Source organism: bacterium (genome assembly GCA_019695305.1).
In the GTDB taxonomy this organism is placed as follows: domain Bacteria; phylum UBA10199; class UBA10199; order UBA10199; family JAIBAG01; genus JAIBAG01.
On the sequence record JAIBAG010000020.1, the window covers coordinates 1 to 43054 of the forward strand.

Consider the following 43054-nt stretch of genomic DNA (forward strand, 5'->3'; position numbering starts at 1 on the left):
TGTTGAAATAAAATAAAAAGCTTCCTTGCCTCTTTTTATAAAACAACCTATATTTAGGTCGTTATTTAAAAGGAGTTCTTTATGGAAAAAATACTGTCTTTATCTGAAGCCAAAACAAAACTTAATAGTTTAGTGGATGAAGTGATTTTGCAAGAGAATGAATTCATCATCACCAAAAACGGTAAGCCTGCGGCTATTTTGGTATCCCCCCTTATGTATGAGGGCTGGAAAGAAACGGAAGAAATTTATAAAGACTCTGATTTTTTAAAAGAAATCAAACAAGGTATTAAAAGACTTAAAAAAGGAAAAACCTTGTCTTTTGAGGAAGTTTTTGGGGACGATTGATGTTTTTTAAAATTAAAATCGATTCTGAAGTAGCTAAGCTCTTTTTACATCTCCATCCCCTGCGTAAAAAAAATATAAAACAAGCTCTTAAGTTATTAGCGAATGAGCCTCATGCCGGCAAGCCTCTCCAGCGGGAACTTCAAGGTTATTATTCGTACCGTATCGCACGTTTTAGACTGATTTATCATATCAACCCTTCTAAAAAAATCATCACCATCATCGCCTTTGGCTCCCGAGCTAGCATTTATGATGATTTACAAGAAACGTTGATGAAACTTAAAAAGAAATAAAAAGGGGGAAGCCTTGAAGAAGCAATTTTTAGTCGCTCCTTCAAGGCTGGAGGGTAAACAAACTTGTTATTAGTGAACGGTGTAGCTGGTGTTAAACAGCGCATCTTTTTGAGCGCGTAATTCTTCTTCAATTTGAAGTAACTTTTCGGGGTTAATTTGGCGCAAACTTTCACGGGCCCAAAAGTATACTTTCTTGTGGTTTTCTATTTGGTTAATCAATTCTTCTTTATGCATTATCGAGGGCGTGTTTTCTAAATTAATAAGCGCATGCTCATGGCCAAAAGCCGACTCGGTTAACGCCAGCTCTAAACCCAAAGCCATGTCTTCGCCTTTAAACCCAGCCTTCATTTCGGCTGCCATCTTTAAAACATTGTTTTCTAGGTTTGCCATAATTACGTCCCTCTTGCCTTAGTAAATGCAAGCATAAGGCCAAACCTTTTAATTTTATTAAACAATTGAAATTATTGTGTTTTTTACAATTTAGGGTGCTAAAACACTCTTAAAATTTGGGGTGTACAACCCTCGGAGACAAGCTAAAGCCCTAATAATTGAGGCCTTAACCCCCGTCTTAAAATGGGACTGAAAGAGTCCGATTTTGAGACTGTCGTGAGACTGTGGGTTTGGGGGCTTTTTTACAAATATTCGATAAATAAGGGCTTTTTAAAAAATTTTTGATGGCATGGATTGTGAGTAAGGAAGAAGTAGGTGGTCGCAATTTGCGACCAGTTCAAACTTGAGGTGCCAATTTGGCACCTCAAGTTTAAAAAACAAAATATGGAAACTTTTATCCCTACAGAAAAAATTGAAGGCCTGATTTTATTAATTCGCAATAAAAAAGTGATGATCGATCATGATCTAGCTCAACTTTACGGCATCACAACAAAAGCTCTAAACCAAGCCGTAAAACGTAATTCCGAGCGTTTTCCTTCTTCTTTTATGTTTACTCTTACAGCCAATGAAAAAAAAGAGGTGGTCACAATTTGTGACCACCTCAAAACACTAAAATATTCTCCAAACCTTCCAAACGTTTTTACTGAACATGGCGCTATCATGCTGGCCAATGTCATAAAAAGTAAAAGAGCTATAAAGGTAAGTATTACAGTAGTGCAAGCCTTCATTCATTTAAGAGAAGTGTTAGCTACTCATAAAGATTTGGCACATAAATTAGCTAGCCTAGAAAAGAAATATGATTCCCAATTTACTAAGCAGATCATTAATTTTTACACTCTAAATAGATCTGCTAGCACTGAGCAGCCTTGTGGCTTGCTTACAATCAAATTTCATCTGCTCAGTGAAGTTGTTTTTGATGCCATCCGGCAGTTGATGACCCCACCCAAAAAACCAAACCGTAAAATCGGTTTTTAACCCCCTAACGGGATAAGAGTCTGTAACATCTGCCAGGGGCAGATTAACAGACTCTAAGGAGAAACTATGACACTTATTAACGATAAAAAACTTTCCGCACTCTACGGAGACACTCAAACCAACCCCACCTGCCATTTGCTGGATGAAAAAGAATTTAACAATTCTATCGTAGGGTTTTTAGAAAAAGGACTTAAAGAAGGTTACAGCAAAACCTATGTGGCCGGTGAAATCTTGAACCTCATTAATAATTATCCCGAATATGCCGAGGCAGCCTCTCTGCCCACCACTTATGAGGGTGTGATGCAACAATTAATACAACCTCTCTATCCCAAATACCAAAACCCGGTTTATCAATGTATCCGCCCCCTCGCCATCCCCTGGCTTGACCAACAGGGTAAAAAAACAGGTAGCGAATTGGAAGAAAACCCTCTTTATCATCAATACAGCTGCATTAATCCCAAAGAAAAATACAGCCAACTTATTTGTTTGGGCCTTACCACCAACTCTAAAAATCACGTTGCAGGCAACGGTGTAGGGCAACTTGAAACCTATAGTGTGGATGAATGTACTTTTGTTGCCGATGATCGATGTATTTCCGATTGCATTGAAGAAGAATGGCTAAAAGAAAAACCAGATTACACACTCGTTGGCTTAGGAACTAATTGCCAAGAATACGACAACAACATTCACGAGGTGTGTCATGACAGATGCAAAGAATAATTTTTATTATCTTATCCCTTTTTGCCTAATCCCGTTTAAAGCCCATGCCGATGCCGGCATCCCAACACTGGCCCTTGCCTGGCCTGCTTTTTGGCTACTGCTCATTCCTATTGTGCTTGTAGAAGCTTATGTTGGCGTTATCAAATTTAAACTATTGTGGAAACAAGCTCTCAAAATAATGATTTTGGCTAATTTATTCTCTACTCTAATAGGCATTCCTTTAGCGTATCTCATGACGGTCTTAACTCAACTTTCTCTTTTATCACCAGCTCTCTTGATTTCTCTTTTGAAACCAGGATCTACCATTCAAATAATGAATTTTTTCCCCGGTAATCTCGTTAATTCTACGGGCTTTTTAACAATGATAGGTGGAGACATGCCCTTATGGGCCGCTTATGCAGGAGCCCTTCTCATGTGCATACCTTATGGATTTATCTCTTACTATTTAGAAAAAAGAATCATTCAAAAAAAACTGTCTACTCCTCATAAACTCATAGCTCACTCCTGGGCCCTTTATGCCAACATCACAAGCTATACGGTTATTATTATCATTCTAACTTTTATGTGGATATTAAGTTCTATAAACCATTGACTCGTCCCTTTTTTTCCATACACTAAGGCCCTCACACTTATTAAGGACCTTTTATGATGGAAAATAAAAAAGCATCTCTTCTTTCTCTCCTCTCCCGCAGTGCCAAAGTGGCGGCCCCCGTGGGTGCCATTGGTGGGTTTATTGGTGATGTATTAGCCCCTATAGCCCCCTTTGCCGGCATATTATTTTGGATTGTATTTTGTGGCTGGATTGTTTCGGGAGCCATCTGGTTTTTGAAAGTGCGTAAAACCATTGAAGCCGCCCGTGCCGATGGCAAAATTACCGACGAAGAATACAAAACAATTTTTCAAACCAATAAATGGTCGGTGCTTTTTGCCTTTACTACTGTTGCCACTCCCATTCTTCTTATCATCATGCTTTTGGGTAAAGCTCATCCCGATACAGGTTTTGTGGCCGGAACCATTCCTGGCATGGACAAATTACAGCAATCTATTTTAGGAATCGAAAAAGATGTAGGCGAAATTAAAGAAACTACTAAAAACATTGATGCCAAAACAAACCAAATTATCAATAAGCTGGATAACATTGCTGAAAGTTTTGAAAATCTAAAATCTAATAGTGGGCTTATCCCTAATCCGCAAACACCCCAGGAATATTATCATAATGCTCGTATGTACGAGCGCGATGCCAATTACCCCTTAGCCCGCCAGGCCTACCAGGCCTATCTTAAATTTGGTTTAGATTTTATTGACCCACATTTAACCTATCAAATGATGCTTAAAATGCAGGATGGTATAGAAGCCACGCGCGAAATCTATCAAAATCTCTCAAGTCAAAATCCGGATGACAAAGTTCTAAAATTGGTAACCATCCTGTTATGGGATAAAGAACTCCGTCTTCAAAAGCTAGAAGCACTCTACCAAGAAAGCCCCGATTTTGCTCCCGTTTGCTACATGCTTTCTAAGGAATATTCGGAAGAAAAGCTTGGAACCCAAGGCATTGCCGACAAACAAAAAGAAAAACAATATTTAGAATGTTTTACCAAGCTTGATAGTGAAGGGAAATTTTTAAAATACTTTTTAGATAAAGGCGAAGCGGAAAAATGGAAAAATGACGCCGAAACCCGTTTGAATAAATTGGCACAAGCCCCCCAAAACATACTTAATAACCCAGTTAGCATCATGAAGTTTTCCAGCGAAGATGGGCTTGCCATTACACTTGTCATGGCCGATCCAAACGTTAAGGAAATTTTTTATCGATTGGAAGAAAATCCCGATTTTAAAAGCACAGGCTTTTTAGACATGGTATCGCCCGTAACCGGCCTGCCCATTCCAAAAACCCAGCTTTCGATGAATTTAAAAGAAGCCGTTAACACCACTCTCTATATTAAATACCGCGATACACGCGATCAGGAACTGGGGCCCTACTCTTTTCCAATTGAGTCGAAACGGGGTGATATTGAGCAAATGCAATTGATTATGAAAAATGTTCCCGACTGGATTGAGTTTGAAACCGATGATGGACAATTTAAAATTATGTTTCAAAAACTGCTGGCTGTATACACGGCAGTAAAGGAAGTTAAATATTCCATTAATAGTAGTGCTCTTGATAAAAAACTACCTTTAACACCAGGGGCCACAGAAATAACAAAAATAGAAGAATTTACGGTAATTCCAACAGTACCTGTTCAATCGGTAACGGTGCAGGTTGTTTTTGCAGATGGGTCAACAAGTGAAACTAGAACTTTTACCCCCTGATATTTTATGAGCTATAAATTATATTCTACTCTTCGCTCTCCGTATGCACGCAAGGTACGTATTGCTCTTTTAGAAAAAAAGATAGCATACGAAGAAATTAACGTTGATTTAAACAACAAGCCTGCCGATTTTTTAAAACATAATCCTTTGGGATCGGTTCCTAGCCTTGTTACAGGCGACGGACTCATGCTGCCGGATTCCACACTTATTTTACGTTACCTGGAAGAAAAACACCCTACGCCCTCACTTGTGTCTTCACACTTAAAAAACGAAACCTGGGCTTGGGAAGAATGGGGAGACCGTTTGTGCGATGAATATGTCCGTCTTTTTCATGCGGGTCAAACAGGGGCCGATGAAAGGGCCATGCGTATTACTCAAGCTATTATCACCATGCTGGGCGAGGCACTCCAAAACAAAGAATATATTTTGGGCCAATATTCATTGGCCGATATTGCCATGGCGGCCAGTATGAAATGGATGGATTTTAGATTAAAACACGATTGGTCTAAACTGCCCGCTCCGGTTTTAAACTGGTATAAAAGGCTAGACGAAAGAGAATCGTTTATTAAAACATATCCGCAGTTAGCATAACCATGACTGTTCCTCCAAAAAAACTAGGTGCTCTTCTTATTGAAGCCGGCGAAAAAATTGCCAAGGTGCGTGATACCACTTTAAAAAAGGCTAATCTCAATCACCTTTCTCATGGCCGAGTCTTAGTGCTCACAGTTTTGGCTGATGGCCCCGCTACACAGGCCGATATTTGTCGCTATGTAGGGCAAAAACCGCCCAGCATGATGGAAATGCTGCAACGCTTGGAAAAAAGTCATTTGGTAAAAAAAGAAAAACATCCAGAAAGTAACCGTAAAGTGTTGTGGTCGTTAACTACCAAAGGCAAAAAAGATTGGGAAAAAGCCCAAGGCCTTCTCTTTAAAATGACTCAAGTGGTAGACGCAACTCTTACCAAAGGTGGTTATCCCCCAAAAAAAGTAGAAGAAATGAAGGCATTTCTGAGCTTTATTATCGCTCAACTCGACGCTCGCTCGTAATAAACAATCTATTTTTATATCTCCCTCTTTATTCCCCCTCCCTTGATGGGAGGGGGCTAGGGGGCGGGTGAAGCTTGTTACACCCCCTCTCCCCAACCCTCTCCCACAAGGGGAGAGGGAAACAAAAGAAAATTCCCCTTGACAATATTAGGTACCTTATATTAGGAACCTAACTATAGAGAGAAATAACTCTCCAACAAGAAAGGAAAACATATGTTACTCGCAATATCTATTTGGTTGGGCTTAGGACTCACCTCATTAGGAGCCACACTGGTAGCCGGCAGTCTCAGCTCAAAGTGCCCACAGGTATGAAGCTGGGGTTGGCTGGTACTTCTTGTAGCTTCTCTCCAACTTTTAAAATGAAATCTTAAAAGAGATCTGTTAAAACCATAACTCCTTATGGTTCCACCTTTAAAGATAGCCATCATAGGCTGTGGCACAGCAGGCCCTGCAGCAGCACTCTTTTTACACAAGCTAGGCCACAGAATTGATCTCTTTGAAAAAACACCTCACCCCTCTCCTGTAGGCGCCGGAATTTTGCTACAACCTACCGGCCAAGCCGTACTTAAGCAATTAAACCTGCTCGAACCCATCCAAAAAATGGGAGCTCCAGTTACTCAGCTATTTGGACGTACCGTTACCAACCGCACCATCATGGATTTAGATTACCGCCATCTCAATCCAAGCTGGCAAGGCTTGGGTCTTCACCGTGGGTGTTTGTTTCAGGTTTTGTTTGATGAAGTGAAAAAGAAAGATATTACCGTACATTGCGGGAGCGAGATTCAATTGCTGCGCGAAGAAGCCTCGCATCAAAAAAGCATTACAGACACACAGGGAAATTCTTACGGCCCTTACGATTTAGTGATTATTTGCGACGGCGCCCGGTCGGTTTTGCGGCACAATTCTCCCTTAGTTAAGAAAGCCAAGCCCTATCCTTGGGGAGCGTTGTGGGTTATTTTGGAAGATCCCGATAAACTCTTTCATCAAACTTTGTATCAAGTATATGAAAGCACCACAACAATGCTGGGGTTTTTACCCACTGGGCACTTACCGGATGATGCACGTCAACTGCTGAGTTTATTTTGGAGTATTAAAGTAGATACCGTCGACAATTTTAAAAAGAAAGATTTAAACCAATGGAAAGAACACGTGACTTTTATTGAACCACGTATTACCCCCTTACTAAATCAAATTAAATCGCATGACGATCTTTTATTTGCCTCCTACATGGATGTGGTGATGAAAGATTGGACGAATGGCATCAACACCCTTTACTTGGGAGATGCGGCCCATGCAATGAGCCCTCAATTAGGACAAGGCGCCAATATTGCGTTGATGGATGCCTGTGTTTTTGAAAAATGCCTTGAACAATCCGGTACCTTAACCGAGGCCTTAAAGCAGTGGTCTACTTACCGCAAAAAACATATTCGTTACTATCAATGGGCTTCACGTTGGCTCACACCGTTTTTTCAATCGTCACTTCCCTTACTTGCTCCCTTACGCAATACTTTTATGGGCCCACTCTGTAATGTTAAACCGCTCCGTCATATCATGCTTGCCAGCATGGCTGGCATTAAAACAGGTATTTTTACTGAACAAAAACCCTTTTAAATTGGGAATGACATATTTTTTTAATCGCGTTAAGCTTATCCGATGAATAAGCTTAAAATAGTTGTTTTGGTTCTTTTTTTTATTTTACCCAGCGTTGCTTTTAGCCAAGAAGATGCTCAAGTAGAAAAAAAGGTACTTATTTTAGGTAGTTTTGCCGATTACAATGAAGCTTTAAAGGCAGCAAAAAATATTAGTAAAAAAAGTGACGTTCTTTATGCCACACGCGGTTTGGTTTACGATGCCAAAAAGGGACTTTATTGGCCGGCAAGTGATACCATGGTAAGCGGTGAGTATTTAGCACGGCGTTATAATGAAGACTGTGATAATCAATCGACCATTTGTCTCACTATTGAAAAATCGGAATACTATAATGGTTTTAAACCTAAATTTTATATTATTGTAGGTGGTATTTACGACAAAACAGATCCCGAAGCCAAGATTCAGCTCAATTTTTTTAAAAAATATATTCCCGATGCCTATTTAAAGGAAACCTCCATTTACATGGGATGCATGCATTAATGAGAACAAAAGTTATTTTTATCACTATTCTGTATCTCTTATTTTTTAGCCTGCCGCTTGTCCCTATTCAACGAACCCCTGTTATTCCTGATCCTTTTTATGAGTTAAAAATAGCTCCAGTTTTTTCTATTTTTAACCCCTTTATTTGGGGAGTACACTATAAATTTGAATTTTATACCTGGATAGCGATTGGTCTTTTACTAGTTTTACCATTTTTAATCGTTAAAATAATTTCCTCCCTCAAAAACAAAACCTCCCCTTATTTCCTTTCAAAAAATTATATTTACGACACCAAAAATAAAAGTTGCCGCTCCATCAATCTTGTATGGTTACCGCTACCTGATAGCGGCGGTTTAACGTACGAAAAGCTTGATTTTGGAAAACCGGAAAAAACTAAAGAGGCTCCTTTAGCCCAAGCTTTTTATGAAACCAAAGTCACTCCCCATCAGGAAGAACTCACTTATCGATTTTATATTTTAGACAATTGGTTATGGGCAAAAATAACCAACAAAACAGAAAGCTCTCCCAGTTTTTGTTTTTATCAACTCACACCTCAAGATACTTTTTCATTTAATAATAATGAGGCCCGGTTAGAAGCTATAGAAAAAATTTTAGAGTTGATTAAAACCCATTCAGAATGGAAAGAGCAAGAAAACGAGCTGAAAGAATATCAGATAAAAGCTATAGAATGGGCTAAGGATCCAGATTAACTCAAATTGTGTTCAATAAGCACAATAAAAAACCCCATACCTTTTTGAGATATGGGGTTTTTTTATAAAAGAATCTGGCAACGACCTACTCTACCAGCTATGACGATAACTAGTACCATCGGCCCAAGGGAGCTTAACTGCCGAGTTCGGAATGGGATCGGGTGTGACCTCCCTGGTAAAGTCACCAGAAAATTGTGAGACTCATTGTAATTTTCATCACAACGGTCAAAATTTTAAAGAGCCATCTACGCTCTCAGACAATTGCATATTATAACCATTAAAAATCTTTTACGAAAAAGCACAACTTCGTTGAGACGCCCCTCGGGTTTACCCCGGAGGCATCTCAATATAAAAAAAAGTGATCAAGCCGCACGACTAATTAGTACCGGTAAGCTAAAAGCATTACTGCTCTTACACACCCGGCCTATCGACCACGTAGTCTTCATGGTGTCTTTAGGGGGATTACTCCCCGGGAAATTTTATCTTGAGGTTCGTTTCACACTTAGATGCTTTCAGCGTTTATCGAATCCGAACATAGCTACCCAGCCATGCCACTGGCGTGACAACTGGTGCACCAGAGGTTCGTCCATCCCGGTCCTCTCGTACTAAGGACAGATCCTCTCAAATTTCCTACGCCCACAGAAGATAGGGACCAAACTGTCTCACGACGTTTTGAACCCAGCTCGCGTACCACTTTAAATGGCGAACAGCCATACCCTTGGGACCTGCTTCAGCCCCAGGATGTGATGAGCCGACATCGAGGTGCCAAACCGCCTCGTCGATGTGAACTCTTGGAGGCGATCAGCCTGTTATCCCCGGCGTACCTTTTATCCGATGAGCGATGGCCCTTCCATACGGGACCACCGGATCACTAAGACCTACTTTCGTATCTGTTCGACTTGTTTGTCTCACAGTTAAGCTCTCTTATGCCTTTGCACTCAACGGCCGGTTTCCAATCGGCCTGAGAGAACCTTTGCGCGCCTCCGTTACAATTTAGGAGGCGACCGCCCCAGTCAAACTACCCACCAGACAGTGTCCCGCTCGCCGATTCAGGCAAGTCGGTTAGAACTTCAAGAAGATTAGGGTGGTATTTCAAGGTTGACTCCACCATGGCTGGCGCCACAGCTTCAAAGTCTCCCACCTATCCTACACAAACCGCCCCGAAGTTCAGTGCCAAGTTATAGTAAAGGTGCACAGGGTCTTTCCGTCTTTCTGCGGGTACACGGCATCTGCACCGTGAATACAATTTCACTGAGCTTCTAGTCGAGACAGTGTGGCAATCGTTGCGCCATTCGTGCAGGTCGGAACTTACCCGACAAGGAATTTCGCTACCTTAGGACCGTTATAGTTACGGCCGCCGTTTACTGGGGCTTCAGTTCGAAGCTTCGCCTTGCGGCTAACATCTCCCTTTAACCTTCCAGCACCGGGCAGGCGTCAGACCCTATACGTCGTCTTACACGACTTTGCAGAGTCCTGTGTTTTTGGTAAACAGTCGCCGCCACCATTTCGCTGCGACCTTCACATGCTTCGCCCCGCAGGGGACTAACAAATGAAGGCATGCCTTCTTCCGAAGTTACGGCATTAATTTGCAGAGTTCCTTGACTAGAAATCACTCAAGCGCCTTAGGATATTCTCCTCACCCACCTGTGTCGGTTTACGGTACGGACACATAGGTTACTCCCGACGAAGTTTTTCTTGGAAGCAGGGACACAACAGCTATCCAATTCCCCGAGGGGAATCGGTCGCACTCGGTTCTCGGAGTTAATGGCTTCCCGGATTTGCCTAAGAAGCCCTCCTACCGCCTTCGACGGTGATGTCCAACACACCGCCTGTTTATCCTTCTCCGTCACTCCGAAGGTAATAACGCAACCCACATGGTACGGGAATATTAACCCGTCATCCATCACCTACGCTTTTCAGCCTCGGCTTAGGGTCCGACTAACCCTGAGAGGATTACCCTTGCTCAGGAAACCTTAGGTTTACGGCGACGCAGTTTCTCGCTGCGTTTATCGTTACTTATGCCTGCATAAGCTCTTCTGATACCTCCAGACATCCTTTCGATTGTCCTTCACAGGCTTACAGAATACTCTTCTACCACGCATCAATTAAAAATCGATGCATCCATAGCTTCGGCAATGTACTTAGCCCCGTTACATTTTCGGCGCGGACTCACTAGACCAGTGAGCTATTACGCTTTCTTTAAAGGATGGCTGCTTCTAAGCCAACCTCCTGGCTGTCTATGCGTTTCCACATCCTTTACCACTTAGTACATATTTGGGGGCCTTAGCTGATGGTCTGGGCTCTTTCCCTTTTGACGTCGGACGTTATCACCCGGCGTCTGTCTCCCACTTAAGACGTTAACGGAATTCGGAGTTTGATTGGCTTTGGTACCCCTAAACGGGGCCCTAGGCCATTCAGTGCTCTACCTCCGTTACGATTCGAGTGAGGCTATACCTAAATATATTTCGAAGAGAACCAGCTATCTCCCAGTTTGATTAGTCTTTCACCCCTAACCACAGGTCATCCGACACCTTTTCAACGGTGACCAGTTCGGACCTCCAGCCCGTATTACCGGACTTTCATCCTGCCCATGGTTAGATCACTAGGTTTCGGGTCTACTATATGCAACTTAATCGCCCTATTCAGACTCGGTTTCCCTACGGCTCCGCACCCTTGGGTGCTTAACCTTGCTGCAGACAGTAACTCGCAGGCTCATTATGCAAAAGGCACGCAGTCAGGCATTCCGCTTGCGCGGCATAGCCCTCCTACTGCTTGTAGGCATACGGTTTCAGGTACTTTTAACTCCCATCTCTGGGTTCTTTTCACCTTTCCCTCGCGGTACTAGTTCACTATCGGTCGGAAGTGTGTATTTAGTCTTGGATAATGGTCTACCCGGATTCCCACAGGATTTCTCGTGTCCCGTGGTACTTGGGATACCTCTAGAGTGCATTCAGATTTCGACTACAGGGTTATCACCTTCTGTGACGGACCTTTCCAGATCCTTCGTCTATCCTCATACAATCTCATGTTAAGGTCCCGCAACCCCGGCACCAACACTCGCTTCACCGTTAAAGATGAAGTCAGTGTTGATGCCGGTTTAGACTGTTCCCATTTCGCTCGCCACTACTTTGGGAATCTCTGTTGATTTATGTTCCTCCAGGTACTTAGATGTTTCAGTTCCCTGGGTTCGCTTCACAATGCCTATGAATTCAGCAAAGGATACTCCAAAAAGGAGTGAGTTTTCTCATTCGGAAATCTCCGGATCAAAGTTCTCTTAGCAACTCCCCGAAGCTTATCGCAGCTAGACACGTCCTTCATCGCCAACTTCCGCCTAGGCATCCACCGTACGCCCTTATTAGCTTGATCACAAAGCTCTTGAGTTTTTCCTTATCAATTAAATGATACAGAAAAGTCTCAACGAAATTGTTTTTTCGTTAAATGAATAAATAATGATCGTAAAAAATATGCAATTGTCAAAGAGCGGTACTACTTAAACGACTTCCGAAGAAGTCGTCATTTAAAGCTACGATAATTCGTAGCTTTAAATGAAGAAAAGTGAGAGCGTTTTGTGGCACTTTTTACTTCGTAAAAAGTACTCACATTTTCTAAATTTTTAGAGCTGCCTTACAGGTAGCTCTAAAAACCAAGAAAATGTGGAGCCAGGCGGGATCGAACCGCCGACCCTCTGCTTGCAAAGCAGACGCTCTCCCAGCTGAGCTATGGCCCCAATTGTTCTGTTGCCGCATCCAGCTTTTAGCTAGAGGCCAACAAATTTTTTGTGCACTTTAAAAAGTACAACAAAAATCTGGTCGCCTATGCCGGCACTTCGTGCCGCCCTATGCTCCCGATTTTTGTGGGCCTGGGAAGACTCGAACTTCCGACCTCACCCTTATCAGGGGTGCGCTCTAACCACCTGAGCTACAAGCCCTTGTTGAGCACCGACGAACTAGGTTCGACGGGGCGATTACAAGGGCTAGTCCCAAAAACTAGGTTTTTGGGGCAAGCCCATGATACCAAGCAAACCTCGATCAGTTTAAAACCGGAAGAGACAAGCCCATAAGACTTATAGCCCTTGATACTTCAACTTATAAAAGAACGATTTCTCGGTCTCCCAAAACTAAATAGCAAGTTAAGAAAATGTTTGCAGATGATTGATCTTTATAAGGATAAGTAGATAACCTCTGAAATTTGGCGTGACCGAAGTCACGTTACTTTTTCTGTTAAATACTCCATCCTTTTCCTTAGAAAGGAGGTGATCCATCCGCACCTTCCGGTACGGATACCTTGTTACGACTTCACCCCAATCACCGGTTACACCTTGGGCCTCATAGAGGACTTCTGGTATACCCAGCTTTCGTGGTGTGACGGGCGGTGAGTACAAGGCCCGGGAACGTATTCACCGCGCCGTTGCTGATGCGCGATTACTAGCGATTCCAGCTTCATGGAGTCGAGTTGCAGACTCCAATCCGAACTGAGGCCGGTTTTCTGGGATTAGCTTCCCCTCGCGGGTTCGCGACCCTCTATACCGGTCATTGTAGCACGTGTGTAGCCCTGGTCATAAGGGCCATGAGGACTTGACGTCATCCCCACCTTCCTCCGGCTTGACGCCGGCAGTCCCTTTAGAGTGCCCAACCGAATGGTGGCAACTAAAGGTAGGGGTTGCGCTCGTTGCGGGACTTAACCCAACATCTCACGACACGAGCTGACGACAGCCATGCAGCACCTGTCTTAGGGCTCCCGAAGGCACCCCGCCATCTCTGGCAGGTTCCCTAGATGTCAAGACCAGGTAAGGTTCTTCGCGTTGCGTCGAATTAAACCACATGCTCCACCGCTTGTGCGGGCCCCCGTCTATTCCTTTGAGTTTTAGTCTTGCGACCGTACTTCCCAGGCGGAATACTTAATGCGTTAGCGGCGACACTGAAGGGATCAATTCCTCCAACATCTAGTATTCATCGTTTACAGCGTGGACTACCAGGGTATCTAATCCTGTTTGCTACCCACGCTTTCGTGCTTGAGTGTCAGTATACGGTTAGTGAGTCGCTTTCGCCTCCGATGTTCCTCCCAATATCTACGAATTTCACCTCTACACTGGGAATTCCACCCACCTCCCCGTAACTCAAGACTTGCAGTATCAAACGACCCTCCCCAGTTAAGCCGGGGGATTTCACATCTGACTTACAAGCCCACCTAGACACGCTTTACGCCCAGTAATTCCGAACAACGCTTGCACCCTCCGTATTACCGCGGCTGCTGGCACGGAGTTAGCCGGTGCTTCCTTTAAAGGTACCGTCAATTATCTTGGATGTTAGCCAAAATAGGTTTCGTCCCTTTCGTCAGAGGTTTACAACCCGAAGGCCTTCTTCCCTCACGCGGCATTGCTGGATCAGGCTTGCGCCCATTGTCCAATATTCCCCACTGCTGCCTCCCGTAGGAGTCTGGACCGTGTTTCAGTTCCAGTGTGGCTGATCGTCCTCTCAGACCAGCTACCCGTCATAGCCTTGGTAGGCCTTTACCCTACCAACTAGCTGATGGGACACAGACTCATCTTCTCGCGATAGCTTATAAATAGAGGCCATCTTTCCCCCACAGGGCTTATATGGTATTAGCCCTCCTTTCGGAAGGTTGTTCCATTCAAGAAGGTAGATAATCTGTGCATTACGCACCCGTGCGCCACTTTACACATGGTATTGCTACCACTATCTCGTGCGACTTGCATGTGTTAGGCATGCCGCCAGCGTTCGTTCTGAGCCAGAATCAAACTCTCCAAAAATTTGATTAGCTCTCTTTTAAATCCGTAAGGACTTAAAAGTGAATTTAACTTGTTTTAAAGCTTCTTGCGATGCTTTCGGCCCCTCGTGAAAAGGAGCCGTTTTTCTCCAATTACCGAAGTAACTGGAGTTCATCTGCAAGACTAATTTCTGCTTGCTATTTAGTTTTCAAAGACCGAAAAAACTTACCCAAAAAAATTTGGGTTCGCGCATATTATGCAAAAACATCCGCGAGTCAAGAAACATTTAATTTTATTTAAATATTTTTAGCGATTTCTACTTCAAGAGGAAAAAGGCGTTAATCCTGTTTCATTGAGACATGTACTACCGAACCGCATCCTTAAAAAAGGTTTGCATATATTATGTATCGGCGCTTCAAAGTCAAGATTAAACACCAAATAAGTGAAAATACTTATCCACAGGTTTAAATAATTGAAATTATTTAGTAATTTTTAAAAACAAATTAAGTCCGGTAGCCTCACTTTCCACACATACGGGTGTAGCAGCAGGAAGATGAGATGCTATCTTTAAAAGATCGTCCCTATTGCGATAAATAAGAGGCCAATCACCTAAATACCATTTAAGTGTTTTAGAATAATCATCTGGACTTACATTACCAATAATGAGTGTCCCCTGCTCCGCTAAACGATGGTATAAAACATCCACCGCCATCTCAAAAAGAGTGTCATCTAAATAATCAAACAAGCCACAGCTATAGATAAAATCAAATTGCGGGAGATCCTGAATACCACCCGCTAAAAATTCCTGAATGGGCTTGTTGTAAAATGAAAAATTAACTTTTGATTTTTTCTTTCTCTTTGCTGCTATCAATTCGTTTTTTGAAAATTTAATAGCCTCTGGATCTTGGTCCACTAAATGAAATCGAGATTTACCTGCATCAGTATTTGTAAGAATAAACTCTTTAATTTCCCGAGATGGGCCACACGCCAAATCTAATATGGTAAAATCTTTTTTGCGACCCAAAACATTTTTCCCTATCTCCTTAAATTTTTCTAAAAAATACGGGATGCGAGCAACAGTTAATTGCCCCGAAATACACCGACAACCAAAAGCATTGATCATTTTAAAATAAGCACTTGGCCCTTTAAAAGGATTAGAATCGTACAGCATATTCATCATTTCGTAGTCACCCGCATAACCCAAAGGCTTTAGAAAAATGCGTTCGTAAAAAGGCGCGTACCATAAAAGTGGCCCCATCTGATCACGAAAAAAATCTTTGTGATAAAGATGCTCCTCGGGAGAGAAATTTTCGGCCAAAATATCACTTTCTTTTAAGAGATGGGTTTGCAGTTCTTCTAATGGTTTATAGAAACGTTTTACCAAGCTGGTAAAAGAAACACGTTTTTTATCAGCCGCATCAATCTTTTGTTTTAAATCCAAGAGTCCCGCTCTTGAATCACGAATGAGCTTTTTAAAGGAGGGATGGATTTTTTTACGATTTTCAATTTTATAGGCAATTAAGTTTTTCATATTGTTCTCTCTAAAATAACTTCATCTTTAACTTCTAGTTTAAACTCCTTATTTTTTACCAAATAAGGAGCCAATAAACGTAATAATGCAGGCAAAAGAACCAGCTCGCCCACTAAAGCAAAAAGAAAGGTTATACCGCCTAAAAATCCAAACTGACGTGTAGGGGCAAAGCTTGTTAAGCACAGCGTAAAAAAACCGAGCGATAAAACCAGTGATGTAGAAATAACGGCAGGCCCCGTTTCTTTAAAAGCAACTTCTATAGCCTCCTCCATAGTTTTTCCATGCTGCGTATCATGCCTAATATGCATCATCAAATGTACGGTATCATCCACCGCTAAGCCAATGGCAATACTAGCAATCATGGTGGTCAGCATATTGAGAGGAATTCCTACCCAACCCATCACACCAAAGGTACCAATAATAGGAAAAATATTGGGCAACATGCTCAGCACACCCCATTTTATCGAACGGAGAAGAATAATAAGCAGCAACGTAATGGCAAAATCACAGGCAAACCCCATAATTTGAGACTGAACAATATAACGTTCCATATTCATCCACACAATGTTAGCCCCCGTAAAATGACCCTCGAGAGGTGCCTTAATATACTTTTCCTTAATTGCATTGGCACGATCAATAACGTTTTTTCCTAAACGGGTTCCCACCGCTTTAATTTGTTGATGTATCCGTACAGAGGAATAATCAAGATTGATCAAATCCCTAAAATTGTGATTGCCCTCCAGCAAAAAATAAATTTGGCTAATCTCTTCTTTGGTATCGGGTATTTTATAATAGTGAGGATCATCATCGTGTATTTTACGATTAACTTCCTTGATATAGGGAATAACAGAAAGGGGTTTACTTGCCTCAGTCACACTCTCGGTACCAATCAAAAACTTTTCTAAATTGGCCAGCGTAGCCGGATCGGTAAATATTTGGGATGGGCCTTTGATAACCATATCCGAACTGGTAGATCCGTTAAACTTTTCATCAACAAAATCAAAATCGCGCGGTATTTCAGAGTTTTTAGGATAAAAATCTGGCGGTCTCGTTTCGATAAATATTTTAAAAAAACCGGCAAATGCAAACAAAACCAAAACCAAACTAAATACTAAATTTTTCTTCCAGTGATGACGCGACAAATCCATAAAAAAGGTAACTGCTTTTTCTAAGAAAACAAGCTTTACTTCTTTTTGAGAATCCGAAACTTTTGGCAAAAACATCAATAAAATAGGCAACGGCCCAAGTGCAATAAAAAGCGCACTGGCAATGCCAAAAGCCGCAAACAAACCAAAATGACGAATCACGCTCATATCACTGGTAACAAGTGCCCCAAACCCCATACACGTAGTGAGCCCTGTAACCAAACAAGGAATAAGTACATGGCTTAAAATACGCTTAATTTTTTCACCAATAGGCAAATCCTCATCCTGCGCCCGGAATGTAGCATAAATATGAATGCAATCTAAAACAGCCACCATGAGCACCAGGGGTGGCAACAGTGATGTTACAAAATTAAGAGGTAATTTTAGAAAACCAATCAGGCCTGTAGTCCATATTGAAGACAAGGCGATACAAAAAAGAGTTAGTAACACAGCACTTACACGGCGAAACAAATAATAAAGAACAAAACTAATCATAGCCAACATAAAGGCCGTCATTACAACCTGATTTTCGCGCGCGCTTTTATCTAACTGATATTCAATAGTCACACTTCCTGCCAAATGGCTGGTAAAAGGCGTAAGCGCCTGATGCTTTTTGATAATTTCCTTAACAACAGGCACAACGGCATCGCGGGCATCTTGTTTGGCCTTTACATCGGCACTTTGCTTAAGACGCACATAAAGAGCTGTAATAGGCTGGAAAGGGTGCACAATATAAGGGGTATAAAGCGGGTTTTTTCTAATATCGTTCTTAAGTCTCTCTAAATCTTCTGGTTTACTAGGGATATGATCGGCAAGAGGTTCAAATTTAAGTTCACTATCATCGCTTTTAATTTCCAATGTATTGGTGAGCGAGGTCACCTCCTCTACTTGTGGTATTTTTTGTAAATCATTTGTTAATAAATTAATACGCTGGAGCATATCTGAGGTAAATATCTCGGGGGCCTCCAGGGCAATCATCATGATAAAATCACCGCCGTACTCCTTGTTAAATTCGAGATAACGAACAAGATCAGCATCATGCTCGGGCACCATGTTCTCTAAAGCATTAATGGTAAGCACTTTGTTTGCATGCGCACCAAAAAAAATCGTGATGACAAGGGTAATGGCAAGAACCCACCATTTTCTTTTAAACAAAAATGCGGCATACTTATCGGAAAAAACAGGATTCATCTTACCCCTCCTCTCATAATTTCACCAAACACACCCTGAGGTCCAAAATTAAAATAACCGTGTGAGATATGCGCTTTATCCCTATAAACAGGATCGGTTAATAAAAGCGCGTGTAATTGAGGAACATTGTACCAGGGAACAGAAGGCCAGAGATGATGATCGAGATGATAGGCAATGTTGTAGGGCTGAAAAAACCAGCCAAAATCGTACCATTTTAAATAAACATTACGCGATATATTGTAATCGTGTTCACCTTTAAGCCCGTAGTGATCGGCCACAAAACGCATTTTTTGAAAAAAATTAAAAGTGCTAAAAAGAGGTAAAACCCAAAGTAGCAAAAAGGGTTGCCACAAGTGAAAGTAGCCAATTACTGACAACCACAGGGCCCAAAACAACCAAAACTCTATCTTTTTATAATAACGCTTCCAGCCTTTTTTAGGATAAGTCACTTCCCAATCTAAAAAAGTTTTAGTGTGCATAAACACAATAGCCACCCATATAGTACTACCCATCCCCAAGAGATCACGCAAAAAAACACTAATGAGTTTTGCCTTACTACAAGGGCTGGGTAGTTTGGGAATATTATTTCGAGCTAAAACCAGCGTGTCCTTTTCGCTCCCCACATGCCGATGATGCAAAACGTGATCGTGACGAAAACGCTCGATGGGATAAAAAAGAGCAAAGTTACAAAACCAGTTAGACATAAAATCATTTATTTTACGATTGGGGAATAAACGGTAGTGCGATGCTTCATGCGCCAAAAGCGAAATAGCGTGCTGGCGAGAGGCAATAAAAAGAATACTGACGACATATAAAAAAGGATTTTTAAATTTCATATTGAGCGCTATGCATCCAATAACAAGTGCCCACTCTTTGAAAATATGAAAATAATTAATCCAGGGATTAAGTTTGGAAAGCGCTGCAATTTGAGAATTGAGGTCCTTATTTTTAAGTTTGGCCGAAACCGCATCGGCCCAACCATGTGCTGTATCCTGGTCGGGATTATTAAAGCAGGGAGCCGCAAGCGCTTCATTGATGTCTTGTTGGATTTTTTTAATCATATATTTTCCTATTCTAAGCTCACGGCATAACCGGTAATTGGATCGATAAATTCTTCTTCACAAACAGATAAATCGGGGTGGTTATTTTCTACTGGTATTTCTTCTTGAGCAGAAGCGGAAGAAGATGGAGTTAAACCTACAGCAACAGCAACACCCGCAGCCAATTTAACACTTTCTTCAACAGCCCTAGCCGCTGCAGTTGCAGCTGCAGGAACTGTAGCAGCTAGCGCCCCGTCATCTGCAGTGCCTACACCGGCAGCATCATCAGCAAGTAAAATAAGACTAGCTGCAGAAGCAACTACAGCCACACCCAGCAAACCCAAGACTTGCAGAGTAGCTGCCGAATTCTCGTATTCGTCAGGTTTTGGATCAACTGTCAGATCTTCATTAGCAGGAGTAGCTACATCTGAAGGACTTGCTTGCTCAATTGCACTATATACCGTTTTATTTGAAGAATTACTTGGGGGAGGACAGTTATTATATTCGCTTAACCAAATACGAAAAAGACCATCTAACTCAGCAGCAATTTCTGAACTAAATCCTTGAACAGGATTGGGGCCTTCAACAAATAAAACAGGATTCGTCTCCCAGGCCTTTGCAATTAATCGTGTATTAACTTGAGCTGCTTCATAAAAATTCTGCATTGCCGGCTCACTCAAAAAACTTTCTGCAGTTTTTTCAAAGTCAGACCCATCACTTTTAGGACATACTTCTTCGTAAATTTTCTTAAAATTTACATTTACATTAATTCCACCCATAAATTTAACCTCATTTTTAGTTTTAAAAATAAAACTAATTAGTTATTTTAAACGAAAAAAAAATCCATAAGATGGATCCCCGCCTCCACGGGGATGACGGGTGTCGACTTAACGCAACACCTGACGAATGCTTAAAAGCAAAAAAAGATAATCTTCCTTACGCTTTACATCGCCACGCAAGCGCATAGAGGCCAATTGCTTAATATCTTCGTCGGTAATGCGATTACGCTCTCTCAAATCGCTGTCCCTCATCAAAGCTTCCAATGCGGGAGGCATTTTTTGAGCTACTCGCCCCTCTTCTTCATCAAAATCCACAATCTCGCTTACATCGGGATTGGCTAAAAAATAAAGTTTGTCGGTAGAAACAGATAAAATCTTTGAGATTTTTTTAATCATCTCGTTAGTAGGCTTGCGTTGACCTTTTTCGAGATAGGTTACAAAATTTTGAGATACATCCAGCTTTTGAGCTAACTGCATTTGTGTTAAATCAGCTCTAAGCCTTTGATCGCGCAAAAAATCACCAAATTTTATGAGTGCGTTATTCATTAAACAGCTAGCTCCTTATAAAGAAAAATTCTTAATCTTAAAAAATGAACGATAAGCGCCATATTTAAAAAGACGGCACGCGAAAAAAAGAAGTTTTGAGCAACATCCGGATAATGTTTTTTTAGATGACGGATCGCTTTAATAAGAGCCGCCAAACTAAACACAGGCTTTTTTGAAAAAATAGCCTCAAAATCTTTTACAGGGTAAGTACCCACTGCAATAAGAGCATCGGCAAACATTTCTTCTTTATCTTGTAAGGATTCCTTAAAAACAGGCACACGGTTTTTAACGGTTAAGCTAGATTCATGAGGTGCATATTGCTGATAATACTCGCACACCCCAACATGGGAGAGCTCGTGTGCTAAAGTAGATAATTTAAAAACGGGATGAAGCTGATTATTAATAAGGATAGTACCATTCCCCTGTGGCAGATATGCGCCCATTACATTATCTGTCATGGGAATTTCTTTAACCGCAACCCCCACATTTTCTTCGGTTTGTTTTTTTAGGCCATCGTAATTTTGAAAATAGCCGGTGTTAAAAAATGGAAAGTACTTTTTGGCAACCTTGTTAAGAGTACCGAACCATTCGGCACGAACACGCGGGCGATCAAACACATTGTGCAATGTTGCCCAGTAATTGCTACTGCACATCCAGGTTAAAAGTTTTATTTCGTCAATCAATTGCAGCATAAGTTTTATTTCAATAACTAATCAGTTATCGGAAACTCATGCTAAATGTTGAGTGGAAAAATGACCAAAAATGCAGAAAGTGAGAACAAGTTGTTATCAGTGCTTTTCTAAAAAAATGACAAAATGAAGAGAAATTATAATGATACTAAAGACCGCATTCAGGTACCTGCTCCCATGCCAAACAAACTCCATAACTTCCAATTTTAGAACACTGTGTTTTTACAAAACACCCGCTACCTTTGTCGTATTCACAGCTGTTTTGCGCCATACACGTCCCGTACTTACTAAATGAAGCACAATCGGCCACGCATGCTAAACCATACACCGAATACGTGGTATTATAGGCCATGCAGGTATTATATTTACTCCATTTAGCACATTGTCTGGTTTCTAAGGGCTTATAGATAGGGCGATACACATAAGGCGTATGCAAGGGGCTGTGTTTAAAACCTATCAAGCGCTTAGGCGATATACTCCACCCCGCAACCGACAGGCCGCACAGCAAACAAACCAAAAATACGATACTAATTTTTTTCATTTTTTTGACCACACAGGGCATGCTCTTCCCAATCATCACAGTTGTGAAAAGAATCAATTTTGTTGCATTTCTTTTTTATAAAGCAACCGCTCTCTTCATCGTACTTACACTCATTGCGCAATTGACATTTATCCCAGCTATCAAATTCAATACAATTGGCTCGGCATTCTATACCCCGCACAGAATAAATGTAATTGTACTCCAAACATCGTCCAAAAGAATTTTTACGAATACATTTTTTGGTAGTAACAGGGGCAGGCTTAGCTAGCACCACTGGTGACAAAACAAACAAAACAAGAAACAAAGAAAATATTTTCATAAATGCCCTTTATAAAAAAATTAGTTTATTCTAAAAAACTATGTCCCGCAAACAGCTTCATCCTCCCACTTATCGCAGTCGTCAAAGTTGTTAATATCAATGCAGGTTCTTTTTAAAAAACAGCCGCTATTTTCATCATATTTGCATTGGTTACGCAATTTACATTTATCAAAAGAATTAAACACTAAACACTGGGCCTCACACTGAGCTCCCGCTACCGAATACGTATAATCGTATTCTTTACATCTATCAAAAGAACCCTCTCGCACACATTCGCCCGTAACCAACGGTTTTGGTTTTTCGGGTTTATAATAAACCGTTACCTCCTCCTTTGGGATATAGGCAACAGGGTACGGATAATAATAGACAGATTTAGCCCACAAAGAAGTTGAACTTAAAAAGAATAGTAAAAAAGAAAAAAATATCTTCATCAATTGGCATCTATCAACCAACCCCCTTAAAAATCTCGTTATTTTTTATTTATAAACCAATTGCCTTAAAGCGCATCCTTAACTTATCTTAAGGAGCAACTTTTTTATCGCCATCCCGATAATACCTTATGGGCAATTCATTTACACTGGGGACTGTGTACGTTTACCCTAATGGAGTAATTTACGAAATTCATTCAGGACTCCATATTAATCGCGTTTATGACGCGCATGGCGACGGGACAATAGACAAAATAGTTCCTTTTTACTCGCTACCCGAAAACGCCACTGCCGAAGCCTGCAGCCACTATCTCACTTTTCTTAGCGACCTATATCGCTACACCCGCACCATCATCGATCATTATCACCCCGAGCAACAATGGCATGTTTATTGGCAACGCATAAGCACTGCTTTTAAAGAAATGGTCGTTTCAAGATCCTCTCCTTTAAGCCACAACATATGGATATATACTGACGACAATCAATGGAAATATTCTAATACAGCCGATACCATCAGCACGTTTAGAACCCCAAACGGCACCTATGGTGATCGTGGCCTTTACATCAATAGAGTAAACAATACCTCGCTTTTAAGTGCGTGGACTTTAGCCAATGGCTATATATTAGGGGATTTAAATTACGACCTTGTTATTGCCATCAGCCCAGCCGAACAGGAATATTTGGGAACTGACCTTATAGCTAACTATGTTAGCGAAGGCGATATGAATCGCCTCCAGCAAAATATGGACCAGGCCGCGTATTTAAGAGGAACAAATTGGTTTACATCTGTAGACACATTATTGAAAACTTATCATCCATCCGAATTTTTTGAGGACACTGGACACTAATAGCTTAAATAGTTTTTAGCTGCTTAACCTTAGCTATCATCTCTTCAATTTTTCTAAACTCTTTGGCATACAAATTGACATGCCCAACCTTGCGGCCGGGGCGTATTTCTTTGCCGTACAAATGCAGGTAAGCACCTGGAATTTTAATAATGTCATCACGCTTGGGAAGCCACCCCACACAATTAACCATAGCGGCATAGTCTTTAAGATGCACATCTTTAAGAGGCATGGTGCTAATAGCCCTAATATGATTTTCAAATTGGCTGGTGTAAGAACCGTCTATCGTCCAATGACCGCTATTGTGTACACGTGGCGCATATTCGTTGGCCACCAATTTTCCGTTCACATCAAATAACTCCAACGTAAGAACACCTACATATTTAAAATGCTCCAGTAATTTTGAAATAAGTTCTTTAGCATCTTCAAATAATGGATCGTTTTTTCTTACGCGCGTCACATCCAAAATACCATTTACATGAACATTTTCGTTTAAAGGATAAAACTGAAGAGACCCGTTACGAGCCCTGGCTGCAATAATAGAAACCTCGCGGGTAAACGAAACAAATTGCTCTAAAATACAGGGCACAAGACCTACCCTTGCCAAAGCCCCTTCCGCATCGGTTTGGGAGCGAATCACACACTGCCCTTTTCCATCGTACCCCATACGGCGTGCCTTGAGCACAGCAGGATATCCCACCTTTTGCAAAGCCCGTTTTAAATCATCATCCGAATCTACCGCCTCAAAATGTGCCGTGGGAATAGACAAAGATTTAAAGAGGCTTTTTTCTAAAAAACGGTCTTGTGTTTGTTCTAATGCAAATACATCGGGATGAACCGGTAATTTTGTTTTTAAAAACTTAACAGTGCTAATAGGTACATTTTCAAATTCGTAGGTTACCACATCGCAAAGGGAGGCAAATTTTTCGAGTAAATTTTTATCGGTAAAAGAGCCTTGTATATACGTACCCAAACCTGCCGCAGAGGGTTTTGGAATTTGATCGTAAAAAACAAAAGTGTGTCCTAAAGAGGAACCCGCTAACGCCAACATACGGGCTAATTGTCCGGCTCCCAAAATGCCAATTCTCATTTTTTTCCTCGTTTAGGGTTGGAACCCTTTAATACTTTGGCCGTTTGCTTACTGCGAAAAGCCGCATAAGCTTTGCGATACTGAGGATATTTATTACCCAAAATACTCACCGCTAAAAGAGCCGCATTGGTGGCCCCTGCCGTGCCAATAGCCAAGGTTCCCACAGGAATACCGGCCGGCATTTGAGCAATAGACAAAAGTGAATCGATGCCATCTAAAGATTTTGATTTAACGGGAACACCCAATACAGGAAGAGCCGTTTTACTGGCAGCCATACCAGGTAAATGGGCAGCGCCACCGGCACCCGCGATGATAATTTCGAGCCCACGCGCTTCGGCACTACCAGCATACTTAAAAAGTTTATCGGGAGTACGATGAGCCGAGACAACTTCACATTCGTGAGGCACTTTCATTTGCGTTAACATATCGGATGCAAACTTCATGGTTTCCCAATCAGATTGCGACCCCATAATAATACCCACCAGTACTTTTTTGGCTTTTTTCATAGAGGCCCCTCGTATACCCAACCCTTGATTTTTTTTCCATCCCTAATTTTTCTATTCACCATCCACTATTCACTATTCACTTTTTTGAGTTTACTGTACAAATTTATTATGAGCATCCGCTTTGCCCCATCCCCTACTGGAATTTTTCACATCGGCAATCTCCGTACAGCCTTTATTGCCCAGCTCTTAGCCAAACAATTACAACAGCCACTGGTTATGAGGTTTGAAGATATCGATACACCGCGCGTTATACCTGGGGCCATGGATAAACAATTGGCTGACATGAAAGTGTTGGGCATTGTTCCCGATGAAATTATCGTGCAAAGCAAGAATCGAGAAAGACATCTTTCTGTTTTCGAACATTTTAAAAAGGAAAAACTCATTTATCCCTGTACCTGCTCGCGTAAAACCGTTCAACAGGGCTTAGAGCAAATTGCCTCGGCCCCACATGAAACGCCTGCCATTTACAATGGCCATTGCAGAAACTTAAATCAAGACACGCAAGAAAGAGAAAATCTTAATTGGCGTTTTAAAATGCCGAATGAAACGGGACAGGATGATTTTATTATCGCACGGGATAATCCTTTTGTTCCGGCTTATCACTTAGCCTGTGCCGTGGATGATTATGATGGAAATTATTCTCTTTTAGTCCGTGCTTGGGATTTGGAAAAGGTGACGCCACTTCAACAAGCTATTCAGATGAGCTTGGCTAAACTTGAAAACAAACAATTTTCTCCTGCTACCATTTATCACACGAGTCTTATTACCCAAAACGATAGACATCGTTTAGAAAAACGAACACAAGGCGTCACTTTAGATGAATTATTAAAACAGGGATATACGGCAAAAAAAATTATAGAAATCTTCGAAAAAAGTATTAAAGCAAAACTAGAAGAGAAAAAAACTTTAACCTTAAATGAATTAGGATTTTATCTCTAACTCACATTTTTAAAAAAAAATCTTTTATGCGGGTCCACCACGATATCTGCGGCACATCTTTTGCCATTAGAAGAGCGCGGATAGACACATCGTTTTGTTCGCACACATTGACTAATTGCTGTTTTACTTTACTTTGGTCGTAATCGTTACAATAAAACGAGGTGAGATAAGTATCGTGATAAGGGTCTGGACCGCCTACCATGGTATAAAAAAGTGTTACTCCAAAAAGAACTATACTATCATTTTTAAAAACCCTCATCTCATAAAACGGCTCACGATTCTCTTGACGACTATTTTGATAATAATTAAACAGTTGTTCATACCCCACTATCATTTTCTGACCATTGAAATCACCAATAAACTCAACACGATCGTGTGACACACTCGCTAAAACAGATTGAAGTAGAGATAAAAAGAGATCTACATCAAAAAAAACACCCTCCTCTTGGGGAGAGTAAGTATCCAAAGCAAAGGCAAAACGTTTATTTAAATGCAACTTTTTGGCAAAAGGATTCAACCGGTCTATTTGTGGAATATAGCCAAAAACAAGTGCTAGCGACCTATTATTCATCATCCATCCGTCTTAACTCAGACTTGAACTAAAAAAATACAATTTTATTTTCAGCCAGTATTTTTTAATATTCATTCATATTTATAAATAACGTGAGTTCATGTTTATTGTGATAAAGATGAATCACTTTTGTTTTTTTTAATGCTCTAAACTTATTCAGCATTGCCCAATCCGTTTTCCCCTGCAACTTAATAGTACACACAAAATTTTTACAAGTGCCGGCCTCCAACCATTTTTGTACCATTTCATAAAGACGTTCGGGATAACAAGCCACATCACAACAGAGCCAATCGATTTTTCCAAAGCGTTTGGGATCAATTCCAAAAGCGCTTTCTTGAAAAAACTGAATATTGGGCAACTTGGCTATTTTAGAATCGAGAGGCGCTTTATCAACCGAAATAACTTGTGCACCCAAAGTTTGCAGCACCCAGGTCCAGCCACCGGGGCTACTTCCTAAATCGAGACAAATCTCTCCCTGTTGAGGACGTTTAGCAAGCAAAGTAAGAGCCTCCCATAATTTTAAATATGCTCTATTAGGTGGGGTTTCTTTATCTTCTACAAAGGGAATAAGACCATCCGGGTATAAATGAGAACGATGAGGGCTCGCTAACAGCGTATCTTTATCCCACAACATCCAGCCGCCAGCGGCTTTTATGGTGGGAATATCCGGAAAAATAACAAGGGGATTTTTAAGTTTGGGGAGTTCCGCTTGAATTAAAGCCGCCCGCCGATGATGATCGATAGAATGCAAATGCCAGTGCAAGCCCAAGGCACGCAGCTTTTTAACAGCATCCGAGATAGAGGCGATGGGAATAAGTTGCGGATCAAGCCAAATATCCTGCGCCCAAACAGAATTAATGGGCGGCTTATCAGAGAAATACCAACGTTCCTTTTTAACAAAACCTTTTCCAAGCTCGTCTTCAAGTTCATTTTCAAAATCGGGATGAGCTAAATAGGCGGATTGAATGTTCATCTTTTTAAAATTTTGCGTTTAATCACCAAAGCTTCGGGTATGTTAAAAAAAATTCCAAAACCTAAATAAAGCAAACTAAAAGGAACTAAAACAGCCAATGCCGTTATAACCGGGCTTAAAAAAGGCATGGCCAAAAATTTGCCTCCCCATTGGCTAGTAAGCACAAATCCATAATGGAGAGCCAGCGCATATTTAATAACAAGGCCAATAGCGCCAGTGCCCAAGGCACTTCCCCATAACTTAATTAATGAGGAACGAGGAACTCCTGTTTTACCAATACGACGCGATAAGGTAGAACGGAGGAGCAAGAACTCAATCCAAGCTGAAAATCCTGTGGTGGCGGTAATACCCACCCCACCCATCTCTTGAGGAAGACCCAGCACACCAGGTAGTTTAACGGCACACCAATAGGCACTAATGGCCGTTAAAGCAACACGCACCATAGCAAAATAAAGTGGCGTTTTGGTATCTTTTAACGCATAAAAAGTAGAAGAATATAAGCGCCCCATTGTGGTAGCAAGTAAGCCTACCGTGGCACCCATAAGCAAATACCACAAATAACGTGTATCTTCCGGGGTAAAACGTCCGGTTTGAAAAAGCGCGCCACTCACAACATCGCCCAACACCAAAAAGGCAACCACCGACGGGATTACAAAAAAGGCAATATTTCGTAAACCATCATTAATACGCGCGCGTAAAATCTGCGCCACTTCCTCGGGCGTGCCACTAGCTTGCGACATAGCAGGAAGCTCGGCCGCCGAAATAGCCATACCAAAAAGGCTTACAGGTATAAGATAAAGTGTTTGAGCATAAGCCAAGGCCGAAAGCGCACGTTCTGAAATAAGCGAACCGTAAGCAGTATCGATATAAGCACTCACCTGCACTACTCCACGACCAACAAGAAGAGGGCCAAAACTTCGTATGATTTGTCTAACTGATTGATGCGCCACTGAAAGAGAAGGCTTAAACGAATGGATTAATTTAAGCACAGAGGGCATTTGTACTAAAAATTGTAGCAAGCATCCTACTACTAATCCATAAGCCGTATAAATAGCCAGTTGATCCTGAGAAGTACCGCCAAAAATAAGAAGAGCCCCAATGATAGCGGCATTCCAAAATACCGGGGCAGCATACGACAGCAAAAAACGGCGATGACTATTTAAAATCCCCAAACACCAGGCCGACAACACCAGTAAGCCTGTTCCCGGAAAAATAATACGCACTAGAGTGATAGCCAGATTGCGGGTTTCATCATGAAAACCGGGTGCAATCATATCAATAAAAACCGGTGTAAAAACTATGCTTAGCCCCACTACCAAGGCTACCATGAGTAAAAGCAGACCAAACACTGCATTGGCTACCGTCTCGGCATCCTTATCTTTTTTTTGACCAATAAGAGAGGCATACACAGGAATAAAAGAAGCCGAAAGCACACCCTCTCCAAAAAGATTTTGTAAAAAATTGGGAATACGCAGCGCTGCTTTAAACGCGGCAGCAGCAATGGAATTGCCAAAATAATGCGCAAACACACGCTCGCGAATAAGCCCTGCAAAACGGGAAAGAAAAATGCCCATTCCTACCAACAGGGCTCCTTTGGATGTTTTAGAAGAACTCATATTATTTTAAAAATTTAAGAATTTCCCGATTCACAATCTCGGGTTGATCCCGCTGCACCCAATGACCGGCATTTTCTATAATAATCAATTGGTGATGATCACACATATCCGCACTGGGTTTAGCCATCTCCACACCCAAATATGGATCATCTTTTCCCCAAATCACCAGCGACGGCATGGTAATACGCGGGCTAGGTAATTTTTTAGGCGGGCATTGCACCGCCGCCCTATACCAACGTAAAATACTTTCAATAGCACCCGGCTCACTCCAAGTGGCAATGTACTCATCCAAATTAAGGTTTTTAAAAGCCGCATCCGACATCCCTACCTTAAGCCCTTTTCTTAAAGTTAAGAAATTTTTCGATTTAAGATAAAGCTCCGGCAAAAAAGGAAGCTGAAAAAAGAAAATATACCAGCTGCGACGTAATTGCTTGAGATTGGTCTGTAAAAACTTTTTCATCACACTGTGATGTGACATATTCAGCACAATAAATTTTGAAATTTTCTCGGGATATTTATTGGCTAAAAACCATCCTACCGCCCCACCCCAATCGTGACAAATAACAGCAGCCTTACCACCATAATGATCAATTAAAGCGGCCATATCATCGGCTAAAACATCCAAACAATAATCTTTAATTCTTTTAGGCTTATCACTTAAATTATAGCCACGCTGATCTGGCATAATGAGACGATAACCAGCGTCAATAAGAGGTTTTATTTGCAAATCCCAACATTTCCAATATTCGGGGAAACCATGAAGCAATAAAACAAGAGGTCCATCTTTTGGCCCCGCTTCTACCACATGAAGTTTTATCCCGCTTACGTTTATAAAATTATTTTTAATCATGCTGCCAACACCTCAAAAATTTTATTTTTAGACGCCTGGCCTTTTAAAAGAACAATCTTGGATGGCGCGATATTAAAATACCGAGATAATATTTTAATGATAGCCTCATTGGCTCGTCCCTCAACAGGAGGAGCATTTACCGAAACCTTGTACTGGGTATCCGATAGCTTTTCCACTTTTTCATGACGAGCATTGGTCTTTACGGCGACAGCTATTTTCATTTAAACCTTAATTTTTTTTAGCCTTAAAGCATTACCGATAACCGATACCGAACTTAAACTCATAGCTAATGCCGCCGTCATTGGCCATAACACCATGCCTGAGATCGGATAAAAAATACCAGCCGCAACAGGAATACCAATGGCATTGTAGATAAAGGCAAAAAAGAGATTTTGCTTTATGTTCTTAACTACAGTTCGTGATAACAAAATAGCCTTGGTAATATGTTCTAAATCGCCTTTTACAAGCGTTACACCGGCAGCCTCAATAGCCAAATCACTTCCGTTACCCATCGCAATACCAATATTGGCCTGTGTTAAACCCGGCGCATCGTTAATACCGTCTCCCGCCATAGCAACGATTGTTCCAGCTTCCTGCAATTTTTTGATGAATGCCAGTTTATCCTGAGGCATAAGGCCCGCTTCAAAAGGGATATTCAAACTATCCGCCACACGTTTTGCGGCCATGGGTTGATCACCCGTTAACATTGTTACCGGGATCTTTAAATCGGACAATAGTTTTAACGCACGAGGAGTTGATTCTTTAACCGGATCCACCGCTCCAAAAATTGCCACTAGCTTTTGACAAAAAGCTAACAAAAGAAGTGTTTTCCCTTCTTTTTTAAGCCTCTCAATATGCTGCGCAAACTCTTTTTTTGGAATATTGTTTTCATCAATTAGTTTTTCATTTCCAAATAAAACTTCCTGATGGTTGAGCATGGCTTTTAAACCACGCCCCGGAATATTGGCTACATCGGTAAGCAACAGCACTTCACTGAGGGGGTCGGCTAATTGTTTAAATGCATGAGCTAAGGGATGCCGACTATTTTGCTCTAAGGCCAAGGCAAGACTAACAGCCCTTTTGCGCCCAAAATCGGGTGATACCAAAATATCATCAATAACAGGTTTTCCCTCCGTTAATGTTCCTGTTTTATCGACAACAATATGTTGGGTATCACCCAAACGCTCCAGTGTTTCGGCATTTTTAAATAAAATACCTAAACCTGCAGCCCTTCCCATTCCAACTACTATGGAGACGGGCGTAGCCAAACCAAAAGCGCAGGGACAAGCAATTAAAAGAACCGACACGGCATTAATAAGTCCATAAACATAACCGGGAGCTGGTCCCCATAGTGCCCATACTAAAATGGTTATAAACGAAACTAAAAAAACAATGGGCACAAAATATTTCGCCAACATATCTGCTCTATTTTGGAGCGGCGCTCGGCTCATGCTTGCTTTTTGAACAGCCTGTACAATTTGTGAAAGCATACTGTCAGTGCCCACTTTGGTTGCGCGAATTTCCAGAATTTTAGAAAGATTAATAGTACCACCTAAGACGGCATCGCCAGGCACTTTATCAATAGGAAAACTTTCGCCCGTCATCATTGATTCATCTACCGTACTTTCACCGCTTAATACATCTCCATCCACAGGGATACGGGCACCCTCTAATACTTTAAGCCTATCACCCTCTTTAACTTGTTCGAGTGCAATCTCTTTTGCTTCGCCATTAACAATAAGCAAGGCTGTTTTAGGAGCCAGACTCAGCAAACCAGAAATGGCCTTGGATGTTTTTTCGCGCGCACGCAGCTCCAAAACCTGCCCCAACAATACCAGTGTTATAATTGTTGCTGCAGCCTCAAAATAAGTACCAACGGTGCCATGATGCGTTCGATAAATAACGGGAAAGAACTCAGGGTAGAAAACAGCAGCTAAACTGTACAAAAGAGAGGCCAACACCCCCATACCAATAAGCGTAAACATATTTGCCGATTGATGCTTAATAGATAAAATCGCCCTTTCATAAAAAGGCCATGCTCCCCAAGTTAAAATAGGCAAAGCTAAAATAAGTTCGGCTATATGAGATTGAAAAACAGTTAACGGTATAATCTTACGCAGCCCCATCATAGGAAGCATCGCCAGTAAAAAAAGAGGAATATTAAAAGCAAGACTCACCCAAAAGCGTTTTTGCATGCTTTTAAGTTCAATATTTTCCGCATCAATGCCTCCCACTAATTCCAACGCCATGCCACATTTGGGACAAATACCGGGTTTATCTTGCTTAATCTCCAAATGCATGGGGCAAGTATAATAAGTTTTTTCTCCTGGCTTAATAGAAGGCAAAGCGGAAGTGGGACAACAATCAAAATTTAATTTAGGCTTATTTAAATGATGTTCGGGGTCTTGTTCAAAGGTGTTTTTACAACCATCGCAACAAAAATAATAGGTCTGATTATTGTAAAAAATTTTATCAGGGACTTGCGTAGTAACAGTCATCCCACAAACGGGGTCGGTTACATGTTGGGAAGCTGCCACATCCATGGCCACTTCTTATTTTTGTTTGAAGTAAATATCAAGAAAAACCCCCTCTTTTTTGAAAAAAGAGGGGGTGTTAAAACGAATTACTTGGCCTTTTTATGATGGGCACCACCCTTTTTAGTGAACCCTGTATGCTCTTGCTTAATTTCTTCATATTTTTTTTCTTGTTCGGCATTAAGCAATTCTTTCAGATCTTTATCTAAATCGGCTTTTAAGGCCTGCTTCTTTTTATTTGTTTCTTCTCTCAAAGCTCTAAATTGATCTCCATGCTCTTTGAGAATTTTTTCAAATTTTATTTTTTGTTCGTTGGTTAACCCCAGCTCCTTAGCCATTTTATCGGTTCGCTCTTTAACTCGCTCATCATGTTTTTCTTGCCATTCTGCATCACTATTGTACCGCGAATGACGAGCCCAAACAGGCGATACAGAACCAACCATCAAAAACAAAAGAGTTAATGTTACAATTTTTTTCATATCAATTCCTTTCTTATAAATCATACGTATCAAAACCATAAAAGATTTTTGATTATTAAAAAATTATTTTTGAAATAAAAAAAGATAATCGCCATAACCCTCTTTAGCCATTTCTTCTTTGGGAATAAAGCGAAGGGAAGCACTATTAATGCAATAACGCATCCCCGTAGGCCCCGGGCCATCATCAAACACATGACCTAAGTGTGATTTAGAATCGCTACTTACCACCTCGGTACGTACCATACCATGGCTCATATCTTTATTTTCTGCCACACTGGCCTGATCCACGGGCTTTGTAAAGCTGGGCCAACCACTGCCCGAATCAAATTTATCGGTAGAACTAAAAAGCACTTTACCACTCACCACATCTACATAAATGCCATCGCGATGATTATCCCAATACTCATTTTGAAAGGGGCGTTCAGTACCGGCCTCTTGGGTAACATGATATTGCATGGGGGTGAGTTTCTTTTTAAGATCATCCTTATTCATTTTATCTCCTCCCGTGGCCGTAGCTGCAGAGCAGGCCATAAATAAAAGTGTTATAAATAAAAAAGGGAATCGCATATCACTTTTGTAACACATGATCCCCTTCTTCTCCATTATTTTAAACTAAGCAGCACACTACTTATTTATTAGGCTGCGGCGTAGTACGCAAATAAGGCTTAATCACCTTATGCCCTTTAGGAAATTTTTCGGCGATTATTTTTGGATCGGTAATTGACGGCACAATAATGACATCATCCCCATCTTTCCAGTTAACCGGTGTAGCCACGCTGTAACCAGCGGTTAATTGAAGAGCGTCGAGAACACGCAGAATTTCGTTAAAATTGCGTCCTGTAGGAGCAGGATACGTGATGGTTAAGCGTACTTTTTTAGCCGGGTCTATGATAAACACCGAACGCACGGTTAAGGTTTCAAGCTCTTTAGGATGAATCATGCCGTATAGAGTAGCCACTTTTTTATCTTCATCCGCCAAGATAGGATAATTAACTGCGGTATTTTGCGTTTCGTTGATATCACCAATCCATTTTTTGTGAGAATCAACACTATCCACCGATAAAGCCAGCACCTTGGTTTTACGCTTGGCAAATTCATCTTTAAGTTTAGCCACAGCACCAAGTTCTGTGGTACACACAGGAGTAAAATCTTTGGGATGAGAAAAAAGAATCACCCAGTTTTCTCCAGCCCATTGGTAAAAATTGATAGAACCTTCAGTTGAATCTTGTGTAAAATCAGGGGCGGTATCGCCAAGTAAAAGTGCCATAGTTTCTCCTTTTTAATGTATGATGATTCTGACTAAACAGATTCTCCAGATAGGTCAATGAAGAATTTTATTTTGAAACATGATCTTTATAATGACGCAAACCGTAGGTAAGATGCGCCCCTGCCAGAGCTAAAAAACTAAGCAGGAAAATCCACATCATAAGCGCTACAAAAGCCCCTAAAGACCCATAAATAAGTGTATACCGCGATAAACCACTGGTGAAATATTTTCCAAAACCATAGGTAGTAAAGGCTGATAACAAGGTAATAATAACGCTCCCCTTTAAGGCATCGGCCCATCTCACAAAATGGCGTGGTACTATTTTGTAGAGCAGTGTGTAGGCTAGCATTATAAATATATAAATCACAACTCCCGACAACCAATTAATAATATCGGCCGTTATTTTGGGAATAAAACTCCAATGGATACTGGCCAAAAAAGCAAGCAGGGTTTTGGCCATAAAAAAGAATGGAACTAAAAGATTGAGAGAAATAAACAAACCAAACGACACCAACCTCTTTTTTATAAAGCTTCGCGGTAAAACCTGAGGCCAGGCTTTTTGAACATTGCGCGTTAACGCATTAAACACATTTGTAGACGTAAAAACAAGAAGCACGGCACTCACCACACTAAACGAGGCTCTTACTTTAAGAATTTTTTTTAAGTTTTCGGTAACAACCGGCAATTGATGAATAGGCAACACATCCACAAGCATATTCATAATTTGCACATCGGATAGTTGGTCGCGGTATATAACAGATAAAATACTCACCAAAATGATGATGAGCGGGAACAGTGAAAACAAGGCGAAAAAGGCAACAGAAGCCGCCCCCTCTACAATAGCGGCTTCATGAGCACGCTTAGCCACATACTTGACAAAATTTTTAAACTGAAACTTCATACCTGCTTATACCTAAAACAACTTGTAAGGTGATCATTCACCATCCCTACCGCTTGCATATGGGCGTACATAATAGTGGAACCCACAAAATTAAAACCACGCTTTTTTAAATCTTTACTCAAAGCATCCGATATTTCAGTTTTTGGCTGTATCTCTTTTAAGCTTTTGAGCTTATTCACTATCGGCTTATTCCCTACAAAGTTCCATTGATACTTGGAAAAACTGCCGAACTCGTCCTGAATCCTTAAAAAACCCCGAGCGTTCTTCACCGCAGATTCTATCTTGAGACGATTCCGAATAATTCCTGGATTTTTTAAAAGAGATTCAATTTTACGTTTATTGTAACGTGCAATTTTTTCTACATCAAAAACATCAAAGGCCTCACGATAGTTTTCACGTTTTTTAAGAACGGTAAGCCAGCTTAAACCAGCTTGTGCTCCCTCTAAAATAATAAATTCAAATAATTTTTTATCATCATAAACCGGCACACCCCATTCTGTATCGTGATAATGAATGTAGAGAGGATCCGTGCCCGACCAAGGGCATCGAGTAATATTATTCTTTAACATAAGCCTTATTAACAAAACCAAACAAGATAATTAAACCTGATTTATATCACATCCAACCGTGATTCATTTATTGCATAAACTGACAAAATTGTAGAATAATTAATTATAATGGATAAAAAAGTAACCAGACATTTTCATTATAAGACTACATTTTTAGGCATCTTGCTAAGCCTAGGGAGTCCACTTGGATACATTCTTTTAACCTATCTCTTTTATAGTGAAGGTATTTCTTTTTTCCCTTGGATCAAACATCTTTATACCGATCATCTGTTTACATTGTTTTATGTAACAGTACCCACATCTATAGTTTTTGCCTTGTTTGGCCTTACTCTTGGACTAACAGCAAAAAAATTATGGATACAAAAACAAAGCATGGATCAATTATTGCATGTTGTGGCACACGACATTCGCTCACCTCTTACCACCATTCAAATGTCCCTTGCCGCCCTTAAAGACCCCAACATTAACAAAAATGAAGATGCCCACATACACGACATTATTGAACGGCAAGTTGGCATCATAAAAAATCTGTCGGAAGAAATTTTAGAACTGGAACGTCTTGAAAGCGGTATTTTTACACTTGATATTAAACCAAGTATAATTGGTGATTTGCTTCAAAAAACTCTCGAAGAGATGGAACTACTCCTCAAGCAAAAAAAACTTAAGGTGATTCTTGATCCTTCTATCGACTCTTCTTTTAAACTAAAAGTAGACGCTTTTAAAATAAGACAAGTGTTACGAAATTTATTAAGTAATGCCGTAAAAAATACACTGGAAAAAGGCATTATATTTTTTAGCGTTATTGAAAGCACCGCCGGACTAACTATAGAGTGCCACAATAAAGGCCAGCAAATTCCACCTAACAAATTAACCATCATTTTTGACAAATTTACTCAGGCAAACAAAAGCGATCAAAAAAAGGGGTACGGACTAGGACTAGCTATTTGTAAGGAAATTATGGGGGCTCACCACGGCACAATTTATGCTCAAAACAAAACTGATGGTGTTAGTTTTTATTTATTTTTTCCAAAAACAGCTTTAGAACTATACAAATAATCCATCGGAAAAGTTTTCACCAAAAGCCATTGAGGGTGTAAGAGCCCCTTTAAAGCTTCCCATTCTTATCCGCTCCACCGCTTCCATAGCCGAAATTACCGTAAATTTATAACCCTCCGGAACTACCGCGCGACCTTCATAACCTTTTCCATCACCATTACTCACCTTACCATATAAATAAACTTTATGCCGTTCACGCGATGCTACGTTAGGTCCTTTTACAAAAAGAGGGATAAGTTTTTTAATCCCCCCTTGTACCGGCTTAAAACGTAACGCGGGACGTATAAAATCCAAAAAGCGCATCACACGAATAATTCCACGGGGCATAGCAAAATAAACTTCAATATTAGGAATATCGGTAGAATAATAAGCTGTAGCAACATCGCCCCACGCACTACTTACCGCCCACATCGATCTCTCGGCAATTGGTATTTGTTTCACTTTATAAGTGTTATTTACAATTGTGAGCTTACCATCTTTACGAACACGCCCACCTCGCCCTAAACCTTCTACCATAGTTTTAAGAGTACCTGGACTGACACCACCATTTGTCATAACAGCCAGCTCTAAATGCGTGGCTTCTGGCATTTTCTTTTTTAACTGAGCAGCTAAACAATCGGTAGGCACAACATCAAAACCCACTCCTGGCATGGCCGCAATGCCAGCTTGCTTAAACTCATCTGTCCTTTGAAAGATAGATTCAAAAACATCAATCTCACCGGTAATATCTAAATAATTTACCTTGGCTTTTATACAAGCATCCACCATCACACGGCTAGTAGCCGAAAAAGGTCCGGCGCATAAAAGTACCGTATCAATGCCCTCAAGATTTTTTACTACTTCGTCCACACTTCTCAGGCCAAACACGCGCGGTTCAAAACCTAAATCATTTGCCATTGCCATAATTTCGTTTTTATTCCGTCCTGCAATTACCGGACTTAAACCTATTTCTTTCGCGCGCTCGGAAATAAGTTTTCCAGTATAACCGTTAGCACCATAAATCATCCAGTTTGTCATAAAGCTCCTTATAAGAGAGGAAGAATATTTTCGGGAGGGCGGCCAATAACCGCTTTGTTACCAATTACCACAATGGGTCGCTCAATAAGAACAGGATTATCGATTAAAATGTTAATCCATTCATCACGCGAAAGTTTTTTATCTTTTAATTTTAATTCCTGATACCGATCTTCTTTTATTCGAATAATATCTTGAGGATTTAACTTTAAAGCTTTGAGGATTTTATCCAGCTCCAAGGCCGTAGGTGGTGTTTTTAGATATTCAACCACGATGGGCTTAATTCCCTTTTTTTCCAAAAGCTCCAAGGTTTGACGTGATTTGGTACAACGGGGATTATGATAAATAGTAAAGGACATGTGGGTTTCAACCACAAGTTTTAACGAAATCCAAGAGATAAATAGAGGCAGATTTTAAAGCATTTTATATCTTAAAAAAACCTCACTCCCTACTTTTTCACAAGAAACCAGGTCTAAATTTTTAAAATCGCCAAAACCGTCGCCATCACACAAAGTAGGAGAACCCTTTTTGCCTACCAAACGTGGTGTAAGAGTAACATAAAGCTCATGAACAAGCCCCGCTTTTATAAATTGATAAATCAAATCCCCACCGCCTTCAATTAACAATGTTTCCACACCACGCTTTTCAAGCTCTTCTACTATCCAGGAAGGAGTAATGTTATTTTTATACAAAATCTCGCGATCAACGGGTTTATTTACAGGCTGGGCCGAAGTTATAAACAGACGTTGCACTAAATGCGCATCAGGGAGAGGCAAAGATAAAGGATCAGAGCGCGTTACAATCACATTGCAAAATCCCGTTTTCCAAATTTGCTCTGGCAACGGCAGCAAAGGGAAGGGATTATTGCGAAAACTTTGACCACCAATTAATACAGCATCAGCCTCGCCCCTAAGTGCCTGCATTCGCTTTTGATCTTCTGACGAACCCAGCCACACATGTTTTTGAGGCTCAATACTAATGCGCCCATCTAATGAAATAGCGGTATTCGTGATAATACGTTTCATTTTTTGCGGAAACACACATAAGATACGGCCGGAACATTGGGCATCTCAAGCGGGTATTTCGTTACTTTAACCAGAACAGATACAATGGAAAAATTATGAAGCAACAGCTCGGCCACATCTTCAGCCACTGTTTCTAACAAATTATAGCGACGCGACTCAAACAACTTGCCAAGCATTTGATTAGCTTCAAAATAATCCATTTTGATAGCATCAATATCGTCCTTTTTTGACGTATCAATAGCGTATACTCCCACTTCCAAATCGAGAGTAATTTTTTGGCGAATTTTCTTTTCGTAGGGATGAAAACCGAGCTCACATTCAAAGCTCATACCGTTGCATATAATTTTATCTTCCATTCAAAAAAACTAACCACAACAACGGCAAAAAACCAAGGATATATTTTGAGAGTTATAGATAGCCTGGGGATTGCTCTATTTTATGAACCGACATTTGTGTTTCTAATACCGACTCGCAACGATCAACAAAACCTATTACGGGCCCTGCCTCCTCTGGGAAGGGCGTCATAGCAAGCGGGATATGACCGGGGCCCGTAAGCAAACCCGAGGTAGCATCAATTCCTACCCAACCAGCACCAGGTAAAAAAGCCTCGGCCCAAGCATGAAAATCAACCTCATGAGAATCTTGTTTAAGTTGCACCAAATAGCCCGATACAAAACGAGCCGCTATTCCTAATTGCCTAAAAATTTGAACAGCCAGCCATGCAAAATCGCGACATGAGCCCTTGCGTTTAGTAAGGGTTTCAACCGCCGTTTGAACACCTGGCTCAAAACGCTTTTCGTAAGTAACATCTTCCTTAATGCTGATAGCTACCCTCTCCACCCAATCAAAAGTATAAGCAGTACCTTTTGCATGAAGCGCGTCTAAATAATCTTCCAACACCGGATAAACCAGCTCTGTTTTTTGATAAGGAATTAATTTATCACGCAGAGGCGAACGATAAATAAACGGATATCGAACGGATTCATCTTCTAAACTGTTCATCGTTAAATCGGCCCGGCCCAGATGAGCCAAAAGTTCAACCTCAATATCTAACACCGTTACGTGCCCTAAAACAGATACACGCGCATATTCGTTACCATAAGCGTCGTGAGCCCAATCAATATTAACAGGTGCCGGGCGTACCTTAAGACTGTATTTTTCTACAGGCACACGTGACTGAGACTGTACTTTTAAAAATACTTTTTGCTCCGATAAAGAAACCGGCCTGTCGTAGCGGTAACGCGTATGATGACGAATAAAAACGGATGAGCTCATATTACTGGCTGCGCTACGCGGAACATAAAATATTTCATTATGATCCGCTCTGCATAACGGGGAGTAAACAGAATAACTTAATTCAATTAAGCTATTCTGTACTCCCCGTAATATCTTCCAAGCCTCCAAAGTAAGTTTGTGAAAAATGCCCGTGCACCAAAAGTAGCTGCTCAATAATGCTTTGTAAGTAGGTATGGTACCCTACTTCAAAAATAACAGGAATGGAAGTAGACTCAATTTCAGACAACAAACCGATAATTTTTTGATTTAAAAGCCAATAGGCCATCGACTGATCTTGGTGCGGCATTTCTGTCATTAATTTTTTAATACGCGTCAGATTAAAAAGAACCGATTTAGGAAAACGCCGGTTTAAAATGAGAAGTTCGGCAATATTGGCCGGATCAATGCGATTGGAATATGTATTTAAATATGGTTCCAACCCATCCACCGATCGTAATAATATTTGCCATTGATGAATATCTACAGGCTTTCCTACTTCATCAACACTTTCTAACAAAACGTGATATTTAAGATCTAAAAGCGATGCCGTTTCCAGAGCTCTTTCTAATGCTCTGCCCAAGTGAATAAATTGCCAGGCTTCATCCCGCATGAGCGTGTTATCAAGCGCTCCAAAAAAGGCAAAACCAAAATCTTTTACACGTCTATAAAACATAGACGGATCAAACGAAAGTATTTCGTGAATATTGCGGTTTTTAAGCCATAAATAAAATTCATTCACAATCATCCACAGTGGACTAGAAATTTGGTTGCGCACAGCCCTCATGTTATCGCGAACAGTAGAAATACAACTAAAAATGGAACTCAGATTTTCCCTTGAAAAAATTAAAAACGAATGAACTGTTTGTTCGTTGGCCTCGGCATAAAATTTATGGAAAAAATCTAACCCCTGATTCACCACAATAAGCGATTCCCACATATTAGAAACCGAGGCATTGCCCTCCTGCTCCATAAATGCCAAGTGGGTAACCTCAAGTAAATTCATGGTATCGTTAGCGCGTTCCATGTAGCGGCCAATCCAGTAAAAATTTTCGGCAATTCTGCTTAACATATATTATTTTCTTAAAACCCAGGTATCTTTACCGCCACCACCCTGAGAAGAATTAACGACAAGTGATCCACGCGTTAATGCCACACGCGACAAACCGCCAGGCAAAAACCTGATATCGCCTCCTGCTTCAGTTAAAACAAAGGGACGTAAATCGATATGACGTGGTTCAAAAGTGGACGTTTCACCAATAAAGGTAGGATGACAAGACAGCTGAATAATTTTTTGGGCAATATACGCCTCTGGGTTCTGCAATACTTTACAAGCAAAAGCTTCACGTTCATTTTTACTGGCAGCAGATCCAATAAGCATACCATAACCACCAGAACCTCCTGTGGGCTTAACCACAAATTCTTCTAAATGATTAAGCACATACTCACGAGATTCTATGTCGCGCATTAAAAAAGTTTCTACATTAGCAATAAGTGGTTTTTCATTTAGATAATATTTTATCATTTGGGGTACAAAGGAATATACAGCCTTATCATCGGCAATCCCGGTTCCAATGCTATTAGCAAGCGCCACATTACCCTCTTTAAAACATTCAAAAAGACCGGGAACTCCCAATTGAGAATCACTTCTAAAAACGTCTGGATCAAGAAAATCTTCGTCAATACGACGGTATATAACGTCTATTCTTTCCAAACCGCAGGTGGTTTTCATGTAAACTTTTTTACGTTTTACAACCAGATCTTGCCCCTCTACCAACTGGATACCCATATTAGCCGCTAAAAAGGCATGCTCGTAATAGGCACTATTAAAAATGCCCGGTGTTAAAAGAACAATATTAGGTCTCACTTCGGTTGGCATGAGAGAAGAAAGAGTGGTTAATAAATCACGGGTATAGGAAGAAACCGGTTCAACAGAATACAAATTAAAAAGTTCCGGAAAAATTTTTTGCATCACTTCGCGATTTTCTAAAACATAAGATACCCCAGACGGACAACGCGCATTATCTTCAAGTACATAATAACCACCTTCGTGATCACGAATAATATCAATGCCTGCAATAGAAATATAAACATCACCCGGAACCCGCACCCCTTTCATTTCGGGACGATACAGAGGATTATTAAAAATAAGATCGGAAGGAATAATGCCATCACGGATGATATGCTGCTCATGATAAATATCGGCTAAAAAAAGATTAAGTGCACGGATGCGTTGTGCTAATCCTTTTTCCAATAAATCCCACTCTTGTGCGTCTAAAATGCGCGGCATGATGTCGAAGGGAATAATTTTTTCAAGCCCGCTCGAATCGCCATACACCGTATAGGTAACCCCTTTGGTTAAAAAGGCCATGTTGGCGTGTTGAGCTCGCTTTAACAATTCTTTTGCAGGTAAATTTTTAAGAAAAGCATGAAGCTTTTGATAGACTGTTCGCGGCAAACCTTCGGCGCCATACATCTCATTAAAGTTAGATTGCATACACTTGTGGTATGCAGCCCGTATGCCAAGGCTAACCTGCCTTAAAATAAGGCTTTTATGAATAAAATCATGGTACGTTCAAGGTGGAAGTGCACCACTACGTAATTTTTTGAGTATTTCCGCAGGAGTATAAAAGTCTAAACATTTTCTCGGTCTATGGTTGAGACGATGTTCGACGAGAAGAATATCCTTTTCTG

The 43054-nt window shown here is 40.9% G+C and carries 44 protein-coding genes, 2 tRNA genes and 3 rRNA genes; 14 read left to right on the forward strand and 35 right to left on the reverse strand.

The window, feature by feature from the left end:
• Nucleotides 1-81: 81 nt before the first annotated feature.
• Both K1X76_09320 and K1X76_09325 read left to right on the forward strand, forming a co-directional pair.
• On the forward strand, nucleotides 82-345 hold the full coding sequence (locus K1X76_09320) for a type II toxin-antitoxin system Phd/YefM family antitoxin (GenBank protein ID MBX7149276.1): 264 nt from the start codon (nucleotides 82-84) through the stop codon (nucleotides 343-345).
• Nucleotides 345-635 (forward strand): type II toxin-antitoxin system RelE/ParE family toxin, encoded by a 291-nt coding sequence (locus tag K1X76_09325; GenBank protein MBX7149277.1) that lies wholly within the window; start codon nucleotides 345-347, stop codon nucleotides 633-635. The genes K1X76_09320 and K1X76_09325 overlap by 1 nt, the downstream gene beginning before the upstream one ends.
• 69 nt (nucleotides 636-704) lie before the next feature.
• On the opposite strand, the gene K1X76_09330 is transcribed toward K1X76_09325, so the two are convergent.
• Nucleotides 705-1025, reverse strand: coding sequence for a hypothetical protein (locus K1X76_09330; GenBank protein MBX7149278.1), 321 nt, complete (start codon nucleotides 1023-1025; stop codon nucleotides 705-707).
• 396 nt (nucleotides 1026-1421) lie between these two features.
• On the opposite strand from K1X76_09330, the gene K1X76_09335 reads away from it, so the two are divergent.
• The 9 genes from K1X76_09335 to K1X76_09375 all read left to right on the forward strand — a co-directional run bounded on the left by K1X76_09335 (nucleotide 1422) and on the right by K1X76_09375 (nucleotide 8916).
• The gene (locus K1X76_09335) at nucleotides 1422-2000 is read left to right on the forward strand and encodes an ORF6N domain-containing protein (protein MBX7149279.1); all 579 of its coding nucleotides are present in this window, start codon (nucleotides 1422-1424) and stop codon (nucleotides 1998-2000) included.
• A gap of 66 nt (nucleotides 2001-2066) precedes the next feature.
• On the forward strand, nucleotides 2067-2720 hold the full coding sequence (locus tag K1X76_09340) for a hypothetical protein (GenBank protein ID MBX7149280.1): 654 nt from the start codon (nucleotides 2067-2069) through the stop codon (nucleotides 2718-2720).
• On the forward strand, nucleotides 2701-3312 hold the full coding sequence (locus K1X76_09345; protein ID MBX7149281.1) for a hypothetical protein: 612 nt from the start codon (nucleotides 2701-2703) through the stop codon (nucleotides 3310-3312). The genes K1X76_09340 and K1X76_09345 overlap by 20 nt, the downstream gene beginning before the upstream one ends.
• A gap of 53 nt (nucleotides 3313-3365) precedes the next feature.
• Entirely contained in the window at nucleotides 3366-5030 is a 1665-nt protein-coding gene (locus K1X76_09350) for a hypothetical protein (GenBank protein MBX7149282.1), read from the forward strand.
• Between the two features lie 6 nt (nucleotides 5031-5036).
• A complete protein-coding gene (locus K1X76_09355) occupies nucleotides 5037-5621 on the forward strand; it encodes a glutathione S-transferase family protein (GenBank protein ID MBX7149283.1) in 585 nt (194 codons plus the stop codon).
• Nucleotides 5622-5623: 2 nt separating this feature from the next.
• Entirely contained in the window at nucleotides 5624-6076 is a 453-nt protein-coding gene (locus K1X76_09360) for a winged helix DNA-binding protein (protein ID MBX7149284.1), read from the forward strand.
• 399 nt (nucleotides 6077-6475) lie between these two features.
• Nucleotides 6476-7687: an FAD-dependent monooxygenase gene (locus K1X76_09365; protein ID MBX7149285.1), complete on the forward strand. Its 1212-nt coding sequence runs from the start codon at nucleotides 6476-6478 to the stop codon at nucleotides 7685-7687.
• A 42-nt stretch (nucleotides 7688-7729) separates the two neighbouring features.
• Nucleotides 7730-8206, forward strand: a complete 477-nt coding sequence (locus tag K1X76_09370; protein ID MBX7149286.1) for a hypothetical protein — start codon at nucleotides 7730-7732, stop codon at nucleotides 8204-8206.
• Complete coding sequence (locus K1X76_09375; protein MBX7149287.1) at nucleotides 8206-8916, forward strand: hypothetical protein; 711 nt, start codon at nucleotides 8206-8208, stop codon at nucleotides 8914-8916. Before K1X76_09370 ends, K1X76_09375 begins: the two co-directional genes overlap by 1 nt.
• A gap of 72 nt (nucleotides 8917-8988) precedes the next feature.
• Here K1X76_09375 and rrf read toward each other — a convergent pair.
• The 14 genes from rrf to K1X76_09445 all read right to left on the reverse strand — a co-directional run bounded on the left by rrf (nucleotide 8989) and on the right by K1X76_09445 (nucleotide 22856).
• Nucleotides 8989-9105, reverse strand: a 5S ribosomal RNA gene (rrf, locus tag K1X76_09380).
• 169 nt (nucleotides 9106-9274) lie between these two features.
• Nucleotides 9275-12282 (reverse strand): 23S ribosomal RNA (locus K1X76_09385).
• A gap of 288 nt (nucleotides 12283-12570) precedes the next feature.
• A tRNA-Ala gene (locus tag K1X76_09390) sits at nucleotides 12571-12643 on the reverse strand.
• A 127-nt stretch (nucleotides 12644-12770) separates the two neighbouring features.
• Nucleotides 12771-12844 (reverse strand) — tRNA-Ile (locus K1X76_09395).
• Between the two features lie 317 nt (nucleotides 12845-13161).
• Nucleotides 13162-14686, reverse strand: a 16S ribosomal RNA gene (locus K1X76_09400).
• The 16S, 23S and 5S rRNA genes sit together here with 2 tRNA genes alongside, the layout of an rRNA operon.
• Nucleotides 14687-15122: 436 nt before the next feature.
• Nucleotides 15123-16175, reverse strand: coding sequence for a class I SAM-dependent methyltransferase (locus K1X76_09405; protein MBX7149288.1), 1053 nt, complete (start codon nucleotides 16173-16175; stop codon nucleotides 15123-15125).
• A complete protein-coding gene (locus tag K1X76_09410) occupies nucleotides 16172-18511 on the reverse strand; it encodes an MMPL family transporter (GenBank protein ID MBX7149289.1) in 2340 nt (779 codons plus the stop codon). Before K1X76_09410 ends, K1X76_09405 begins: the two co-directional genes overlap by 4 nt.
• Nucleotides 18508-19572, reverse strand: a complete 1065-nt coding sequence (locus K1X76_09415) for a fatty acid desaturase family protein (protein ID MBX7149290.1) — start codon at nucleotides 19570-19572, stop codon at nucleotides 18508-18510. The genes K1X76_09410 and K1X76_09415 overlap by 4 nt, the downstream gene beginning before the upstream one ends.
• 8 nt (nucleotides 19573-19580) lie before the next feature.
• The gene (locus tag K1X76_09420; GenBank protein MBX7149291.1) at nucleotides 19581-20330 is read right to left on the reverse strand and encodes a hypothetical protein; all 750 of its coding nucleotides are present in this window, start codon (nucleotides 20328-20330) and stop codon (nucleotides 19581-19583) included.
• Between the two features lie 108 nt (nucleotides 20331-20438).
• Nucleotides 20439-20876: a helix-turn-helix domain-containing protein gene (locus K1X76_09425; GenBank protein ID MBX7149292.1), complete on the reverse strand. Its 438-nt coding sequence runs from the start codon at nucleotides 20874-20876 to the stop codon at nucleotides 20439-20441.
• The gene (locus K1X76_09430; protein ID MBX7149293.1) at nucleotides 20876-21568 is read right to left on the reverse strand and encodes an ImmA/IrrE family metallo-endopeptidase; all 693 of its coding nucleotides are present in this window, start codon (nucleotides 21566-21568) and stop codon (nucleotides 20876-20878) included. Before K1X76_09430 ends, K1X76_09425 begins: the two co-directional genes overlap by 1 nt.
• 145 nt (nucleotides 21569-21713) lie before the next feature.
• Nucleotides 21714-21917 (reverse strand): hypothetical protein, encoded by a 204-nt coding sequence (locus tag K1X76_09435; GenBank protein MBX7149294.1) that lies wholly within the window; start codon nucleotides 21915-21917, stop codon nucleotides 21714-21716.
• Nucleotides 21918-22092: 175 nt separating this feature from the next.
• Nucleotides 22093-22425 (reverse strand): hypothetical protein, encoded by a 333-nt coding sequence (locus K1X76_09440; protein MBX7149295.1) that lies wholly within the window; start codon nucleotides 22423-22425, stop codon nucleotides 22093-22095.
• 38 nt (nucleotides 22426-22463) lie between these two features.
• Nucleotides 22464-22856 carry a hypothetical protein gene (locus K1X76_09445; GenBank protein ID MBX7149296.1) on the reverse strand — a complete coding sequence of 131 codons (393 nt, stop codon included), beginning with the start codon at nucleotides 22854-22856 and terminating at the stop codon, nucleotides 22464-22466.
• A gap of 128 nt (nucleotides 22857-22984) precedes the next feature.
• On the opposite strand from K1X76_09445, the gene K1X76_09450 reads away from it, so the two are divergent.
• On the forward strand, nucleotides 22985-23701 hold the full coding sequence (locus tag K1X76_09450; protein ID MBX7149297.1) for a hypothetical protein: 717 nt from the start codon (nucleotides 22985-22987) through the stop codon (nucleotides 23699-23701).
• 4 nt (nucleotides 23702-23705) lie between these two features.
• Here the strand turns inward: K1X76_09450 and K1X76_09455 are convergent, their stop codons facing one another.
• Nucleotides 23706-24788 (reverse strand): 5-(carboxyamino)imidazole ribonucleotide synthase, encoded by a 1083-nt coding sequence (locus tag K1X76_09455; protein MBX7149298.1) that lies wholly within the window; start codon nucleotides 24786-24788, stop codon nucleotides 23706-23708.
• Nucleotides 24785-25294: a 5-(carboxyamino)imidazole ribonucleotide mutase gene (purE, locus tag K1X76_09460; GenBank protein ID MBX7149299.1), complete on the reverse strand. Its 510-nt coding sequence runs from the start codon at nucleotides 25292-25294 to the stop codon at nucleotides 24785-24787. The genes K1X76_09455 and purE overlap by 4 nt, the downstream gene beginning before the upstream one ends.
• 108 nt (nucleotides 25295-25402) lie before the next feature.
• Here purE and K1X76_09465 point away from each other — a divergent pair, with 108 nt between their 5' ends.
• On the forward strand, nucleotides 25403-26233 hold the full coding sequence (locus K1X76_09465) for a hypothetical protein (GenBank protein ID MBX7149300.1): 831 nt from the start codon (nucleotides 25403-25405) through the stop codon (nucleotides 26231-26233).
• Between the two features lies 1 nt (nucleotide 26234).
• Here the strand turns inward: K1X76_09465 and K1X76_09470 are convergent, their stop codons facing one another.
• From K1X76_09470 to K1X76_09520, 11 genes are all read right to left on the reverse strand, one after another.
• Nucleotides 26235-26807, reverse strand: coding sequence for a hypothetical protein (locus tag K1X76_09470; GenBank protein ID MBX7149301.1), 573 nt, complete (start codon nucleotides 26805-26807; stop codon nucleotides 26235-26237).
• Between the two features lie 61 nt (nucleotides 26808-26868).
• Nucleotides 26869-27777, reverse strand: a complete 909-nt coding sequence (locus K1X76_09475; GenBank protein MBX7149302.1) for a hypothetical protein — start codon at nucleotides 27775-27777, stop codon at nucleotides 26869-26871.
• Nucleotides 27774-29363: a murein biosynthesis integral membrane protein MurJ gene (gene murJ, locus K1X76_09480; GenBank protein ID MBX7149303.1), complete on the reverse strand. Its 1590-nt coding sequence runs from the start codon at nucleotides 29361-29363 to the stop codon at nucleotides 27774-27776. Before murJ ends, K1X76_09475 begins: the two co-directional genes overlap by 4 nt.
• Nucleotides 29364-29394: 31 nt before the next feature.
• Complete coding sequence (locus K1X76_09485; GenBank protein ID MBX7149304.1) at nucleotides 29395-30243, reverse strand: alpha/beta hydrolase; 849 nt, start codon at nucleotides 30241-30243, stop codon at nucleotides 29395-29397.
• A complete protein-coding gene (locus K1X76_09490) occupies nucleotides 30240-30464 on the reverse strand; it encodes a DUF167 domain-containing protein (protein ID MBX7149305.1) in 225 nt (74 codons plus the stop codon). The genes K1X76_09485 and K1X76_09490 overlap by 4 nt, the downstream gene beginning before the upstream one ends.
• Nucleotides 30465-32786 carry a heavy metal translocating P-type ATPase gene (locus K1X76_09495; GenBank protein ID MBX7149306.1) on the reverse strand — a complete coding sequence of 774 codons (2322 nt, stop codon included), beginning with the start codon at nucleotides 32784-32786 and terminating at the stop codon, nucleotides 30465-30467.
• An 80-nt stretch (nucleotides 32787-32866) separates the two neighbouring features.
• Nucleotides 32867-33256, reverse strand: coding sequence for a hypothetical protein (locus K1X76_09500; protein ID MBX7149307.1), 390 nt, complete (start codon nucleotides 33254-33256; stop codon nucleotides 32867-32869).
• A gap of 63 nt (nucleotides 33257-33319) precedes the next feature.
• Nucleotides 33320-33859, reverse strand: a complete 540-nt coding sequence (msrB, locus tag K1X76_09505) for a peptide-methionine (R)-S-oxide reductase MsrB (GenBank protein MBX7149308.1) — start codon at nucleotides 33857-33859, stop codon at nucleotides 33320-33322.
• Between the two features lie 25 nt (nucleotides 33860-33884).
• Entirely contained in the window at nucleotides 33885-34523 is a 639-nt protein-coding gene (locus K1X76_09510) for a peroxiredoxin (GenBank protein ID MBX7149309.1), read from the reverse strand.
• A 67-nt stretch (nucleotides 34524-34590) separates the two neighbouring features.
• A complete protein-coding gene (locus tag K1X76_09515) occupies nucleotides 34591-35424 on the reverse strand; it encodes a YihY/virulence factor BrkB family protein (protein MBX7149310.1) in 834 nt (277 codons plus the stop codon).
• Entirely contained in the window at nucleotides 35421-35993 is a 573-nt protein-coding gene (locus tag K1X76_09520; GenBank protein ID MBX7149311.1) for a DNA-3-methyladenine glycosylase I, read from the reverse strand. Before K1X76_09520 ends, K1X76_09515 begins: the two co-directional genes overlap by 4 nt.
• A 108-nt stretch (nucleotides 35994-36101) precedes the next feature.
• Between K1X76_09520 and K1X76_09525 the strand changes: the two genes are divergently transcribed.
• A complete protein-coding gene (locus K1X76_09525; GenBank protein MBX7149312.1) occupies nucleotides 36102-37049 on the forward strand; it encodes a HAMP domain-containing histidine kinase in 948 nt (315 codons plus the stop codon).
• Here the strand turns inward: K1X76_09525 and K1X76_09530 are convergent.
• The 7 genes from K1X76_09530 to K1X76_09560 all read right to left on the reverse strand — a co-directional run bounded on the left by K1X76_09530 (nucleotide 37038) and on the right by K1X76_09560 (nucleotide 42857).
• A complete protein-coding gene (locus tag K1X76_09530; GenBank protein MBX7149313.1) occupies nucleotides 37038-38066 on the reverse strand; it encodes a saccharopine dehydrogenase NADP-binding domain-containing protein in 1029 nt (342 codons plus the stop codon). The two genes, K1X76_09525 and K1X76_09530, sit on opposite strands and share 12 nt — an antisense overlap.
• An 8-nt stretch (nucleotides 38067-38074) precedes the next feature.
• A complete protein-coding gene (arsC, locus tag K1X76_09535) occupies nucleotides 38075-38422 on the reverse strand; it encodes an arsenate reductase (glutaredoxin) (protein MBX7149314.1) in 348 nt (115 codons plus the stop codon).
• Between the two features lie 54 nt (nucleotides 38423-38476).
• Nucleotides 38477-39088, reverse strand: coding sequence for a RibD family protein (locus tag K1X76_09540; GenBank protein MBX7149315.1), 612 nt, complete (start codon nucleotides 39086-39088; stop codon nucleotides 38477-38479).
• The gene (locus K1X76_09545) at nucleotides 39085-39417 is read right to left on the reverse strand and encodes a dihydroneopterin aldolase (GenBank protein ID MBX7149316.1); all 333 of its coding nucleotides are present in this window, start codon (nucleotides 39415-39417) and stop codon (nucleotides 39085-39087) included. Before K1X76_09545 ends, K1X76_09540 begins: the two co-directional genes overlap by 4 nt.
• A gap of 79 nt (nucleotides 39418-39496) precedes the next feature.
• Nucleotides 39497-40363, reverse strand: coding sequence for a transglutaminase family protein (locus K1X76_09550; protein ID MBX7149317.1), 867 nt, complete (start codon nucleotides 40361-40363; stop codon nucleotides 39497-39499).
• A 91-nt stretch (nucleotides 40364-40454) separates the two neighbouring features.
• Complete coding sequence (locus K1X76_09555) at nucleotides 40455-41432, reverse strand: alpha-E domain-containing protein (protein ID MBX7149318.1); 978 nt, start codon at nucleotides 41430-41432, stop codon at nucleotides 40455-40457.
• 3 nt (nucleotides 41433-41435) lie between these two features.
• Complete coding sequence (locus K1X76_09560; GenBank protein ID MBX7149319.1) at nucleotides 41436-42857, reverse strand: circularly permuted type 2 ATP-grasp protein; 1422 nt, start codon at nucleotides 42855-42857, stop codon at nucleotides 41436-41438.
• Between the last annotated feature and the right edge of the window lie 197 nt (nucleotides 42858-43054).

Excerpts from the sequence above, each read along its gene's own strand:
- K1X76_09320 (MBX7149276.1), top strand. The coding sequence starts at position 82 with ATGGAAAAAATACTGTCTTTATCTGAAGCCAAAACAAAACTTAATAGT.
- K1X76_09325 (MBX7149277.1), top strand. The coding sequence starts at position 345 with ATGTTTTTTAAAATTAAAATCGATTCTGAAGTAGCTAAGCTCTTTTTA.
- K1X76_09330 (MBX7149278.1), bottom strand. The coding sequence starts at position 1,025 with ATGGCAAACCTAGAAAACAATGTTTTAAAGATGGCAGCCGAAATGAAG.
- K1X76_09340 (MBX7149280.1), top strand. The coding sequence starts at position 2,067 with ATGACACTTATTAACGATAAAAAACTTTCCGCACTCTACGGAGACACT.
- K1X76_09345 (MBX7149281.1), top strand. The coding sequence starts at position 2,701 with ATGACAGATGCAAAGAATAATTTTTATTATCTTATCCCTTTTTGCCTA.
- K1X76_09350 (MBX7149282.1), top strand. The coding sequence starts at position 3,366 with ATGATGGAAAATAAAAAAGCATCTCTTCTTTCTCTCCTCTCCCGCAGT.
- K1X76_09355 (MBX7149283.1), top strand. The coding sequence starts at position 5,037 with ATGAGCTATAAATTATATTCTACTCTTCGCTCTCCGTATGCACGCAAG.
- K1X76_09360 (MBX7149284.1), top strand. The coding sequence starts at position 5,624 with ATGACTGTTCCTCCAAAAAAACTAGGTGCTCTTCTTATTGAAGCCGGC.
- K1X76_09365 (MBX7149285.1), top strand. The coding sequence starts at position 6,476 with ATGGTTCCACCTTTAAAGATAGCCATCATAGGCTGTGGCACAGCAGGC.
- K1X76_09370 (MBX7149286.1), top strand. The coding sequence starts at position 7,730 with ATGAATAAGCTTAAAATAGTTGTTTTGGTTCTTTTTTTTATTTTACCC.
- K1X76_09375 (MBX7149287.1), top strand. The coding sequence starts at position 8,206 with ATGAGAACAAAAGTTATTTTTATCACTATTCTGTATCTCTTATTTTTT.
- K1X76_09405 (MBX7149288.1), bottom strand. The coding sequence starts at position 16,175 with ATGAAAAACTTAATTGCCTATAAAATTGAAAATCGTAAAAAAATCCAT.
- K1X76_09410 (MBX7149289.1), bottom strand. The coding sequence starts at position 18,511 with ATGAATCCTGTTTTTTCCGATAAGTATGCCGCATTTTTGTTTAAAAGA.
- K1X76_09415 (MBX7149290.1), bottom strand. The coding sequence starts at position 19,572 with ATGATTAAAAAAATCCAACAAGACATCAATGAAGCGCTTGCGGCTCCC.
- K1X76_09420 (MBX7149291.1), bottom strand. The coding sequence starts at position 20,330 with ATGGGTGGAATTAATGTAAATGTAAATTTTAAGAAAATTTACGAAGAA.
- K1X76_09425 (MBX7149292.1), bottom strand. The coding sequence starts at position 20,876 with ATGAATAACGCACTCATAAAATTTGGTGATTTTTTGCGCGATCAAAGG.
- K1X76_09430 (MBX7149293.1), bottom strand. The coding sequence starts at position 21,568 with ATGCTGCAATTGATTGACGAAATAAAACTTTTAACCTGGATGTGCAGT.
- K1X76_09435 (MBX7149294.1), bottom strand. The coding sequence starts at position 21,917 with ATGGCCTATAATACCACGTATTCGGTGTATGGTTTAGCATGCGTGGCC.
- K1X76_09440 (MBX7149295.1), bottom strand. The coding sequence starts at position 22,425 with ATGAAAATATTTTCTTTGTTTCTTGTTTTGTTTGTTTTGTCACCAGTG.
- K1X76_09445 (MBX7149296.1), bottom strand. The coding sequence starts at position 22,856 with ATGAAGATATTTTTTTCTTTTTTACTATTCTTTTTAAGTTCAACTTCT.
- K1X76_09450 (MBX7149297.1), top strand. The coding sequence starts at position 22,985 with ATGGGCAATTCATTTACACTGGGGACTGTGTACGTTTACCCTAATGGA.
- K1X76_09455 (MBX7149298.1), bottom strand. The coding sequence starts at position 24,788 with ATGAGAATTGGCATTTTGGGAGCCGGACAATTAGCCCGTATGTTGGCG.
- purE (MBX7149299.1), bottom strand. The coding sequence starts at position 25,294 with ATGAAAAAAGCCAAAAAAGTACTGGTGGGTATTATTATGGGGTCGCAA.
- K1X76_09465 (MBX7149300.1), top strand. The coding sequence starts at position 25,403 with ATGAGCATCCGCTTTGCCCCATCCCCTACTGGAATTTTTCACATCGGC.
- K1X76_09470 (MBX7149301.1), bottom strand. The coding sequence starts at position 26,807 with ATGATGAATAATAGGTCGCTAGCACTTGTTTTTGGCTATATTCCACAA.
- K1X76_09475 (MBX7149302.1), bottom strand. The coding sequence starts at position 27,777 with ATGAACATTCAATCCGCCTATTTAGCTCATCCCGATTTTGAAAATGAA.
- K1X76_09485 (MBX7149304.1), bottom strand. The coding sequence starts at position 30,243 with ATGATTAAAAATAATTTTATAAACGTAAGCGGGATAAAACTTCATGTG.
- K1X76_09490 (MBX7149305.1), bottom strand. The coding sequence starts at position 30,464 with ATGAAAATAGCTGTCGCCGTAAAGACCAATGCTCGTCATGAAAAAGTG.
- K1X76_09495 (MBX7149306.1), bottom strand. The coding sequence starts at position 32,786 with ATGGATGTGGCAGCTTCCCAACATGTAACCGACCCCGTTTGTGGGATG.
- K1X76_09500 (MBX7149307.1), bottom strand. The coding sequence starts at position 33,256 with ATGAAAAAAATTGTAACATTAACTCTTTTGTTTTTGATGGTTGGTTCT.
- msrB (MBX7149308.1), bottom strand. The coding sequence starts at position 33,859 with ATGGAGAAGAAGGGGATCATGTGTTACAAAAGTGATATGCGATTCCCT.
- K1X76_09510 (MBX7149309.1), bottom strand. The coding sequence starts at position 34,523 with ATGGCACTTTTACTTGGCGATACCGCCCCTGATTTTACACAAGATTCA.
- K1X76_09515 (MBX7149310.1), bottom strand. The coding sequence starts at position 35,424 with ATGAAGTTTCAGTTTAAAAATTTTGTCAAGTATGTGGCTAAGCGTGCT.
- K1X76_09520 (MBX7149311.1), bottom strand. The coding sequence starts at position 35,993 with ATGTTAAAGAATAATATTACTCGATGCCCTTGGTCGGGCACGGATCCT.
- K1X76_09525 (MBX7149312.1), top strand. The coding sequence starts at position 36,102 with ATGGATAAAAAAGTAACCAGACATTTTCATTATAAGACTACATTTTTA.
- K1X76_09530 (MBX7149313.1), bottom strand. The coding sequence starts at position 38,066 with ATGACAAACTGGATGATTTATGGTGCTAACGGTTATACTGGAAAACTT.
- arsC (MBX7149314.1), bottom strand. The coding sequence starts at position 38,422 with ATGTCCTTTACTATTTATCATAATCCCCGTTGTACCAAATCACGTCAA.
- K1X76_09540 (MBX7149315.1), bottom strand. The coding sequence starts at position 39,088 with ATGAAACGTATTATCACGAATACCGCTATTTCATTAGATGGGCGCATT.
- K1X76_09545 (MBX7149316.1), bottom strand. The coding sequence starts at position 39,417 with ATGAGCTTTGAATGTGAGCTCGGTTTTCATCCCTACGAAAAGAAAATT.
- K1X76_09550 (MBX7149317.1), bottom strand. The coding sequence starts at position 40,363 with ATGAGCTCATCCGTTTTTATTCGTCATCATACGCGTTACCGCTACGAC.
- K1X76_09555 (MBX7149318.1), bottom strand. The coding sequence starts at position 41,432 with ATGTTAAGCAGAATTGCCGAAAATTTTTACTGGATTGGCCGCTACATG.
- K1X76_09560 (MBX7149319.1), bottom strand. The coding sequence starts at position 42,857 with ATGCAATCTAACTTTAATGAGATGTATGGCGCCGAAGGTTTGCCGCGA.